Genomic DNA, 57,671 nt, shown 5'->3' with positions numbered 1-57,671 from the left:
TGATATCGGTGCATTCGTGGTCGATTTCCTTTTCCAGCGTATCGACCTGATGATCCTGCAACACCACCTGATCGGCGCTTTCCATGTCGTAACTCATGAAGGCCTTGGTGGCGAGATCGACTTGCTCTTCCACCAACCCGCCCATCATCATCACTTTGTTACGCAGCTCCTCCATTTCCTGGTTGAACTGCTGGGAGATGTGTTGTTTGATTTTGCTGTTATCCATGTTTACCTCCTAGCCGTACCTGCCGGTAATGTAATCTTCGGTTTGTTTCTTAGCCGGGTTGGTAAACAACTCGCTGGTTTCACCGAATTCGATCAGTTCGCCCATGTACATGAACGCGGTGTAGTCCGATACCCGCGCCGCCTGTTGCATGTTATGGGTCACTATGACGATGGTGTACTGTTCCTTCAATTCGTTGATCAGTTCCTCGATTTTCAGGGTCGAAATCGGGTCCAAGGCCGAAGCGGGTTCGTCGAGCAGAATCACCTCCGGTTCGATCGCGATGGCTCTGGCGATCACCAAGCGCTGCTGTTGGCCGCCGGACATGCCCAAGGCATTGTCGTTCAAGCGGTTTTTTACCTCGTCCCACAGCGCCGCGCCGCGTAGCGATTTCTCGACCACTTCATCGAGAACCCGTCGGTCGTTGATGCCTTGGATGCGCAAGCCATAAGCGACGTTTTCGTAAATGGTCTTCGGAAAGGGGTTGGGTTTTTGAAACACCATGCCGACCCGGCGCCGCAAGGCCGCGACATTGACCGATTTGTCGTAGACGTCGTCGCCGTCCAGCAATATTTTGCCGCGGATGCTGACACCGTCAACCAGATCGTTCATCCGGTTGATGCAACGCAACAGGGTCGATTTGCCGCAACCGCTGGGACCGATATAGGCCGTGACCTTCTTGCGCGGCATTTCCATGTTGATGCTGTGCAAGGCTTGTTTTTGGCCGTAAAACAATTCCAGATTTTCAACTTTGATGCAGGTTTCGATTTTGCCGGCATCGGGCTTCTCTTCTCGATTCAGCGCATTAATGTCAATGCCGTGAGTGCGTTTTTGTAGTGTCGTCATGTTATCGGGTCCGAACATCGGGATATCGATGGCTGTTAGTTTTCGAGGGCGCGGTATTTTTCCCGCAAGTTATTGCGTATCGCGATCGCGGTCATGTTCAGACCGACGATGACCATCACCAGCAGCAGCGATGTCGCGTATACCAGCGGCCGGGCCGCCTCGACGTTGGGGCTTTGAAAACCGACGTCGTAGATATGGAAACCCAAATGCATGAACTTGCGGTCCAAGTGCAGATAGGGAAAATTGCCGTCCAGCGGCAAGGTCGGCGCCAGCTTGACGACACCGACCAGCATCAGCGGCGCCACTTCGCCGGCGGCACGAGCCACGGCCAAGATCAAACCGGTCATGATGGCCGGGCTCGCCATCGGCAGCACCGTGCGCCACAAGGTTTCGGCCTTGGTCGCGCCGAGCGCCAGACTGCCTTCGCGGATGGATTTGGGTATCCGCGACAAACCTTCCTCGGTGGCGACGATAACCACCGGCAGGGTCATTAACGCCAAGGTCAATGCCGCCCAGAGCAGACCCGGCGTACCGAACACCGGCGCGGGCGCCGCCTCCGGATAAAACAGCCGGTCGATATTGCCGCCGATGATATAAACGAAAAAGCCCAAACCGAACACGCCATACACAATGGACGGCACCCCGGCCAAATTGTTCACCGCGATGCGGATCACCCGGGTGATGAAACCTTGCTTGGCATATTCGCGCAAATAAACCGCCGCAATCACGCCGAATGGCGTCACGACCACCGCCATCAGCAAAACCATCAGCACCGTACCGAAAATGGCCGGGAATATGCCGCCCTCGGTGTTGGCTTCGCGCGGCTCTTCCTTGATGAAGTCGATAAAGCGCGCTACGTATTCGATCGATTTGTCGAAGGTGCTCATCGCATTGGGCCGCGTCAGTTTGACGACCCGATGCAACGGTAGATTGACTTCTCTTCCGCCGGCTTCAGCGACGACCAGATTGACGCGTTTGATCTCCCGGTTGAGCTGTGCGAGTTGTTGTTGAATTTGCTGATATTGCACCTGATAGGCCTGCTTTTGGGCGGCGAATTCGCGCTCGGTGTCGGCGCTCCAGGTACCTTCCAACTCCAGCTTGCGTTGCCGCAAGCGCAGGCGCTCCAGATTGTAATTAATCGCGCCGATGTCCTTGTTTTGCAAACGGTCGATCTGTTCATGCAAGGCCAGCGCGTCATTCAGTTTTTGCTGGGCTACCGACCAAGCGGATCCGCCTTGCGCCAGGACGTTGCCGTCCTCCTTGACCGCGACCAGTCGGCCGTAAAAATTACCCCACTCGCGGCGCTCGATGCACGCCAGATCGTCCGGATGCGCTATTCCGGTAATGTATTGCTGCAATATCCAACGGAAATCGCTACCTAATATATCCCGATTCCCGGTCTTGACCAGATGCTGTTCCAAGTATTCGGCATTGTTCAAGACTTCGTGACCGGCGGCCCTGGCTTGCGCGGTCGGCAGCAATGCGGTGGCGACCTGCTCGCCGACGATAACGCTGTCCAAGCCTTGCTGATCGCGGTAGTGATATTCGACGATGTCGGCCGGCCAAAAATGCCCCAGGCCGCGCACCGCAATCAACAATAGCAAACCGATCACCAGAACCAGGTTGATACTGACCGCGCCGGCGGTAAACCAAATCCACGGCGTGCCGCTTTTGAACCATTCTTTCATCATAATGAACTGTATTTTTGTCTCAGATTCTGCCGAATCATTTCAGCCAAGGTGTTGACCACGAAGGTAAACATGAACAAGACCAGCGCGGCCAAAAACAAAACCCGATAGTGGGTGCTGTTGACTTCCGACTCGGGCATTTCCACCGCGATATTCGCGGACAAGGTCCGCAGGCCCTGGAAAATACTCAGGTCCATCACCGGCGTGTTGCCGGTCGCCATCAACACGATCATCGTCTCGCCGACCGCCCGGCCGAAGCCGATCATGATCGCCGAAAAAATACCGGGGCTGGCCGTCAGTAACACCACCTTGGTCAAGGTTTGCCAGGGCGTCGCTCCCAAGGCCAGCGATCCGGTGGTCAAGTGCTTGGGAACGCTGAAAATCGCATCCTCGGCGATCGAAAAAATCATAGGAATGACCGCGAATCCCATCGCCAGACCAACAACCAATGTATTGCGTTGATCGTAAGCGATGCCGAATTCCTCGCGCATCCAGGTACGCAGATCACCGTTAAAGCATAAGGCTTCGATACCGGGACTGACTTGAAAGGCCAGCCACGCGGCAAAAACCACGACCGGGATTAATATAATGGCGTCCCAGCCGTCCGGAATTTTTTGCCGTTTTTGCTCTGGGAGGAACTGCCAAGCGTAGGCAAACAGCATTACCGCCAACGGCACGATCATCAGTAGTGCGAAGATTCCCGCCAGATTCGCTTCGACGAACGGCGCCAACCACAAACCTGCCAGGAAACCCAATATCACGGTCGGCAACGCCCCCATGATTTCGATGCCCGGCTTGACGTACTGACGAATCCCCGAAGACATGAAGTAGCCGGTGTAAATCGCGCCGAACAAGGCCAGCGGAATGCCGACCAACATCGCGTAAAACGACGCCTTCAATGTGCCGAACACCAGCGGCGTCAAACTCATTTTCGGTTCGAAGTCGTTGCTGGCGGACGAGGATTGCCAAATATAATCCGGCTTGGAATAGCTCTCGTACCAAATCTTCCGCCACAACGATTTCATCGAAATTTCCGGATGTTCGTTGGTCAGCTTCCAGGCCTTGAGGTTGCCGTCGGCGTCCTCGGCCAGCACATGGTCGGCTTTCGGCGACAACGACATGGCCATCGGCGCGCCGGGCATTACCGGCTGTTTGATCAGTTCGCGCTCGGCGGTGGAATTAAACACGCCCAGCATACCGCTGTTATCGACCACCAGCATGCCGCGCCGGCGCTGCTCAGGATTGATTTTGACGATGGGGCTGTCGGCGAGCTTGAAACTGCGCAATTTTTGCAAGCTAACGTAATTCTGCTCGTTGCGTACCATCGACCACTGCGCCAATTCGCCCTTGGAATCGCCGACCAGCAGCGAATTTTCGCCATTCAAAAACTCGACGTCGGTAATTTGCCGGCCGTTATCGACCAGGTTCATTTTGTGCTTGACGGCCAAGGCCGACGATTCGCCAACATCGACCACCGTCAGGCTCTGTTTGGAGAGCAGATAAAGGTTGTGCTGTTCCTTATCCAACAACATGAATTCGACATCGTCGCCCGGTACATCCAGCGTTGCATCGCTTCTATCCAACGTGGCTTCGTCGTCGAACATCGACTCTTTCTTGCTGAGCCTAACCAGAATCAAACGATGATCGGCGGTCTTGGCAACCAGCAGGCTATGCTCATCGCCGATCGCGACCGTCAATTGCAGCAAGGACTGACCGGAGTTGTCTATCGTCAACGGCTGCTCGCCGAGCGGGTAACTGATATTCGGCGTCACCACCCGCTTGCCGTCGGGGTAACTTAATTTGTACTCGTGCTTCATAATTACCGCGCGACCGTCGGACAGACCGTAGCCGACGACGCCGCTGTCCGGGCTGCCGTGGCTAAAACTGGCAATCTTGGCGGCGTCGGCGCCAAGCAACGCCTGGGCTTTCACTGTCTGTCCGTCCGCGACCCGAAAAAATACCGCATTACCGGTATCGGTAAAGCGCACGGCCAATTCGTTTTGCTCTTCGGTGGCCAGGAAACGAGTCTTGCCCAAGGCCGACTCCGGCACCGGATAACCGCCGGCCGGCTGCAGTGTCGCCGGCAACAGCAACGGAAACACCACATACAGCAAATAGAAGAAAATCAGGACGACGGCGACGATGATGCTCAGACCACCCGCCACCACGCCGCGCGCGACGATTTTGTCTTTTAACAGCCGCCAACGCTGATGACGTTCGCTCGAGGCGCTCTGCAGCAACGTAGGTTTCGCCGGAATCGATTGGACTTCAGTCATAACAAGGCATGTGTAGTTAACTTGGGTTGCGCCGCTCGGAAACGACGCGGCGCCAACAAAAAAGCCGATAACCTTTAGGGATTATCGGCTTGAGCATTATACAAGATCAACGCCCGTAGAAAGGGGGAGTGGGGAATAGGCATTGATGCAAGTCGCCGTTCCTTGGTTGCATCCCTGCAACGAAATCCATGTATCGTCCATCCCTGAAACTTAGATTACTGTACCAAGGACAGGGCTTTTTCGACCGCTTTGGCCGGCAGCGGAATATAGCCGTCCTTAATCACGACTTGCTGACCGGCTTTGGACAGCACCATCTTGAAGAACTCTTTTTCCAACGGCGCCAACGGCTCGTTGGGTTTTTTGTTGACATAAATGTATAGGAAGCGCGACAACGGATAAGCACCGGAGGTGGCGTTTTCGGGAGACGCTTCGACGAAGGCTTCGCCGTCCTTGCGGGCCAGCGGCACGGCTTTTACGCCGGAAGTCGAATAGCCGATACCGGAATAACCGATGCCGTTATTCGACGTGGTCACCGATTGCACGACCGAAGCCGAGCCGGGTTGTTCGTTGACGTTACTTTTGAAATCGCCCTTGCACAGCGCTTCATCCTTGAAGAAGCCGTAGGTGCCGGAAACCGAGTTGCGGCCGTATAACTGGATCGGCTTGCTCGCCCAGCCGCCGGTCAGGCCGGCTTGTCCCCAGGTGCCGATGTCGTTCGCATAGCCGCATTTTCGGGTGGACGACATGATGGCGTCGACCTGCGGAATGCTCAAACCCTTGATCGGGTTGTCCTTGTTGACGAATACCGCCAACGCATCGATCGCGACCGGGATAGCGGTTGGTTTATAACCGTATTTGCTTTCGAAATCGTCGATTTCGTTGTCTTTCATCTTCCGGCTCATAGGACCTAGATTCGCGGTTCCCTCGGTCAACGCCGGCGGCGCGGTCGACGAGCCGGCGGCTTGAATTTGAATATTGACGTTAGGGTAAATCTTGCCGAATTCTTCCGCCCACAGTGTCATCAGGTTGGCTAGGGTATCGGAGCCGACACTGGAAATGTTACCGGAGACGCCGCTGGCCGGCGCGTATTCGGGCAGAGCGGGATCTAAGGTGGCAGGCGCGGCGGCCGCGACTCCAGTCAGCGTTGCCGATACGAACCCGAATCCTAATGCCAGTGACTTCAGCGCGAAAGTATTTTTCATAAATGATCTCGAAAAGGTTTGTTTTAAAACTTGCAAACAGTTTGCCAAGCAAGCGTGACAATAGTATGAAGCGAATATGACAGTTTTGTGACAATTGCCGGCGAATTGTAGGCCTAGCCGGCCGCCGGCGTCATTCGCGCCTAACCGCGCTATCGGCTACGGCGCGGCGTAGAGTCAAAAACCGATAGCCGAAATCGACGGCGGGGTCGTCGTCGACTTCCTCGGATTCGACCTCAAGCCAAGCCTCGGCATCGATTTCCGGAAAAAACGTGTCGCCGGCGAAATCCCGGTCTATGCAGGTCAAATACAAGCAGTCGGCCCGGTCCAGCAAGGCCCGGTAAAGTTCGGCGCCGCCGATCACGAATACCTCGTCATTGTCCCGGCAATGCGCCAGCGCCGCGTCGATGCCGGTAAAGACCAGACAACCCTCGGCCCGGTAATCGCTCGCGCGGCTGACCACCAGATTTTCCCGACCCGGCAGCGGCCGGCCGATCGCCTGATGGGTTTTACGCCCCATTAAAACCGGTTTGCCCAGCGTGATGCGTTTGAAGCGCCGCAAGTCGGCCGACAAATGCCAGGGCATACGGCCGTCCAAGCCGATCGCCCGATTGGACGACATCGCGACGATCAGTGAAATTTTCATGGAGTGGGTTAAGATGGCTAGCCTTGTTCAAACCGAAGATGATACTAGACATCAGCCCATGAAGAAAAACATACTGGTGGTATTTACCGGCGGCACGATAGGCTCCAAATCGGAGGCGGGCACGATAGACACCTCGGCCGACGCCGGCTTCGCGTTGTTGCAACGCTACCGGCAAAGCCACCCGGACATTGCCGAAACCGTGACGTTTTCCAGTATGCAGCCGTTTGGCATACTATCGGAAAATCTACACCCCAGCCATTGGCGATCCATGGTCTCCGCGATAGAAGCCCTGGATCTGGCGAGTTTCGCCGGCATCATCGTTACCCACGGCACCGACACCCTGGCGTTTTCCGCCGCGATGCTGGCGCTGTACTTCAACCGTTTGCCGATACCGCTGGTACTGGTCTCCAGCGATAAACCGCTTGCCGATCCGCGGGCTAACGGGCTGGATAATTTCAGTTGCGCGGTTTCTTATATCCGCGACATCGGCACGGCCGGCGTGTTTGCGGCGTATCGCAATCCGGGCGGTGCGATGCACTTGCATCTGGCCAGTCGCCTAGCCTCCTGTCTGCCGCTAGGTAGCGATTTCATCAGCGCTCAATCCCGGCCCTACGCGACCTATTCATTCGACGGTTTCGAATTCCATCATCCGCTGTCGCCACGTAGCCCGTACGCGCTAAAACCTGACTTCTCGAAAAAATTGCTGGTGATCCGCCCCTATCCCGGCTTGAATTACCGCGACTTCCGTCTGGATGGCTGCGATGCAGTGCTGCACGACCTGTACCACTCCGGCACCGCCTGCGTATCGGCCGAGGCTGGCGCCGAATACACCCTTATCGAGTTCGCCGCCACGTGCCGGCAGCGCGGCATTCCGCTGTATCTGGCCCCGGCGCTGTATTCGGACGACGCTTACGCCTCGACCCGCGCATTGCTTTCGGCCGGCGCCGAAATGATTTGGAATATATCGCTGGAAGCGGCTTACGCCAAACTCATACTGGCGCTCGCCAATTTCGACTCGCCCCAGGCCATCTCCGCGTTTTTGAGCGCCGACGTCGCCTGGGAACATCTGAGTTAAGGCCAGCCCGTCTTCCCGACAATTAACGTGCGAAAAACTTCGCCAGAGCTTCGGCTCGTCCCGCCGACACCGTTTGCGCATGCGGACGACTTTCGATCAGCGCGATGTAAGCGGCAACGTCGGGCAAATGCTCCGCCACTAAATCGACGCCGTAAATCTTCTGCGTCACGAACCCCACCAATTGCAAGTGCGGCCAGGCGATCACGTCGGCCAACGTGAAGTGCTCGCCCAGCGCGTAAGGGCTCCGGGGCATGATGCGGTTCAGACCTTTCAAACCGTTTTCCACCTTGGTTTTTACCTCGTCCTTAACCTCCTGGGACACGGCGGTGCCGAACAACACTTCGCCGTAGAGGCGGCGAGCGATCAGTTCGACGTTCAATTCGATATGTTGAATGAATTCGCGGCATTTCGCGCGTTGGTAAGGATCGGCCGGATACAGAGGATACTCGGGGAAGGCGTCTTCCAAATACTCGAGTATGGCTTGAGATTCCGACAAATAACCGTCGGCGGTCTTAATGAACGGGATTTTGCCGAGCGGTGAGCGCTTCAATACCGTTTCGTCCTGACTAGGCCGCACCAATTCTTCATTGAACGGCAGGTTTTTCTCTAAAAGCGCGAATTTGACCTTGTTGTAATAATTGCTGATCGCAAAACCGTACAGAGTAATCATGCTGTTGTCTCCCTTGGTTGAAAAACGACCGACCCAAACAGACCGGTCAGTCTATTGAAATAATACAGACCGGTCGGTATAGTTGCAACATCGTTTTTCTCTCGCCGCCATGACCCGCAATCTGCAAGAACATATCCTGAATGTCGCCTCGGAGCTGTTTTACAGCCAGGGCATAAAAACCACCGGTGTCGATGCCGTCGTCAAAGCGGCCGGCACCACCAAAATGAGTTTGTACAAATATTATCCGTCGAAAGACGATCTGGTGTTGGCGCATTTGCGCAAGAGCCGGGCCAAACTTCAGGCTTACATCCAAGAATATTTGTTCAAGGCCGGTACCGATCCGGGGCGACAACTGCTGGCGGTTTTCGATGCTTTCGGGGATTTGCAGGCCAACCCGGCGTTTCGCGGCTGCCCGTTTATCAACGCCGCCGCCGAATTCGCCGACTCCGGCAGTCCGATTCAACAAACCGCCGCCGAATTTTCGGAAGGCTTTCGCGCGCTGTTATCCGATTTAGCCGCTCGGGCCGGCGTCCGAGATCCGGAGCCGTTATCCAAACAGTTGGCGATGTTGATCGCCGGCGCGATGGTCGGCGAGCAAATGCGGCGCGGCACCGAACACATGCGCTTGGCGCGCGAGGCCGCCGAAATCCTGATCGCATCGGCCCGCGATTGAGCCATTTCGCTCGCGCCTGCAACGATTACAATAAGCGCCGCCCTCGTTTCCCCGGTTTCATCAAGTGAATCTCCGCCAACTGGTTTCCCAAACCGCCATCTACGGCCTCAGCAGCATTGTCGGCCGCTTCTTGAATTATCTGTTGGTCCCGCTTTACACCTACACCTACAGCGCCGCGGAATACGGCGTGGTCTCCGAGTTTTACGCCTACGCCGGCTTCTTCGCGGTCGTGTTGGCGTTGGGCCTGGAAACCGGTTACTTTCGGTTTCGGCAAAATCCCGCTTACGCCAGCGACGCGATTTATGCTAACGCCCTTAGTTTGCTGACCTTGGCCAATACCGGATTCCTCGCCGCCGTCGCTTACTGGCGCCAGGACTTGGCAGATTGGCTGCGCTATCCGGATCATCCGGAGTATCTGGTCTGGTTTGCCGCGATTTTGGCGCTGGACGGCATCACCGCGCTACCGTTCGCCCGCCTGCGCGCCGAAAACCGCGCCTGGCGTTTCGCCGGCATCAAATTGAGCGAAATCGCGATAACCATCGCGCTGAATCTATTTTTCCTGTTGTTGTGCCCGAAACTGGCGCAACGCTGGCCGGACGCGGCATGGTTACGCTTTTACGACCCCAACGTGGGCGTGGGCTACATCTTCATCGCCAACCTGATCGCCAGCCTGGCAAAATGGCTGCTGTTGATGCCGCAATTCCGCCGGATACCGGTCAACCTGAATCCGGCGCTGCTCGGCCCCATGCTGCGCTATTCGCTACCGATGGTGGTGATCGGCTTCGCCGGCATGGTCAACGAAATGCTGGACCGGGCCATCCTGAAAATCCTGCTGCCTTACGATCTGACCACCAACCTGAAACTGCTGGGCATCTACGGCGCCTGTTACAAACTATCGATTCTGATGAGCCTATTCGTGCAGGCCTTCCGCTACGCCGGCGAGCCGTTCTTTTTTGCCTACGCCGGCCGCGCCGACGCCAAGCGCGCTTACGCGCTGGTGATGCGCTACTTCGTCATCGCCGGGGTATTTATCTTTTTGTTGGTGACGCTGTTTATCGACTTCTTCCAGTATTTTATCGGCGCGGAATATCGAGCCGGCCTAGAAGTCGTGCCCGTCCTGTTAATGGCGAATCTGTTGCTAGGTATATATGTGAATTTGGCGGTCTGGTACAAACTCGGCGACCGCACCGGCCTCGGTGCCTGGGTATCGCTGGCCGGTGCTGCGTTGACAATAGTCTTGAATCTTTATTGGATACCGCTTTGGGGCTACGTCGGCTCGGCCTGGGCCACGCTGGCCTGCTATGCCTTCATGGCGGCGGCTTCCTGGCTGCTGGGACGGCACTATTACCCGGTTCCGTATCCGTTGGCGCGGATGTTCAGTTACTTGATCCTAGGGTTGGGCTTGTACGTCGCCAATCGCTGGACCCTAAGCGAATTCCATTGGAACGCCTGGCTGAGTGGCGGCCTGGGCTTGACGATTTATCTGGCGGTCGTCGCGGCCTTCGATCTGAAACCCCTAATCCGTCGAAGCTGAGCCGTGGCAACGTAGGTTAATCGGCGGCGTTGGCGCCGCCCTGCATCGCCAACGCCGCTTGATACAGCAACTTTTTACGCTGCCCGGTGATGTCCGCCGCCAACGCGGCGGCGGTTTTCGTCGAGCACTCCTTCAACAACAAGGCCAGAATCCGCCGCTCTTCGCCGCTGATTTCGCCGGCGGTTTCCGGCGCTTGATAGCCGGCGACAATGACCACAAACTCGCCCTTGCGCATGTTGTCGTCGGTTCTGACGCGTTCGGCAACCTTATCCAAGCGATCGCCGACGATGGTCTCGTGCAATTTGGTGATTTCCCTGGCCACGACGATGGGATGTTCCGGCGGAAACACCGTCAGCATATCGGCCAGCGCATCGTCGATCCGATGGCTGGACTCGTAAAAGGCCCAGGTCGAGGCATCGCTTAATTTGGTTTCGAAAAAGCCTTTGCGGGCCGACGAGGTGCGCGGCAAAAACCCTTCGAAACTGAAGCGACTGGTCGGCAAGCCGGCGGCCGAGAGCGCGGCAATCAACGCGCAAGCGCCCGGAATGGGCACGACATCGATGTGTTTGCGTCGCGCCAGTTGAACCAAGGGTAGGCCAGGATCGCTGATCAGCGGCGTGCCGGCATCCGAGACCAGTGCCACCGACTGGCCGTCTTGAATTTTGGCGATCAAGCCCGCCGAGGCATGCTCTTCGTTGTGCTGGTGCAGCGATTGCAACGGCTTGCCGATGCCGTAGTGCTGCATCAGCAGCTTGGCGTGGCGGGTATCCTCGGCGGCGATCAAATCGACGCACTTCAAAACCTCGACGGCTCGAAAGCTGAGATCGGCCAGATTCCCTATCGGCGTGGCGACCACGTATAATTTCCCGGACATTTCCGCTGCAGGCCCTCTTGCCATGTCTGATTTTAAATTCGCCGCCATTATGCCTGCTCGCTTGGCCGCCTGCTGTGTTTTCGGGCTGTTATTGACGGCCTGCGCCGAAGAGCCGGTGAAATCCGTCAAACCTCAGACCGCGCGGACCAAGTCGGCGGCGAAACGCGGCAAGCCCAACGAACCGGCCCAAAGCTACCGAATAGCGGACAACCAGAACGGCTTGCATTTGCTCGATGCCGATACCCGCATACAGGCCGGCGACAGCGAAGCCGCGCAAAAAGCCCTGGACCGGATCAATCCCGAGCAACTGACACCCGAGCAATTCAGCAAATATAAATTGCTCGACGCGCAAATCTCGTTGAGCGCCGGCGACGCTGAACGAGCCTTGCACAAACTGGAAGGCACCCGGCCGGCGGTGTTGGCCGAAGGCGATCGAATTGCTTACTATCAGTCCCTGGCCTTCGTGCATGCCTTGCTCGGCGACGTCCTGCCCTCGGTACGCGCCCGCTTGAAGCTCGGCCAATTACTGCAAGCCCCGGAACAGCAAAGGCAGAATATCGCGGCAATCCTGGACGCATTAAGCGTACTGCCGGTGGAAACCTTGAATGCATCTGCGCCAGTGGCCGACGAACTGGGCGGCTGGATGGCGCTGGCCAAGATCCTGAAGCAGCAAGGTTCGCCGGGTGTCGATTTGAGCGGGCAAATCGCCGGCTGGCGGCAAGCCTATCCCTACCATCCGGCCAACGCCGAATATCTGCAAACCTACCTGAATGCGCCGGCGGCCGCGGCCGAACCCGCGCCGAGTGAACCCGCTACTGGCCCGGCCTCGGCGACCTCCGCCGCCGGCGCCAACCTCGCCGTGTTGTTACCCAGTGCCGGTCCTTACGCACCCGCCGCGAAAGCCATCAAGGAGGGTTTGTCGGTCGCCCACCGCTTGGCGGCCAGTGCCGCGCCGCAACCGGGATTGAAGTTTTACGACACCAGCCAAGGCGAACCGGGCGAACTGTACCGCAAGGCCATCGCCGAGGGCGCCGGCCTGGTGATCGGCCCGTTGGTTAAGGAAGACATTCAAAGCTTGGCGCTATCCGGCGAACTGGCGATACCGGTGCTGGCGTTGAACCAGGTCGACAATCTCGGCAAGGCCAACCTGTACCAATTCGGTCTGAGTCCGCAAGACGAAGCCGAGCAACTGGCGCGAAAAGCCCGCCGCGACGGCCTGCAAAACGCGGTGTTTCTGGTGCCGAATACCCCACAGGGCCAACGCGTCGGCCATTTTTTGACCTCGGCCTGGCAAGCCGGCGGCGGCAGCGTTGTAGGTCTGGAACAATACGACCCCAAGCAGCACGATTTCTCGGGATCGGTCGCCACTTTGCTGGCGCCCTCGGTCAGTATCGACGGTAAGAAACAACCCTTGGCGGTATTCGTCAGCGCAAGCCCGGAAGTCGCCCGCGAATTGGCGCCGCAGCTCAAGTACCCGCAAAGCGCCGAATTGTCGATTTACGCGATGCCCAACCTTTACAGCGGCCGGCAAAATCCGGTGCGGGACGTGGACTTGGGCGCCATCCGCTTTTGCGACATGCCATGGTTGTTCGGCGAATACTATCCCGGCCCGCTGAGCCAGTCGGCGTTGCAAAACATCTGGCAAGGTCTGCCTGACAGCCAAATCAAACTGGTGGCGCTGGGCGTGGACGCCTACAATCTGAGCGGGCAATTGAACCAGTTAGCCGGCGGCGCTTATGCCGGCGCCACCGGACGCTTGACCTTGACCGGCGAAAACCGGATCGGCCGGGCGCTGGTTTGCGCGCAATTCAAGGCCGGCGTGCCGATCGCCGACGGATTTTTGAATTGATCCGTTTCGGCAAACCCAAACCCGCCCATTTGCAAAGCGGCGCGGACGCCGAGCGCTTGGCACTGAACCATTTGCAAGGCCAAGGATTGATCTGGGTGTGCAGCAATTTCCGCTGCAAAGGCGGCGAATTGGATCTGGTAATGCGCGATGGCGAAATGCTGGTCGTCGTCGAAGTTCGCTACCGCAAATCCGAACAATACGGCGGAGCCCTGGCCAGTATCACGCCGCAAAAGCAGGCCCGCATCATCGCCGCCACTCAGCACTATGTCATAATCCACAAGCTAAACCACCTATCGGTTCGCTTCGATGTAGTGGCCGTCTCCGGCGACAAGCATCTCCATTGGATCAAAAACGCATTTCAAACCTAACATGAGCTTACAAGACCGCATCATCAGTCACTTCTCCGACAGCATCCAAACCAAGCAAGATTCGATGGCCAGTTTGTGCGAGTTGATCGAATTCGCCTCGCAGAAAATTGTCGAGGCCTTGGTCAACGACCGGAAGGTATTAACCTGCGGCAACGGCGGCTCGGCCGGCGACGCCCAACATTTCTCGTCGGAAATGCTGAACCGCTTCGAGCGCGAACGGCCGGCCTTACCGGCGATTGCGTTGAGCACCGATACCTCAACCATCACCTCGATCGCCAACGACTACCACTACGACGAAATCTTCGCCAAACAACTCCGCGCGCTGGGACAGGCCGGCGACATCTTGTTGGTTTATACCAGTAGTGGCAATTCCGGCAATATCGTCAAGGCCGTGAAAGTCGCGCACGACCGCGACATGACCGTGATCGCGCTGAGCGGCAAGGATGGCGGAATATTGGCCGGCGCATTGAACGAAGCCGATATCGAAATCCGCGTGCCGTCCTATTCCACGGCCCGGATTCAGGAAGTCCACTTGTTGATTTCGCATTGTTTGTGCGATTTGATCGACCACCAATTATTTGGCGGCTAACCTAAGCGATCGAGCAAGAGTTTGACGGAACGCGGCCGGCGCGCGCCGGCCGCTGGCGGCCTTAAGAGCTAGCGGCCGGAGATAAACTTGACATCGCGCTTGCCGACCCCGCGATATAGCTGGCGCGGCCGGCCGATCTTCAGCTCCGGATCCGAAATCATTTCGTCCCACTGCGCGATCCAACCCACCGAACGGGCCAGCGCAAAAATCGCGGTAAACATCTCGGTCGGGATGCCCAGCGCCCGCAACACGATACCCGAGTAGAAATCGACATTGGGGTAAAGTTTTTTCTCGACGAAATACGGATCTTCCAGCGCGATGCGTTCCAATTCCATCGCCAGCTTGAACAGGCGATCGTCGTTTAAATTCAATTCGTCCAACACTTCGTGGCAGGTTTGCCGCATCAGTTTGGCGCGCGGGTCGTAATTTTTGTAGACCCGATGCCCAAACCCCATCAAGCGGAACGAGTCGTTTTTGTCCTTGGCCCGCGCCACGTATTCGCCAATTCGGGAGACATCGCCGATCTGCTCCAACATGTTCAACACCGCTTCATTGGCGCCGCCATGCGCCGCGCCCCACAAGCAAGCGATGCCCGCCGCGACGCAGGCATAGGGGTTCGCCCCACTGGAACCCGCCAGACGCACCGTCGAGGTCGATGCGTTTTGTTCGTGATCGGCGTGCAGGATCAGGATGCGATCCAGCGCGCGGGTGAGCACCGGATTGGCGATGTAATCGTCGTACGGATCGCCGTGCATCATCCGCATGAAGTTTTCGGCGTAACCCAAGCGGCGCTTGGGATATATGAAGGGTAGGCCGATGCTGTACTTGTAACACATCGCCACGATGGTCGGCATTTTCGCGATCAGCCGGATTGCCGACATGTAACGATCCTCACGACTGTTGATGTCCATGACGTCATGATAGAAAGCCGACAGCGCGCCGACCACGCCAACCAGCACCGCCATCGGGTGGGCATCGCGGCGAAAACCGTTGTAGAACTTGGTCAATTGTTCGTGCACCATCACGTGTTGACTGACCGTCGTGACGAAATTCTTCATTTCCGCGCCGTTGGGCAAATCGCCGTTCAGCAATAGGTAGCAAACCTCCAAAAAGTCGCATTTTTCAGCCAATTGCTCGATCGGATAGCCGCGATACAGCAAGACGCCCTCGTCGCCGTCGATGAAAGTGATCTTGGACGTACAACTGGCCGTGGAGGTAAAACCAGGGTCGTAAGTAAAATGGCCGGTCTGCGCGTACAGCGAGCGAATGTCGATCACCGAAGGCCCCAAGGTACCGGGCATCACCGGCAATTCGTAGTGCTGGTCCTGATCGTCCCGTTTTATCGTCACTTTTCTGTCAGTCATCGGGGAATTCTCCTGAAAGCTTGCGTTTAATGGCGGTGATGCAGCTATTCTATTGCAAACAGCAAATAAACACAGCCGAAAATCGGGATTGTTCACGAATTGACTATTTACTGATAACCGATAGTTGCGGACGAATCCATGCAAAAATCCGGCCGGTATTTCTCCAGTCAGCGCTGGACTCGCTAGCCGAGGAAGGCCGATAATCCGTGATCCGCAAAACCGGCCTTCGCCCCGCCACCAAAACACCATGTCCAGCTCAACCACTTCCAACCCATTAGACCTCGCTTGCTTTCCAAGCAACTACGTCGAAGCGCGCCAGGGCTGGCTAGCGGCGGCGGCGGAACTAAGCTTGCATTGCGAGAGTTTGGATTTTCCCTGTCCCGGCCAGGGACCGGACGGCGTTGCGTTATGCTCGGACAGCGTCTGGATAGGGCCAACCTATGCCGAACAAGTGGCGGTGGTTCTGGCCGGCACCCATGGCATCGAAGGCTATGCCGGTTCGGCGGTACAAACCGATTGGTTGCACCGTTTGAGTGCACAACCCTCGCTGCTGCCCAACGGTGTCGCATTAGTGCTGGTGCATGCATTAACGCCGTGGGGTTATGCCTGGTCGCGTCGCTGCGATGCCGACGGCGTCGATTTGAACCGCAATGCAATCGATTTCTCCCTACCGCCACCCGACAACCCGCATTACCGCGAACTGCGGCCGATCTTGTTCGAAGCCGATGCCGGCCGCCGCCAACAAGCGTTCGCCGAATTCGCCGCCCGCCACGGTCGAACCGCGCTGGAAATCGCGATCAGCGGCGGGCAATACCTCGATCCGCTCGGGCCTTTTTACGGCGGCCGCGCGCCGGCTCACGGCCGTAAGGTATGCGAAGCGTTGATTTCTCGCTATCAACTCAATCGGCGCCGGCTGGCGGTCGTCGACATCCACACAGGACTAGGAGCCTACGGTTACGGAGAAATCATCTGCGACCACGCGCCGAACAGCATCGGCTCGACGCTTGCAAAAACTTGGTACGGCGACGCGGTGACCTTACCGGCGGCCGGCACCTCGAGTTCGGTACCGAAATGGGGTTTGCTGGATTATTTGTGGCACGCGGCAATCGGCGATGCCGGTTGCTACGTCACGCTGGAGTTCGGCACCTACGCCACCGATGCACTGTTCGATGTCTTGCTGCAAGATCATTTGCTTTGGGCGCAAACCGGCAACGACGCGGCCCGCCTGATCCACCGCGACGCGATGCGCCGGCATTTCTGTCCCGAGGACCCGGTCTGGCGCGAACAGGTACTGTTTCGCGCCCGTCAGGTCATCGGCCAGGCGCTAGCGGGGTTGGCGCGATGACGACCGCGATACGCCCGGCGCTGCCGACCGATCTGGAAGCGTTAGTCGCGCTGGAAAACGCCAGTTTCGCCACCGACAAACTCAGTCGGCGCAGCTTCCGGCATTGGCTGGCTAACGAGCATCGCGCCCTGCTGGTCGGCGAATTCGAACATCGGGTGGCGGGCTACATTTTGATCATTTACCATCCCGGCACCCGTCTGGCGCGGATTTATTCGCTGGCCGTAGCACCGGATTTGCGCGGCCACGGCATCGCCAAGGCCTTGATGACCGCCGGCGAACAAGCCGCTCGCGACGACGGCAGGCTTTATCTGCGCCTGGAAGTCAGCGTCGATAACGCGGCGGCGATCAAGCTCTACGAAGCGCTGGGCTACCAGCGTTTCGGGGTCTATCGCGATTATTATCAGGATCACAAGGACGCGCTGCGCTATCAAAAACGCATCCGCCGTTACCGCGACAAACCGCAGCACCGCTCGGTGCACTGGCTCAGACAAACCACGCCGTTTACCTGCGGGCCGGCCGCGCTGATGATGGCGATGCACGCCTTGAACCGAACCTACCAGCCGTCGGCCGACGAAGAAATCAATCTTTGGCGCGAGGCCACCACAGTCTTCATGACCTCCGGCCACGGCGGCTGCCACCCGCTCGGTTTGGCGCTGGCGGCGGGCCGGCGCGGTTTTCACGTGGAAACCTGGATCAACCAAACCTCGACCTTGTTCATCGACAGCGTACGCAGCGACGAGAAAAAACGCGTCATCGAACTCACCGATCAATATTTCAAACGCGAAGCCGAGCGTCGGCAAATACCGGTACATTACGCCAGCATCAGCCAGGCCGATCTAATCGCCGCGTTCGAGACCGGTGCAATTCCCTTGATTCTGATCAGCACCTATGCGATGGACCGTAAGAAAGCCCCGCATTGGGTCGTCATGAGCGGCTACGACAACGATTGCTTGTACATGCACGACTCCGACCCCGACGACGGCCGGCAAAGCGACCTGGATTGCCAGTTCATCCCGATCGCCCGCGAGGATTTCGAGCGGATGTGCTGTTTCGGCAAATCCAGGCTGCGGACGGCGGTGATTTTGAAACCCGACTCCGCTCTCGCTCACAAAGCCCAATAAACGTGAGCCGCGCCGAAACCGGCATCGATAAACGCCGCCAGTTTCGACAAATTTCGAGCTGCATTTTCAATTGGCCCAAGCGCCGGTCTTGCGTGCTTTTTAGGGCGAAGCTCCCTCTCGCGGACAGGCGTGTCGAGCCGTAAGGAGTTAAATCAAGGCGAACCGCCTCTGTGCGTTTGCCGCCCAGTTAACCCTCCGACCGAGTACGCGAATCAATGACGTTGTTTCCGACAACCGACCAAATACTCGCTCAGACTGACCGTCAAGCTGCTGTCTCGATCCATATCCGCGAAGCGGCGCAATACTTCGCCATCACTGTTGCCCAATGCGGTCACGGCGAACTCCTCGCTGCTTAACGCACCGCTGGCATCGGCATCGGCCAAATTGAAAACTTCGGTTTCCAAGGTCAGCGCCTTCCCGGTCTTGCCGACGACGAATTCGCTAAGCGAAATGTCGGCGCTATCATCCGCATCCAGTTCGTCGAAACGAGTGTCGGTCAAACCGGCGATATAGGTCTGGTACTCAGCCAAGGTCAAGTCGTCGGCGGTGTCGGTATTGGCAGCCTCGAACTCGGCGGTCCGTAGCGCGGTTTGCGACGATTTGGCGTAAGCCGGCGCACTGCCGACCAACGCGATCAAGAGACTGGAAATCAGCCATGCTCTAGTCATGATTAAAACTCCTGGTTTTCGTTGGAATGTGGCGACGGCAACGCCGTCGCCGGTAGCCGGCCAAACCGAATAGAGGGAAGTTGCGACTTGACCGGCCAACGAAATACTAGAAGACATCGCCTTCGACGGGGCCACCGAAAAGGTAAAAGCAGGTAAAACTTTGTTAACCGCCGTTCCAACGCCAAAGTCGCGGCAGGCTCGAACCCAAAACTTGGTTCCCATCCATTGTAAGCGAGGATTGCAACGAAATTACTTGCGTGAACAGCCACTCCGACCACACTTGCACGACATTCAGCGATACCATCGCTGCTTCGGGCCGTTTCTTCGCGATTGGCTAGCGCACCGTCCAGGCTAGAACGATTGCGTTAAGGACAGTGGAAAATGCCTAAGGGCGCTGTAGATATGGGGCCGAGACGGTTTGATATCCCTTCGCGGCGCCAGGAAGTCAGTTCAAGTGCTTAAGAAGTCAATTAAAAACGAGTGGCAACGCCGACGATCTATTTTTACCGTAACTCACGGCATTCAGCTCCCCTTGTAATCGTGAAAGACAAACCATCGGTGCCAAGCATTTAAAAAGTTAGCGCCAGCCATCTCCTCCAGTTTGTAACCCCGGTACCACGGCCGATGGCGAGGGATGAAAAATGCTGATTTCCCTGCGCGTCCGCAGCCGCTATACCTGCGCGTACACTCCGCCGGGGAAATCATCTGCGAAGACCAAAGCACGCCGATAGCATCCGCCACCAGATGCGGGCGACCTTCAGCATTCCGTTTGCGTTCTAAAATCCAGCTGGTAATAGCTTAGCAGGGCTAGTTTAAATTGATCTCAACAAAGACAATTCCGGAACAACGCTGAAGTTTTCAAATGCCCTGAACCGTTTCGAGCCAGGGAAGCGGCGTGATCCACGTTGTCAGGCAACCGCCGGCTTTATACTTGAGACTATCGATGACAATTGACAATCACGAGGGATTTTCAATCATTTTGGAATGGTCGGAGTGAGAGGATTCGAACCTCCGGCCCCTGCCTCCCGAAGGCAGTGCTCTACCAAGCTGAGCTACACTCCGATGCCGTCTTGGATGGCTTATTCTAACAAAGATGGGTAGCTTCGGCGCAAGCTTTTCGCTAACCAGAACCGAATCAAGTAAGGAGAGGGAGTTTAGCGCCGCCCATCTGGATAGAGAAGCTGGCACCAAACCGGATGCGGCTCATAAAAGGCCGCCGACATCTCGGCGGCCTTTCTCCGCATTAAATAATGCTAACTTCTTCGGCCTGCGGACCTTTAGGGCCGCGACCCAATTTAAACTGCACGTGCTGGCCTTCGTCCAAGGTTCTGTAACTGTTGTTCGGGTTCAGAATGTTTTTGAAATGAACGAAAACGTCCGGGCCTTGTTTTTGCTCGATAAAGCCGAAGCCTTTATCCGCATTAAACCATTTGACGACGCCGGTGGTGAAAGTAGTAGACATGATAAGTCCTAGAAAAATATTAAAATTTGGCCTGCGATAGGCCGGTAACGCTGGTAAATGCTGGAATTACTAAATGAAGAACAAGGACGAATGTCTAACTTACCGACACCGATTTGATAAACAAAGGTAAAAACGTATTTTCTAGCTGACCTTATTCTAGGCTGATTCGCCGGCTTGTCAATCTAATTCGTGTCTTTAAACGAGAGATGACTTACCCTGACATTATTTGTTGGAGGATTTTAGCTTTGACGACCATTGCGGCCTGGATACGCCCCTTGCTTCGCTTTGGGTACTGCGCGGAAGCCGGTGCCGCTATCCTGTTTTTCGGCAGCCTGGCCCATTCGCCAGATTTGCACGACGCCGGCGTTGCAGCGTTGGCCGAATTGATCGAACAAGGCTACCGAGTCCCCAGCGAAAATGATCCGGTACGAGTGTTTCCGACATTAACGAACGGCCAATTCAGCGCTAGCCATGCCGGCGGCTGGCGACCCGGCGCCATTTACCTGCGCCAGCAACCGCAAGGCGGTTTGGATGCGGCAGTCTATCTGCGCCACGAGCTGTTTCATGAAGCCAGCCATCGCAGCTGCGGTGGACTTTGGCCGACCTGGATCGAGGAAGCCGCCGCAATGCGCTTTAGCGGCGAACTATCCAACGTCGATGCCCCGTCTCAACTCAATGCTGCCGAGTTGGAAGCGCTAGCGGCAGACATCCGCTCCGGCAATCAATTGAGCGCTAAAGCCAGATCGTTACTGGGCCGCCTCGCGGTGACAGCTGAATGGCCGGCGCGCGCCTGTGGCGCGCCGCCACAATGGCAATCTTGGTTGGGCTCCAATGCGAGCGCGGGAGCAGGCTACTTACTGATGAACTTGATTTCGGGGCGGATTTTGGACCAAGGCGGTGACTCGCAAACCGCTTTGCCGCCGGGCTCGTTATTGAAGATTCCCTATGCGGCCGCATTGCGAAACGCCAATCCGGAAGTGCTGACCACCGAATTAGCGACCAGCGACACCGACAAATTGCTACAACGCCGCGCCCAATTTCAACCCGACCTTTACCGACGATTTTTGCCGGAAGCTTCGCGGCCAGGTCCACCGACAGCCCAGATTGACGACCAAGGTTGGCGCGTGTTTTTAGGCGAACGCGACGCCGACGGCCGCTTCCCGATCGTCGCCGACTTGCCCGAATTGGCGCTGACCATGCGAGCCGCCATGTTAAGCCAGCCCAGCTATTTTCAAGGCCTAGCCCAAAACGGTAGTCTTCCAGGTTCGACGTTGGTGGCTCGTCCCGACTCCGAGCTAGCGATATTGCGCCGATTACAGGCAATGGCAAAAACCGGCACGGTCTCGAGCGCGGACGGCCAAGCCGAGATCGGTCATCTGATGGTGGCCTGGCCGGCCGGACATCCGGTGTATTTGGCGGTTTTCCGCCAGCGCGGCGTCAACGGCGCCGGCGTCCTAGCCTATGCGTCGCCGCGGCTGCAACGCTGGCAACAACAATATCCCGCCGAATTCGCCACCGTCCGGGTACGCTTACTGTCCGCCACCGAACGCAATAGCTGGCAAGCCGACGCAGACTGCCCGGAACTGAACGGGCCGGCCGGACGATTTAGCCGTTGCGGGTCGTTTACACTGGTATCCAGCGCGCGCGGCAGTCGTTCCGTTCGCTTGATTGCGGGTCTATTGAACGACGTCGGCGACGGTCCCGACATTTTGGAAACCGACGCGGAAACCTATGCCGATGGCGTTTTGTCAGCCGAGGCGCAAACCTTGACCGGCAGTGCCCGCCGAGCGATGCGAGCCCTCGTGATTTGGAACGGCAGCCACGGCAAGCATCGCCACTCGGAGAGTCAGGCTCTGTGCGATACCACCCATTGCATGGTGTTTCTGGGCGAGGCGCCAAACACCCATTCCCGTAGCGGAGAGCGAACCGACCCCAACTTGTTGCGATTACTGGATGCGCTGGCGGACGGACAAACTTGGCTGCCCTTCGCCAACGGCGGCGACCGGCGCTGGATTCGCCAAATCGCGGCCGCGGAATTGGAAGGCCGTTTCGCGGAACAACGCATCGACGCTATCCGCCGCGAACGCCGCAAAACCGGCGAATTGTTGGTCCGCCTATACTATCCGGAAAGCGAGGAGGTCCTAGCCTGCGAAGTATTCCGCAATACACTCAAATTGCCGTCCTGCCCGGACCGGATCGAAGCACTCAGTGGCGGGAGGGGCTGGCAATTCGAAGGCGTGGGCAGTGGTCACGGCCTGGGATTGTCGATATTGCGCGCCCAAGCCCTGGCTGAAGCCGGTTACAGCGCCGAACAAATATTACGCGACGCCTTTACGGCGGCCGGCGAATAATCCGGCGTGTGACGTCAAACGCATTCGGCTGCGTCACTCCAACGACAAGCGGTAAGGCCGCATTGGCGAAGCGTTAAAACCTTCCCGCCGATAAAAGTCTTGCGCCGCCGCATTCTCCGCGTCGGTTAACAAGGTAATCCGGCGGCAACCGCCGGATTTGGCGTGTGCGATGGCCGCTTTCAGCAATCCTTGGCCTATCCCCGACCCGCGCCGATTCGCGGTCACCACCATATCTTCCAGCCATGCCACGCGCCCGCCGAGCGCCGTGGACACAGTGTATAGCAAGCTGACCATGCCGACAGGCCGGCCGTCTTCCCGCGCCACCAGGATTTCGCCGATCGTCGGATCACCTATGATGGCCGCCAACCCTCGCTGTTGCGCCGTCGAATCCGGGCAAAATTCGGCTTCTTGATCGAAAAGCTCAGTCAATAAATCGCTTAGGACCGCGATGTCGGCCGCACGGGCCAAATCGATCCGCATAGTGTCGTCTCCTAATTCGAATCGACCAGTGTAACCGACTTTTCCGAGTAGCCACCAGCGCTGGTCGGTTGCCATCCGCCGCGTTCGAGGGGGCTTTTGGAGTATAATCGCAATATTTTTTAATCCCTTAAAATGGCTTGCGACGTGACGACGACCAACACTGATGTCTCTACTTTTCAAGGCCTGATTCTGACCTTGCAACAATACTGGTCGGAGCAGGGTTGCGTGTTATTACAACCCCTGGATCAGGAGGTCGGCGCCGGTACCTTCCATCCCGCGACATTTTTACGCGCCATAGGCCCGGAGCCTTGGAACGCGGCTTACGTCCAACCTTCGCGCCGCCCCACCGACGGCCGCTACGGCGAAAATCCCAACCGCCTGCAACATTACTATCAGTTCCAGGTCATCATGAAGCCGTCGCCGGACAACATCCAGGAATTGTATCTGGGTTCTCTGCGCCATCTAGGCCTGGATTTGCTGGAGCACGACATCCGCTTCGTCGAGGATAACTGGGAGTCGCCGACCCTGGGCGCCTGGGGGCTGGGTTGGGAGGTCTGGCTGAACGGCATGGAAGTCACGCAGTTTACCTATTTCCAGCAAGTCGGCGGCCTGGAATGCAAGCCGGTCAGCGGCGAGATCACCTATGGCCTGGAACGTATTGCCATGTATCTGCAAGGCGTGGAATCGGTGTTCGATCTGGTCTGGACCCGCGGCCCGCAAGGCGTAGTGACTTACGGCGACGTATTCCACCAAAACGAAGTGGAAATGTCGGCGTTCAACTTCGAACACGCCAACGTCGATTTTCTGTTCCAATGCTTTGATACCTTCGAAGCGGAATGCCAAAAACTGCTCGAACAAAACCTGCCCCTGCCCGCCTACGAAATGGTCTTGAAAGCCTCACACTCATTTAACTTGCTCGATGCGCGCCACGCCATCTCGGTCACCGAACGCCAACGCTACATCTTGCGCGTGCGCAATCTGGCCAAGTCGGTCGCCGAAGCCTACTACGCCCGCCGCGAAGCGTTGGGTTTCCCCATTCTGGCCAGACAGGGAGCGTAATCATGAGCACCAATGATTTGTTATTCGAGCTGGGTGGCGAAGAACTGCCTCCAAAATCCTTGAAGAAACTCAGCCAGTCTTTGCTGGACGGCATGGTCGCCGGCTTGAATGACGCCGGCTTGAATTTTAGCGAGGCCAAGGCCTACGCGACACCACGCCGTTTGGCCGTGATCATCCGTAACCTGGACAGCCAGCAGGCGGATAAGGTGGTCGAAAAGCGCGGCCCAGCCTTGCAAGCGACCTACGGTCCGGATGGCGCACCAAGTAAGGCGGCACTGGGCTTTGCCTCCAGTTGCGGCGCCGGCTTCGAGCAACTGGAAAAACTGGAAACCGATAAAGGTTCCTGGCTGATTTTCAAACAGGCTGTCAAAGGTCAAGCGACCTCCCAGCTTATCCCCGACATCATCCGCAAAAGTCTGGCGCAACTGCCGATCGCCAAGCGCATGCGCTGGGGCAATTACGACCACGAGTTCGTGCGACCGGTGCACAATGCGGTGCTGCTATTCGGCGACGACATTATCGAGGCTGACATCCTGGGCTTGAAGACCGGTCGTCATAGCTTCGGCCACCGCATGCATGCACCAGCTCCGATCGAATTGAGTCATCCGAACGAGTACATCGACAAACTATTGGCGGCGAAAGTGACGGTCGATTTCGAACAGCGCATGCGGCAAATCGAAACCGGCGCCCAGCGGGCGGCGACTGCGCTCGGCGGCGTTGCACATATCGAGGAAGACTTACTGGAAGAGGTCGCGGCCTTGAACGAGTGGCCGGTGCCGGTGGTCGGCAATTTCGACGCTCGCTTTCTGGAATTGCCGCAGGAAGTATTGATCACGACGATGCAGTCCAACCAGAAGTACTTCCCAGTCAAAAATGAAAACGGCGGCTTGCTGGCGCACTTCATCACCTTTGCCAACATCGAAAGCTCCAATCCGGCGGCGATACGCGCCGGCAATGAACGCGTGGTGTTGCCGCGCTTGGTCGATGCCGAATTCTTCTGGAAACAAGACCGCAAGCAATCCCAGGCCGATCGCGTCGACAGCCTGAAAACCATCGTCTTTCAAAAAGACTTGGGCACCTTGTTCGACAAGACCGAGCGCGTCGCCCATCTGGCCGGCTTGATCGCCGAAAAACTCGGCGCCGATGTCGCGTTGGCGAAACGCGCGGCCTTGCTGGCGAAAACCGATTTGCTGACCAATATGGTGAGCGAATTCACCAACCTCCAAGGCACGATGGGCCGTTATTACGCGGCGGCGGACGGCGAGGACTTAGCAGTCGCTAACGCCCAGGAAGAACAATATTTCCCGAAACAATCCGGTGGCGAGATTCCACAAGCGACTATCAGCGTCGCGTTGGCGGTGGCGGAAAAAATCGACACCCTGGCCGGCATTTTCAGCGCCGGACTGATACCAACCGGCGACAAAGACCCTTATGCCCTGCGCCGCGCCACCTTGGGCATCTTGCGCACCTTGATCGAAAACGGCCTGGATTTGGATGTCGTCGAATTGCTGGATGCGGCGCTGGACCAATTCAAGCACAACTTCAACAAACCTGAAACCCGGCAAAAAGTCGTTGGCTTCATGTTCGATCGTCTGAAAGGCTATTGCTTGGATCAAGGTTTCAGCAACGACGAATTCGAAGCGGTATTCGCGGTTAACCCGACCCGTCCGTTCGATTTCTGGTTGCGGATTAAAGCGGTACAGTCCTTCCGCGCCTTGCCGGAAGCCGAAAGTCTGGCCGCCGCCAATAAACGCATCATCAATATCTTGAAGAAGTCGGAACAGCCGGTTTCGGAAACCATCGGTAATCTGGCCGAAGCACAGGAAAAAAATCTACTGGTTGCCGCCGAGGAATCGGAAACCGCGATTCTGCCACTGCTTGCCGAGCGCAATTATCCGCTAGCGCTGAGCCGCTTGGCGCAGCTACGCGATACGGTCGACGCGTTTTTCGATCACGTCATGGTCAACACCGACGACATAGCATTGCGCAACAGTCGCCTAGCCTTGCTGGCCAAATTGTCCAACCAGTTCTTGCGGATCGCCGACATTTCCAAGCTGCAAGCGTGACGGACCGTTATGTCATCCTGGATCGAGACGGCACCATCAATGTCGACTCGGATACCTTCGTCAAGTCGCCGGAAGAATGGCAACCACTACCCGGTAGCCTGGATGCCATCGCCTTATTGAGCCACCATGGTTTTAAAGTCGTGGTGATCAGCAATCAATCCGGCGTGGCGCGCGGCCTGTTCGATCTCGCAACGCTGGAGGCGATACACGCCAAGATGAAACAGTTGGTAATCGACGCGGGCGGCGAGATCGAAACAATCTATTTCTGCCCGCACGGGCCCGACGATGCCTGCGATTGCCGTAAACCCAAGGACGGGCTATTTCGCCGCTTCGCCGCCGACTACCGCGCCGACTTGAGCAAAATCTACGCGGTCGGCGACTCGTTCCGCGACCTGCAAGCCGCCGAAACGGCCGGCGCCAAGCCTATCCTGGTCAAGACCGGCAAGGGCCTGAAAACCATGCAAGATCATCCAGAACTTTACTGTCCTATCTTCGACACTCTATATGACGCAGCCAACTTCATCGTCACGCAAAGCTGATTTCCGAGTCTATTTGGGCTCCACCCTATTCTTTATTTACATCTTGTTTTCCACCCCGATTGTCGGCGTACTAATACTGGCGGCAATACCGTTGTCTTTCGAGCTGCGGTATCGAATCGCCGATATCTGGATAAACTACCTGATGTTTATGCTTAAGCTTTGTTGCGGTTTGAGTTGCGAGGTGGAGGGATTGGAAAACGTTCCCAAGGATCGCGCGGCGGTGATCCTGAGCAAGCATCAATCGGCCTGGGAGACTATCGCGCTACGTCAGTTTATCTCGCCGCAAACCGCTGTCTTGAAAGAATCGTTATTACGCATCCCGTTCGGCGGCTGGGGCTTGGCAACGCTAAAACCAATTGCGATCGATCGAAGCGCGCAAAAAGAGGCACTGAAAATGTTGTTGGAACAAGGCACTGCGCGCCTCAAGGAAGGTCTGTTTGTACTGGTGTTTCCGGAAGGCACTCGTGTCGCGCCAGGCGACTCCAAAAAATTCAACGCCGGAGGCGCGATGTTGGCGCAAAAATCCGGTTTTCCGGTAATACCGCTGGCTCACAATGCCGGCGAATTTTGGCCGCGCAACAGTTTTTTGAAATATCCCGGCGTAATTAAAGTCAAGATAGGGCCGACTATCGAAGTCACCGGCAAAACCGCTAAAGAGATTAACGCCGCTGCGGAAGAATGGATTGGGAATGCCATGACGGAGATTTCCGCCGAGAGCGCTTGATTTTTGAAGAGGATATTAGGAAAAAACCATAAACAAGGCCCGCCGACAGCGGGCCTTGCCGTTAAGCTTTAGAGCTGTACGGAAGTAGAGCTTGAAACTTTTTGTTTGGATGCGTCCGGATCGTCCATGCAACCACTCAGGCCAACCAGCATCAGGGTGATCGCCAACAAAGACAGTACTTTTTTCACAATATCCTCCAAATGAATGTTTTTTATATTTTTTCGTGTACGAAATCAAAAAAGAATTAAGCACGGCGAAACTTATACAGACTAAAGCCGATTTTCGCAAACAAAATATCTTTAGAGAACGGTTTCAGAACAAATAAGGCCCGCATAAAGCGGGCCTTATAAAAGGATTTTGCTAAATCCCTAACTACGATCAGTTGACGCCTGAACCTTGTTGGGCAGGAGTACCGTAGTTTTTTGGTTTTGGATTACCTTGGTCCGGGTCGTCCATGCAGCCGCTCAAGCTAACAATCATCATCGCCATCGCAAGAAGAGACAAAACTTTTTTCATAACATCCTCCGAATAAAAATGTAGGTTTTTATAGTTCTCGTGCACAAATCTCGAGCACCAGGATTTTATAGCATGATCATTCTCGGCTTGCAACACCCCTTATATTCATAGCGAATCGATGTCTTTTGGCAGACTAATCTTGATTTCCTTACCGGACCACGCCGCCGAACCTATCGCCTCCCAATCTCCAGATAAGTTATTATTTCTTAGATCTTTTTCCCAAGAAGACGGTGCACGGGTTCGCTTCATTTTGATGATGAATTGGGTGTTTTCCAAATCCAGTCCGGACTTTTTTCCCCAAAAAGCGGTGACCTTCATGATGAATTTCTTGAGCCTGACTTCGTCGATATTCGGGGTCACGGCGATGTTAGCCCACATCGAATGCACCCGCCCCCAATTGGGCGCCAGTAAGCGTCCTTGCCGATTCACAAACGGTAACCAGAACTCTTCGCCATCGGCGTTCAGATAAGTGATGCCGAGAATGCGATCGTAGCCTTCGAAGTGGTCGTGCAAGTAAAGCGCGTGAGGAGTAATGCCTAGAAAGGTATGCGAGAGCATTAAAATCCCGTTGCTCGCGTCGGTCAACATGCCAGCCAGCATCGTTTGCCGCGTATCGACATGCAAGCGATATAGCAGACCGTAATGGATGCTGCTGTTTAGCTGAAAAAACAACAGCACCACTACGACTTTGGCAATCTTGTGAATTCGGCTACGCGCCGGCATCGCATGCTCCGGCTCGAAGACTCGCTCATACCAGGAAAACGCTACCTCCGGCGCCGTCTCTGTAACGCAGCTCACGTCGCAGGCCAGACGGGCACGACTGTCGGCGATCGCACGATAGCGTCGATATAACCAACCGTGCAATAGCGGGAGATTCATCAGCCAACCGATTGGGGCAGGATAGGCCATTGCGATCAGGATTTGCGCATAGGTATCGACGCCGGCATACACACGCCCCTCGCTATCCACCGCGTAGAGATCGGTTAGCAATTGCTGTTCGTCCAATTCGGCCAACGCGGGATATTCGATCGCATGCACTTGGGCCGGCTTGAATTCGACACGGCGCAAAACGTCGAAATGAGCGAGCGTCAACACCGTGCGATTGCACAGAGGGCATTGCCGGTCGTAGAACACCGTCAGTTTGGTCTTGCCTCTGAGCCAAGTACCGATGCGCCGATACCAGGAAAACGGCATGACTAAGGCGTAGAAAATCAACATACCCATACCGAACGGATAAATATTGAACGACAAGCTGATGCCCAGATGCAGCGCGACGCCGATCAAAAAGTACAGCGGCCGCAATCGTCTTAAAAAGTAAAAAAACGGGAAGCTGAATTGGAAGACGATGATGGTGTAGCCTATAAATTTTTGCAGGCTTTCGATATTCAGCAACCAAGCCAGATCGACGGCCGAAATATAATACGGCATTGAGGAAGGCAACCAGGCACCCAACCCGTTCCGCCAGTGCTCGGCAAACATTTTATGGATGGCGGAATCAAAATAGAGCAGACCTAGACAGATCGAAACCGGCAGAATATAGACTAACGCTGACACTTGCTCCACTCGTGTGCGGTCGTAAATAGCAAACGGCGCCCGCAATTTACGGAGGAGCGCATCAATAGCAAACGCCCTATCCATCGGCATAAACATCAAGAAAAAATTGCCGCCTATCATGAACAAATCGAAGCCGCCGTCGAAATCACGCTGCATCGGCGTGAAGTTGACGAAAATCAGCCATAACAGATAGTTGGCGACGCTGGCGGCTTGACAGCGGTAGCCCACCGCCAAACACAGCGCGACAACGGCCCAGAGCCAGAGGGCGAATACGATCATCGGAAATTCGACATCGAGAAACGGGATGGGGTCGAAGATCAAATGATTGAAATAGATCAGAAAGCACACTTCCTGAAGCGTGACCAGACCGAACAACATGCGAAACAGCCCCACGCCCGTGGCTGGAACTCGCTTTGAGTAAAGCGTTGCGAATTTGGAAACAAGGGCTCTATACATGTTTGATCGAAACGGCGGAAGAAAAAGATCAGGAATTATAAGGTATTGCAACCTCCCTCCCGAATTTTTGGCAAAAAAAAGGCGGCTACGGATCAATCCGTAGCCGCCTTTTCCAGAAAAGCTTGTTCGTAACCGAACTGTCTTATTCTTCGTCTTTAGGTTCGGCAAACACCCATTTTACGAAAAAATAACCGGCAGCGATAATCACTACCGCGCCGATCATGCCTGAAGGTTCTTTCAGCATTTCTGTTAAGTCTAAGATCGCTCCCATGGGTGCCTCCTACCTAAATAAGTTAATTGTTATAAAATGTGCCAGTTCGTTGGCGGTCGAGCATCATATGTTACTTTAGCTGCTTGCAAAGTCAAGCAATTGGTGGGTGATTGTTAAAGATCGCGGTGCAATTGCCATCCAGAGAGAATATGAGTAGTATGGGCGCGTGTTAATTTCATAACAATAACAATAGTCATAGGGGAGAAATCATGATAGGCGGCATAGTAATGGTTTTAACGGCGATCTGGGTCTACCAGACCATGATGAAAGCCAAAAAGAGCAATGTGCTCATGTGGGTAGCCGCATGCGTGGTGGTGTTTTTCGCGGTCGAATTCGTTGCCCAGATCTTTTGCATTGAAATCATCGACGCATTGGGCGGCAAGGATATAGGCGACAGCTACGATCGCGATTTAGCGAGCGTCAGCGACAGAAGAACCCAGGAAAACCCCGGCGGCTTCTTCGTCAACAGCTTGTGCGAATTATTCCCGTCGGTTGCCGGCGTTCTAGCCGTGGCCGCCATCCGCACGCTAGTCATTTTGAAGGAAGCGCCGACACCGGCCAACCTGTTTAGCGGTATCAAGGAAATGCTCATTAGCATTAAAGACAGCTTTAAAACCTCCAGCAATTAATCGCCGCGCGTAAGCCCGAAGTCTGGATTTGGGCTTACGCGCCGTCCCACCGGTACTGATCATCCCGTGACTAGCGAGACCACTGTCACGATGGCGAAAACAAACAGTACCGTCGCAATTAGTCCCACGATGATATAAGCCGGTAGCGAACCGTGCTTGAAATCAATTTCCCGGTTCTTGTTGCTTTGCACGCCGATTCCGGCGGCGAGCACGCTTTTGATAACATGTAACATGCTGGGTTTCGACATTTTTCCCCTCGGTGTTTAAAACGGATTCCTTGATGGCATCGCCCACTCCGAGTCGGTAACCACTCTTATTCTTCGGATCGATGAACAGAACACAACCATTACACGAGCTCTTGTCACAACGGATACTGTTTCTGGACGGTGCAATGGGCACCATGATACAGAGCTACAAGCTGGGCGAAAAGGATTATCGTGGCGCGCGTTTTGCCGATTGGCCGGTCGACCTGAAGGGCAACAACGATTTACTGTCGATCACCCAACCCGACATCATCAAGGCGATACATAAGGCGTATTTGGACGCCGGCACCGATATACTGGAAACCAATACCTTCAATTCCACCCGAATCGCGATGGCCGATTACCGGATGGAAGACCTGGCTTACGAGATCAACGTCGCATCCGCGCGGGTTGCCAAGCAAGCCGCCTTGGAGGCCAGCGCGCTCACGCCGGACAAGCCGCGTTTCGTCGCCGGTGTATTGGGCCCGACCAACCGCACCTCGTCGATGTCGCCCGACGTCAACGATCCCGGCTTCCGCAATATTACCTTCGACGATCTGGTCTCTGCTTACAGCGAAGCGACTGAAGGTCTGATCGATGGCGGTGCCGACATCATCCTGATCGAAACCGTATTCGATACGCTGAATGCCAAGGCCGCGATTTTCGCGGTCGAACAAACCTTCGACAAACTCGGCTACAAATTGCCGGTAATGATCTCCGGCACCATTACCGACGCCTCCGGCCGCACCCTGTCCGGACAAACCGCCGCCGCATTCTGGTATTCGCTGAAACACGTGCAGCCTATCTCTATCGGCTTCAACTGCGCATTGGGCGCCCAGGAACTGCGCCAGTACATCGAAGAACTTTCCAATATCGCCGATACCTACGTTTCCGCGCACCCTAACGCCGGCCTGCCCAACGAATTCGGCGAGTACGACGAAACGCCGGAAATGATGGCCGCCGAATTGGCCGACTGGGCCGCCAGTGGCTATTTGAACATTATTGGTGGATGCTGCGGCACCTCGCCGGATACCATCCGCGCCATTGTAGCCGCGTTAAGCAAATATCCGCCCCGCAAAATTCCAGAGTTGGAAAAGCGCTGCCACCTGGCCGGACTGGAAGCGATGAGCATCGGGCCGGAAACGTTGTTCGTTAACGTCGGCGAGCGCACCAACGTCACCGGTTCGGCGATCTTCAAAAAAATGATCATTGAAGAACGCTACGAAGAAGCCTTGGAGGTTGCCAAACAGCAAGTCGAAAACGGCGCGCAAATTATCGACATCAACATGGACGAAGGCATGCTGGATTCGAAAGCGGCGATGGTGCGGTTTTTGAATTTGCTAGCTGCCGAACCGGATATCGCTAAAGTACCGATCATGCTGGACTCCTCAAAATGGGAGATTCTGGAAGCCGGTCTCAAATGTATTCAGGGCAAGGGTATCGTCAACTCGATTTCGATCAAGGAAGGCGAAGAAGCATTTATCAAGCATGCCAAACTGGTGCGCCGTTACGGGGCCGCCGTGATTGTGATGGCGTTTGACGAACAAGGCCAAGCCGATACGATGGCGCGCAAGGTGGAAATCTGCAGCCGCGCCTATAAGATTTTGACTGAACAAATCGGCTTCCCGCCAGAAGACATCATCTTCGACCCGAACATTTTCGCAGTCGCCACCGGCATCGAAGAGCACAACAACTATGGTGTCGACTTTGTCGAAGCTACCCGCATCATCAAACAAACCCTGCCGCATGCTTTGGTTTCCGGCGGCGTTTCTAACGTCTCGTTTTCCTTTCGCGGTAACAACCCGGTGCGGGAAGCGATACACGCGGTGTTCCTGTATCACGCTGTCCACGCCGGTATGGACATGGGTATCGTCAACGCCGGACAGTTGGCTATTTACGCCGATATTCCGGAAGAACTGCGTAACGCCGTCGAAGACGTTATCCTGAATCGCACGCCTGAAGGCACTGAAAGATTACTGGAAATAGCCGAAAAGTATCGCGGCAGTGGCCAGGCAGCTAAGGTAGAAACCCTGGAATGGCGCGAATGGCCAGTCAGCAAGCGGTTGGAACATGCCTTGGTAAAAGGCATCGCCGATTACATTGAAGAAGATACCGAAGCAGCAAGGCTGGAAGCCGAAAAGCCGCTGCATGTCATCGAAGGGCCGTTGATGGACGGCATGAACGTCGTCGGCGACTTGTTCGGCGAGGGTAAAATGTTCCTGCCGCAAGTGGTCAAATCGGCGCGGGTCATGAAAAAAGCCGTAGCCTATCTGATGCCGTTTATGGATGCGGAAGTCGATGGCAGCGAACGGCAAACCAACGGCAAGGTGCTGATGGCCACGGTAAAGGGTGACGTACACGATATTGGCAAAAACATCGTCGCCGTGGTGCTGCAATGTAATAACTACGAAGTTATCGACTTGGGCGTGATGGTTCCCGCTGAAACCATTTTGAAAACCGCGCGTGACGAAAAAGTCGATGTGATTGGTCTCAGTGGTTTGATCACGCCGTCGCTGGATGAAATGGTTCATGTCGCCAAGGAAATGCAGCGGCAGGGATTTACGATCCCCTTGATGATAGGCGGTGCCACCACTTCGCGCGCGCATACCGCCGTGAAGATCGAACCCAATTACCACGCAGCGCCGACCGTTTACGTGACGGATGCTTCGCGCGGTGTCGGCGTCGTTAGTGCGCTGTTAAGCGAAGACTTGCGCGCCGACTTCGTCGAAAAAACCCGCGAAGAATATGCCTTGGTGCGCGAACGCCATAAAGGCCGGCAAGCCAAGAATCCGCAGCATAATCTGGAAGGTGCGCGGAAAAATAGATTCAATTACGCCGATCATCAGCCGATTAAGCCGAAATTTTTGGGTACCAAGGTTGTCAGCGATCTGCCGCTGGAAACATTGGTTGATTACATCGACTGGTCGCCGTTTTTCCAGACTTGGGAGTTGTCCGGCAGCTATCCGGCCATCCTCAATGACCACGTGGTTGGCGTCGAAGCCGCGAAGTTATTCGAAGATGCGCAAAAAATGTTGCAACAGCTGGTCAGCGAGAAATGGCTGACCGCCAAAGCCGTGATCGGTTTCTTCCCCGCCAATAGCGACGGTGACGATATTGTCCTGTATACCGACGACAGCCGGACCGAACAACGGGAAGTGTTGCATCATTTGCGGCAGCAAAACGTCAAGGCGCCGGGTCGGCCAAATTACTGTCTTTCCGATTTCATCGCGCCGGTCGGCAGCGGCATTGCCGATTATCTGGGCGGCTTTGCGGTTACCTCAGGTATCGGCATCGAAACTAAGTTGGCAGAATTCGAAAAAGATCACGACGACTACAGTTCTATCATGCTGAAAGCCTTGGCCGACCGTTTGGCCGAAGCCTTTGCGGAATACATGCATCAAACCGTACGCCGCGATTACTGGGGCTATGCCGAAGATGAACGGCACGACAACCATGCCCTGATCGAGGAAGCTTATCAAGGTATTCGCCCAGCGCCTGGTTACCCTGCGTGCCCAGACCACACCGAAAAAGCCAAGTTGTTCGAATTGTTGAACGTCACCGAAAATACCACGATAGCACTGACCGAAAACTTCGCGATGTACCCAACCGCGGCGGTCAGCGGTTGGTATTTCGCGCATCCGCAGTCGCAGTATTTCAATGTCGGCAAAATCGATCGCGACCAACTGGAAGATTATGCGCGGCGCAAAGGCATCAACGTTGAAGTGGCCGAACGTTGGCTGGCGGCACATTTAAACCACTAAGCTTGGCTGAGTTAGAGACCGGCTCTGATTTTCGGTCTTTAACTCGGCGACCCAAGACGACTATGAGCACCCCAAAACGCATCGAACATTTCCTGGAACGCACCATGTACGCCAGCCGCTGGATCATGGCGCCGATTTATTTCGGTATGACGCTGATTCTGGCCGTGTTGGCCGTCAAGTTCTTTCAGGAGCTTTGGCATTTCATCCCTCACATCATGGACTTGCCGGATACCGAGATCATCCTGAAACTGTTGACCTTCATCGACCTGGCCTTGGTCGGCAGCCTGACCGTAATCGTGATGTTCAGCGGTTATGAAAACTTCGTGTCGCGGATGGACATCGAGTCCGACACCGAAAAGCTGGAGTGGCTGGGCACCCACGACTACGGCTCGTTGAAAACCAAGGTCACCTCCTCCATCGTGGCGATTTCGTCGATTCATCTGCTGAAAATTTTCATGAATCTGCACGCCACCGAAACCGACAAATTGCAGTGGTACGTGATTATCCACCTGACGCTGGTGGTGTCGGCCTTCTTCATGGGCTATCTGGACAAGATTTCCAAACACTGATGGCGGAATTGATTTTGTACGGCAGCGACGGCTGTCATTTGTGCGAGGACGCCGAAACGCTGTTGGTGCAGGCCGGTGCGCACTTCGTAAAACAAGAAATACTGAACGACGACGCGGTCTATCAACGTTATTCGCTTCGGATTCCGGTACTGCGCGACCCGGCCGACGGCACGGAACTGAACTGGCCGTTCGACGCCGAGCAGGTCGCCGCGTTCTTGGCCGAACGCTAACCGCCTCCGCGACCCAGCTTATGCGCCGCCGGCCGCCCGGCGAGCTTCGGCTTTAAACAACTGCTCGAATTCGTACTCGCAACCGCCGCAACCGGACGCCGCACCGGTGATGCGAGACACTCGCTCGGGATCGCTTATGCCGTCTGCAATCAATTGTTCGATCTGGCGGCGAGTGGTACCGCTACAAAAACAAAGGACGTCGTCCTGGTCTAGGCTCATGCTGAATGTTCCGAGGCTATGATGTTGACATATCGGCAAGCGAGGTTTGTTGGCCGTCAAGCGCGGCAGCCCCTATATTACCGAATCCCGGCCGCCGCCGCTCCGAGGTTTTGGGTGTTTGCAAAATTTGGTGGGGGGCGATGCATGTTGTTTATCGCATCGTACGACCCTATTTTGCCAGCTTCCACATTTGAATAGATAGCTGCCTGGTAGTACTCGGCCAGATAGCGTTGCAGGTCTTGCGTAGCCTTGATGCAGCGTTAGCGGAATCGAAGGGCGGCCATTCCGTCATCAAACCAAAATCGGCAATTGAAAGGGTGTCGGCCTTTGAATCCTCGATTCCATCGAGGTTACTTGCTTTTAGCAGATGTAGGGTGGGCAAATTTGCCCACCGTTAAAATCCGCGTGGGCACAAAAACCGTGCCCACCCTACCGGACTAGGCGGATGTTATGAGTTGTTACGTAGAGTGCGATTGTGAATGTGGTCATGAAGGAGAGGAGTTTGACAGGATAATTCTGTCAGAAACAAATTTCGATGTAACTGCAGCTCAACTTGCGCATAGCAATATGGGATGGTTTTGTGGCTTTGATGACTTGCGTCAAAATCAGTGGCCGATTTCCAAGGATGATGGCGTCTATTTGCTTTGGGAGAAAAATGATTATTGTCCCGTACACGAAAAGTTTCATTCTAAAGCGCTATACGTAGGCAAAGGGCGCATGAAAGCAAGAATTTACGATCACGCCCAAAACAAAGGATTTACCGAAGAAGATATTGTTTATTTTACTTTCCTAGAAATGCCCAATAGAAAAGCTAAATATATCGAGCAACTTCTTTTAGATTTATACGATTTTCCATTGAATCGTGCAGAAAACAAGGGGCTTGGCAATCTATGTGCATATATCTCGCAGGAAGAAGCCGATTTCGGTTCTTAGAATTGCCTAACAAAACAAAACAGTTCGCGGCTGACGCCGCAGAACTCGCTATCGCTCGCCGCTGTTTTTAGCGTTGAATGGCAGCTCATCGAATCCCTGCTGACATTGATCGCGAGGCTTAGAGTGTCAACTAGGGGTCGTAAGCCGCCCCCCAAACCTTCCCTAACGTAATGTGTGCTGAACGTAGCACATCGAAAAATATCCGCGTGAGCGCATTAGCGGCCCTGCTGTGCTGTTTTCGGTGTATAAGCGACCGAACCTAACTCTCAAGCAGCGTGCGCATCGGCTATGGCACTAGCCGATCTGCTTACGTTAGCTACCTGGCCGGCGAATCGGTGTGAGTTTCAAAGCGGCTGGCGGTAACTCGGCCGGGAAGGCCGTCCCGGAACGGTTTTTACGCGTGCTTCCAACGTTGGGGGAAAACCGCTGTAAGCCACGGCTGGCAAGGCTTCCGGCGATTCGGATTTCACGGAGCCGTAGAAACACGACACGGAAGGCTGGAAGGACGTCACTGAACCCTGGAAGCACGTCACGGAACGTTGGAAGGACGTCACGGAAGTTTGGAAACACGGCACGGAAAGACCTATAACCTCGGGTCGGCCTTGCCGGGGGGGGGGGCGAGATTGGCGTAGGCGGGGCGAGTATTTCCCGGTCCGATGGGTTGCCGGCGGCCGGTTCGGGCTAAACCGGCTCGGCAGAAAGGGATGGAAGATTGAAATTCGGCGGTTTTCAGTGCAAGCCGACTTTGCAAATCGCCGCTTTTACCGCGTGATCCTAAAAAGGGTAGTTTGCGTGTATTGCGGGCCGTTCGTGCTGAGTCCTTCGGCTGCGCTCATGAGAGCCCTGTCGAAGCATGATGTACGGCTCGCAATACACTCGCCAAACGGGTGAATGAAAAATCCCACACGCCCTTCGACAAACTCAGGACGAACGGGATTTTTCATCGCCAAACTGCTCTTTTTAGGGTGATGGATCGAGGTCGCCCGCGCCAGCCGTGCAAACCGGCGTAGCGAGCGACGGCTGCTGGGCGTCGGCTTATAAAAACAAGCCGTCGATCGGCGACGACGCCGAGGCGAAACGTTTGCGCGGCATGCGTCCGGCCAGGAAGGCTTCGCGGCCGGCCTCGATGCCTTTTTTCATCGCCGAGGCCATCAATACCGGGTTCTTGGCGGCGGCGATCGCGGTGTTCATCAATACGCCGTCGCAGCCCAGTTCCATCGCGATCGCCGCATCGGACGCGGTGCCGACGCCGGCGTCGACCAAAATCGGCACCTTGGCGTTTTCGACGATGGTCAGAATGTTATACTGATTGCGGATGCCGAGGCCCGAGCCGATCGGCGCGGCCAACGGCATCACCGCGACACAGCCGATGTCTTCCAGGCGCTTGGCGGCGATCGGGTCGTCGTTGGTGTACACCATCACGTCGAAACCGTCCTTGACCAGCAATTCGGCGGCGACGAAGGTTTCGGCAACATCGGGAAACAAGGTCAGTTGATCGGCCAGCACTTCCAGCTTGACCAACTTGTGACCGCCCAACAACTCTCGGGCCAGACGGCAGGTGCGCACCGCGTCGTCGGCGGTATAGCAGCCGGCGGTGTTGGGCAATATCGTGTATTTGTCCGGCGAAATCACGTCCAGCAGATTCGGTTCGCCCGGATTTTGGCCGATGTTGGTACGGCGAATCGCCACGGTGACGATTTCGGCGCCACTGGCCGCAATCGCATCGCGGGTTTCGTCCAGATCCCGGTATTTGCCGGTGCCGACCAACAGCCTGGAGCGGTATTGCTTGCCGGCCAGCGTGAAATAATCGTCCTGGCCGCCGCCAATGGCGTGGACGATTTCCAGGCGGTCGCCGTCCTTCAAAGCATGTTGGCCGTGCTGGGTAAACGGCAGGATTTCCAGATTCAATTCGACGGCGATGCGTTTGCCGGTCAGACCCAAATCGGCGATGACGTCGGCGACCGAGGTATTGTCGGCCACTTCGCGGCTGGCGCCGTTGACTTGTATTTTCATGCGTTAAACCTTCGATGTAGTCGCGGCGCGGCGGCGTTCGACGGCGCCGGCCAGATCGTTAAGTAATTTGACGGTATCGTCCCAACCCAGGCAGGGGTCGGTAATGCTTTGGCCGAACACCAGCGCCTTGCCGTCTTCGACATCCTGACGGCCTTCGACCAGATGGCTTTCCGCCATGATGCCGACGATGCGGCGATCGCCCTGGCGGATTTGGCCGGCCACGTCCTGCGCCACCAACATTTGCCGTTCGTATTTCTTCTGGCAGTTGGCGTGGCTGAAATCGATCATGATATTGGGGCGCAGGCCGGCGTCTTCCAGACCTTCGGCGACTTGCTGGACGCTGACTTCGTCGTAGTTGGGACGATTATTGCCGCCGCGCAGGATGATGTGGGCGTCTTCGTTGCCGCGGGTCGAAAAAATCGCCGAACGGCCTTCCTTGGTCAGCGACAGGAAGTGGTGCGGACTCATTGCCGCGTTGATCGCGTCGATGGCGATTTTGACGCCGCCGTCGGTGGCGTTCTTGAAGCCGACCGGACAAGACAATCCGGAAGCCAGCTCCCGGTGTACCTGACTTTCGGTGGTGCGGGCGCCGATCGCGCCCCAGGAGATCAGGTCGGACACGTACTGCGGCGTAATCAAATCCAAGTATTCGGTCGCGGCCGGCACGCCCAGATTGTTGACGTCGGACAATACCTTGCGCGCCATCCGCAAGCCTTTGTTGATGTTGAAGCTGCTGTTCAAATCCGGGTCGTTGATCAAACCCTTCCAGCCCACCGTGGTGCGCGGCTTTTCGAAATACACCCGCATCACGATCACCAGGTCTTGCTCCAGGCGTTCGATTTCCAGTTTCAGACGTCGGGCGTATTCCACCGCCGCTTCCGGATCGTGTATCGAACAAGGGCCGATGACGACCAACAACCGGTCGTCGTTGCCGTACAAAATGTCGTGAATCGCCGCGCGGGTCTTCAGAATATTGGCGGCGGCGAATTCGGTCATCGGGATCTCTTCATGAACCTGAATCGGCGCTACGACATCCTTGGTGTCGCAAATTCTTAAATCGTCGGTGTTATAGTGGGTAGGCATAAGCGTGGCCGTAGGCTCGATGAATGGTCGAAAACTGCTATTTTAACCTTTGCGCCGCCTGTGATACAAAGTAATGCTAAGCCTGTAACGGAAATCGACCTGACCATGGAAAATCGTATCGTTAAGCGCTGCATGACCGTCTGCCTGGCGCAATCGTTCCGTTTTGCCGATCTGCGCGAAAAACTGCTCGACACCCGGCGCACTCAAGTATTTCGGAACGCGCTGATCGTGGATTACAAAACCGGTTGCGCGGTGGTATTTTCCTACGGCGTCGTGGTTTACTGGAACGTCGCTCTGGACGAGCGCCACGGCTTGCAGGAGTTGTTGCTCGAATATGCGACGACGCCGGCCGACGAACCGCCGGAAGACAATTTCAGCTACGAAACCGACTGTGAGCAGGATCGTTTTCAACACGATCATATCGAATTGCAATCCGGCGACTTCCTGGTCTTGTTGGCCTTGTCGCACGCGATGGCCCAGTCGATCAAACTGGCGGCCTTCGAAGGCCACGCCATCGACACAATCCGCGCGACCGCTCACCTGCCCCGATCGCTGGCTCGCGAAGGCAAAATCAAGCTCAACCGCCAGGCGATGGCAATGATCCGCGGCCAGTTGTTCCTAACCAAGAGCGACATCATCCTGAACTACGATTTGCTCGATACCCCGGAATTCTTCTGGGAACACCCGGAATATCAGAGCATGTATTCGATGGCCGCCAATTATCTGGAAGTCGCGCCGCGCACCGAAGTACTGTCGAAAAAACTGGAAACGATACACGAACTGCTGGAGATGCTGGCCGACGAACAAAAGCACCAGCATTCCTCGGCGCTGGAATGGATCATCATCTGGCTGATCGCGGTCGAGATTGTGATGTCGATTCTGGATAGGCTGCTTTAAACGGAGATTTCCCGACCGCCCCCACTCGGAACCGCTCGCCGCCATTGAGTAAAGCGGGTCCGCTCCAGCACCAAACTATCTGTAACTATGCAGCATAGGTTCCACCCGTGGCCTTAATCCAATCACCCCCTTTGAGAATGGGGAACCGCGGAGGACTTATTAAGTAATGTCCTCTAGTTCTACCTTGTCAGATTCTAGGCAGTGCTCGTCATTTCGGCAGGGATTGCCGAAATCCAGACCCCACGGACGGATCGAAGCTTGCCATCCATGGCACTAGATGCCCGCATCCCGGCGGGCATGACGGGTTGCTTAAATCTGACAAAGTAGAATTAGCCCTTTTTTCAAACAGTAAGACAGATCGCTGAATAGTTACAACTATCTCTCGCTACCCGACTAAAGCGCTACGCTCGCCTCCTGACTAGCGCACCAACATTCGGCTGCGTTTTCTCAAGTCCTCGCTCTTGCTGCCATTAATTGGCTTGAGTTTTTTGGGGCGGCAAACACCGCGCGGTAACGGCCCCGTTAAACCGAGATTGCCTTGGATTGATATTGGTAACGATAGATCGCCGGCACAATTTGCCGATTGCCGACCAAGCGATTTTAATAAAATTCTAATAGAGTTTTAAGCTTGAATTTATTATACCGGCTTACTGTGCCAAGCCTGAACCAGAATTAATTAAATGGGATAATGGGGCGGAGTATTTTCGAAGTTATTCGACACCGAACCACTCAAATTAAAATTCCGCGCCTTTCAATTCCCGGCAAAGCCCAATTCGTGCCGAGCCACCAATCCGCCGCCAGCCAATTAGAAATAACCAATATAAATCAGCTATATAGAGTTTTTAGCCAGCACAAGCATTCAAGCCAACCCTGTCAATAGGAAAAAATCCCGGTTTTAATTTGGATTTAATCCCGCATTAACAAAACATTCATTCCAGCTCGATATTCTGAATATGCCCGATCGTTTTCCGATATCGGCGCATTCACGCCTAAACACTAGGTTTGTTTTCTCACAAATTCGAAGGGACTCGACGTCATCAGTTATCGAAACGAATTTCGATATTCATTTCTCGCGATTTTCCGCTGATTTCGTTATTGCCTTTTCGACCGTTAAACCATTAGAAGGAGGCCATTCAATGACCACTGACAACCCGCTTTGTCGTAATTCAAAGCTCAGCCGAAATCGGCGAACGACGCCGATCACCGCCCTGCTGTTTGGGGCCGGACTGTTGGCCGCGCAAACCGCGTCGGCGCAAACCGGCGCCGGCGCCGAGTGGACCACCGCCGGCGGTACGCCGGAAGGCATACGCTATAGCGAGCTGGCCGACATTACCCCCGCCAACGCCGCGAAATTAAAAGAAGAATTTGCCTTTAAAACCGGCACTCACGGCAGCCACATGGGTGAACCATTGGTGGTCGGTAAAACGCTGTACGTCGTCACACCGTTTCCCAACAAATTGATCGCGTACGATCTAACCACCGGCAAACCCAAATGGGCCTACGCCCCAAACATCAGCGAATACGCCAAGGGCGCCAATTGCTGCGGCGGCATCAATCGCGGCGCGGCCTACGCCGACGGTAAAATCGTCTTCAACCTGCTCGATAACACCACCGTGGCGGTCGACGCGGTCACCGGCAAGGAAGTCTGGCGCAATCGTTTGGCCGATCCGCATACCGGCGTGACGATGACCGTCGCGCCCATTATTGCCAAAGGCAAGGTGATTACGGCGTCTTCCAGCGGCGAGATGGGCGTGCGCGGCTGGATTCAGGCGCTCGATCTGAAAACCGGCAAAGCCTTATGGCGCGCCTACAACACAGGCCCCGACAAGGACGTGCTGATCGGCCAGAACTTCCGCGACAATTCGGTCTATTACAAGGGTCAAGTCGACCAGGGCGCGACCAGTTGGCCCAACCAGCGCGCCTATCTATTGGGCGGTAGCGCCGCGTGGGGTTATTTGACCTACGATCCCGAGCTGGACTTGCTGTTCTACGGCACCAGCCAGCCGGGCGTGTGGAACGCCGATATGCGCTGCGACCAAGCCGCGTACGCCAAGGACCCGCAAAAATGCGCCAACAAATGGGGCGCATCGGTTTTCGCCAGAAAACCGGATACCGGCGAAGCGGTCTGGGCCTACCAGTTTACCCCACACGACAGTTGGGACTACGACGCCGCCAGCGAGGCCATCGCGGTCAATCAAACCGTCACGGTCGGCGGCGTTCGCCATGACAAATTGCTGGTGCATTTCAACAAGAACGGTTTTGCCTACACCTTTGACCGGGCTACCGGCGAAGTGCTGCTGGCGCCGCAATTCGTGGATGAAGTCAACTGGGCCAACGAAGTGGATACCGCGACCGGCCTGCCGGACGTCAACGAAGATATGCGCGTCCACCAAGGCGTGCTGACCGAGAAGATCTGTCCGTCGGTGCTCGGCGGCAAGGGTTGGGAACCGGCTTCGTTTTCGCCGAAAACCGGATTGTTCTACGCGCCGACCTTCAATCTGTGCAGCAATTTAGAGGCATTGAAGGCCGAATTCATCTCCGGCGCACCCTATATGGGGACCGATTACAGCATCGGGCCGGCGTCGGACACCAGTTACGCCAGCGAGCTGATCGCCTGGGACGCCACCAAGGGCGAGAAGCTTTGGGGCGTCAAGGAGCAAGCCTGGATCTATGCGGGGACGTTGACGACAGCCGGCGGCGTGGTGTTTTACTCGACCAAGGCGCCCGCGTTGAAAGCCGTCGACGCCAAGACCGGCGCACCGTTGTTTAACACCGCGCTGCAATGCAATACGGTCGGCAACCCGATCAGTTTTGCCGGCGCGGACGGCAAGCAACGTATCGCGGTATTCAGCGACGACAAGTGCGCGGCCAACTCCGGCGGCGAACACCCCACCGGTAACGGCGGTTGGGTTCACGTTTACAAACTGCCCTGATGTCCTTCATCGGTACGGAGAAAGCTGCCATGCACCCACCTTCCAGTCGCAATGCCGCGATCGCTTTGTTGACGGCGCTATTCAGTCTAGCCGCGCCAGCCTCGGCCGATACCGAGCTGCGGGTGTGCGCGGACCCGGACAATCTGCCGTTTTCCAATCGCAATCAAGAGGGGTTCGAAAACAAGATCGCCGCGTTGTTAGCCGACGATCTGCCGGCCAAGCTGAGCTTTTACTGGCAAAAGCAACGCCAGGGTTTCATACGGGAAACCTTGGGTGCCGGTCATTGCGATGTCGTGATGGGCGTGCCCCACGGTTACGAACGGGTGCGCGCCACCCCGCCGTATTATCGCTCGGGTTACGCCTTCGTGACGCCTGCCGGCCGGCATTTGGACATCTCGTCGTTCGACGATCCGCGCTTGCGCGATCTGAAAATCGGTCTACATGCGATCGGCAACGACGGCGCCAATTCGCCGCCGGCGCACGCGCTGGCTAGCCGAGGCATCGTCGAAAACATCGTCGGCTATTCGATGTGGGGCGAGGAGAGCCAGGCAAACCCGCAGGGCGAAATCGTGAGCGCCGTTGCTAACGGCGAGATCGATCTGGCCGTGGTTTGGGGGCCGATTGCCGGTTATTTCGCCAAGCCTTACGGCAACGCAATCCAGGTCGCGCCGGTACCCGCCGATTCCGCTAGTCCGGAAATGCCGTTTGTGTTCGACATCGCGCTGGGAGTCCGCAAAGACGACCAGGCCCTGGCCGATCGTTTAGCGGCCAGCCTGACCAGAAAGCGGCCGGAGATCCAAGCGATTCTAGCGGCTTACCGCGTACCGATCATCCAACCTATCGTCGGCTCAACGCCATCCGCGACGGATAGCGTGGCCGCTAACCATTGATATAAGAGGTAAATCAATCATGCGAGTTTTACAGACACTCAGTTGCGCCGCCTTGGGCTTGATGCTCATCGTCGGCGGCATCGGCGCCGCGCGAGCGGATCGACCCAAGACGGGCGGCAGCTATTCGGAAACGGCTTCCAGCCGGACCGGCACCGGTGGCGGAACCACCGTGGCGGCCGATCCGAAATTGACCACCCCGCCGCAATGCGTCACGCCGACTCAGGACGCCGCCGGCGAAGGTCGTCGGGCCTTCATGCGGATGAATTGCTACAGCTGCCACGGCATGGGCGGCCACGGCGGCGCGATGGGCCCGAGCTTGGTCGGGGAAGCCGACGAAACCGCCGAGGCGGTAACGCAAGGCGAAGGCGAGGGCATGCCGTCGTTCAAAAACAACTTGTGCCCCAACGATCTCGCCAACCTGACGGCCTATCTACGCTTATTGGGAACCGGATCGGAGCCAACCTTCGTCAATTGGTGGGAAGCGCATCCCAGCCGATAGACGAACGCCGAACCGACCAAATCGGCCGGTTCGGCGTCGCACCGAGTATTTAACAAGCAAACTCATTAGGAGATCATCGACATGAAATGGGAAACACCACGTTATCAAGACTTGCGCTTCGGCTTCGAAGTCACGATGTACATTTACAACCGTTAGACGCGTTCTAAGCGAGCCCGAGCCGTCGGCCCATAACCGGCGGCTCGACTTTTCGAATCCCGCCAACCGAATTTTGGGGCGCCCACGATACCCAAAACCGGTTTCCGGCCAAACCGGCGTTATACCGAACTCGGCCGGCCTTGCCCGCCGCCGCGATTCCCCGACGGATCGGGCAGTTATTGTCCGTTTAATTTCTGCATACCTGTCCAGTTTCTACACTATTTCGCCGAGCCGATTCGCTACAAATGGCGATCCATTTTGCCGGGCGAAATTTTTGTTGCCAACGCCAAGCCTTGCAGTGCGCGGCGCGGCAGACTCGTTAGGCAAAACAGGCACGGCATTTGCCTTGGGCTGAGGCAAATCTGACTTTTGCTTAGGGACCTACATGGATTTTCCAATATTTCATATCGATTTCATCGGTAACCGCCTGTTGATCGCGGTCGATGCGATACTGCACGTACTGATTAATCACGCCTTCGCGATCGGCGCCCTGCCGATCGTGGTTCTGCTGGAATATACCGGTATTCGTCACGGCGATCCGCGCTGGGACACCCTGGCCTACCGCTTGTTGAAAGTGATATTCATCGTGACAACCACGGTCGGCGCGTTGACCGGCGTCGGCATCTGGTTTTCGGCGGCCTTGGTCAATCCGGCGGCCATCGGCAGTTTGATCCGGGTGTTTTTCTGGGGCTGGTTCGTCGAATGGATCGTATTCGTTAGCGAAGTCTCGCTGATCATGCTGTATTTCCTGAGCTGGCCGAACTCGACCGAATCGGCGCAAGCCAAACGCCGCCATATGCGCTTTGGCGTGATGTTGGCGGCGTTTTCGTGGATCACGATGGCCATCATCGTCGCAATCCTCGGATTCATGATGGACCCCGGCGACTGGCACGAACGGCAGTCCTTGTGGGCCGGCCTGTTCAATCCGATGTACTTGCCGCAGCTAGCCTTCAGAACTTCGTTGGCCATGGTCATGGGCGGCATGACGATGATGGCGTTCGGCTATTGGTTTACCGACCGCGACACGACTTTTCGAGAAGGCTTGGCGCGCACGATATGCGTTTGGACCGCATTGTGGACCGCTCTGCTGGCGATAGCCGCATGGTGGTACTCCAGCGTGGTGCCGGCGCACATGCTCGCCAATATCCCGGTCGCGATCACCACCCAGGCCTATACCGACTGGCTCGCCAATTTCAAATGGGTGCTGATCGCCGGCCTGCTGTTCGTCGGCTGGGTGCTGGCGGACAGCCTGCGCCGTCCCGGCCGTTTGCACGGCGGCCAGTATGTGGCGGCGGCGCTGGTGTTGTGCGTGATGCTGGGACAATTCGAGCGGGTCCGCGAGTTCATCCGCAAGCCCTTCATCATCGGTAACTACATGTACGCCAACGGCATACGGGTCGCCGACTACCCTTTGCTGCGGCGCGACGGAATTTTGAAGCACGCGGTTTACGCCGGCGTGCGCGACATACGCTCCGACAACCAAACCATCGCCGGCCGCGAAGTGTTTCAACTGACCTGTACCCGTTGCCACACCGTCAAGGGCGTCAACGGCATTCGCGCCCAATTGGTCAGGATGTACGGCGACCAGCGCTGGAACGCCGACGTGATTGCGGCCTATCTGGAAAACATGCACGGCGCCCGCTATTTCATGCCGCCGTTCCCAGGCAACCAGGAAGAACTGACCGCGCTGGCGGTTTATTTGGCTTCGCTGCAAAACCGCGCCCAGTCGTATGAAGGCGTTCAGGTCACCGGCATTCCCAAGCCCGATCACGTGGCCGCTTCGACGCACTACGGCAGTATCCCCGATCTTACTCATCCATAATCAGGAAACCCGACATGAATGTTCCAGTACCTCGCGACATCCCGCTTCCGCTGCCGGCGCCGGAGGGATTGCTCGAAGTCTTGTTGATCGTCTCGTTCATCGTGCATATTGTGTTCGTGCACATGATGCTGGGTGGATCGCTGTTCAGCCTGTTCTGCCAGATCAAGGGTCTGAAGCAGATCGAATACGAGCGATTGGCCTATAAAATCGCCCAGGCGGTCACCGTCAACAAAAGTCTGGCGGTGGTGATGGGCGTCGCTCCGCTGTTGATCATCAACACGCTGTACGCGCCGCAGTTTTATGCGTCCAGCGCCTTGATCGGCGGCGCCTGGATGGCCGTAATCCCACTGGTGGCGGTCGCTTTTCTGCTGGCCTACGCGCATAAGTTTTGGTGGGATCGCTTCGTCAACATTCCGGAATTGCATATCGGCATCGCCGCGCTGGAATCGGCACTGTTCCTGTTTATTCCGCTGATCTACATGACCAACGTCAATCTGATGTTGTTTCCGGAATATTGGCCGGAGGTGAAAGGCTTTTTCTCGGCCATGTTGTTGCCGAACGTGTTGCAGCGATACTTGCACTTCGTTTCGGCGGCGATTTTATTCAGCGCGCTGTTTTTCGTGTGGTGGAGCGGCCGGCCGGCATTTCAAGCCGAGGTCAAACTCAGCCAACCGTTGCTGCAATCGGTACGCCGCTTTTTCTACGCCTTTGCGTTTGGCGCGACCATCTTTCAAATATTGTCCGGTTTGGTGGTCTTCGTCAGTCTTCCGGCCCAGGGCATGAGCTGGGGCGTCACCTTGTTGTTGTTCGCCGGCGGCGGTTTCGGTATTCCGGCGCTGTACTGGATGTGGGGCAATCTGGTGAACCCAGACAACTCGCTGGACAGGCATTTCAGCAGAATCATAGTTCTGTTCGCCTGCACGATCTTGGCAATGGCCGTGGCCCGCCACCAGTATCGAGAACACGCGTTGAAAGATCATAAAGCCGCGATCGCCCAGAAAACCGCCAACTATCTGGCGGCGGCGGCCGACGCCAGGCAAGAGGCGGAATCGGCCGCGTTGGCGCAACAAAGCGAACCGGTCGATCTCGGCGAACAAGCGTTTCAGCGCAATTGCGCGGCTTGCCACCATATTAATCTGCCGACGGTCGGCCCGGACATGGGGGAAATCCGCCGAATTTACGCCGGCGACGCCAAGGGCCTGATCCGCTGGACCCAAAATCCCGGCAAGAAGCGCGAGAACAGCATGCAAATGCCCGGTTTTCCGCATCTGAGCGAAACCGAACTGCAGGCCATCGCCGACTACATGTTGCGTTAAGCTTTAACCTCTCACGAGACAAACCGTCATGACGAAAATCACTCATCTTTGCGTCGGGGAAGCCTTAGTCGGCGACGGCAACGAGATTGCTCATATCGACCTGATCCTGGGGCCGCGTGGCTCCGCCGCCGAAACCGCGTTCGCACTGGCCTTGACCAACAACAAAGAGGGCTTTTCGACGCTGTTGGCCGTCGTCGCGCCGAATTTGATGGTCAAGCCGGCCACGATCCTGTTCAACAAAGTCACGATCAAGGGCGCCAGGCAGGCCGTGCAAATGTTCGGCCCGGCCCAGCGCGGCGTGGCAATGGCCGTGGCCGATTCGGTTGAAAACGGCACGATCCCGCTCGAGCAGGCCGACGATTTGTTCATCTCGGTCGGCGTGTTCATCCACTGGGCCGCCGAGGACGACAACAAAATCGAACGCTACAACTACCAAGCAACCAAATTGGCTATCGAACGGGCGGTTTCCCACCGACCCGGCGCGGCCGAAGTGATTGCGGCTAAGGCCGGTGCCAAGCACCCCTTCGCCGCGAAATGAATCTGTCGGCGCCGGCGGGTCCGGCATCGGCAACGGGCAAGGATGCACACCCGAGAGATCCCGGATGGATTTATCCAGCGTTCGCCGAGACGAACGCATTGACTGAAAAGGAGTTATCCAATGACGCAATTGACGACAGTATCGCAATCCCAAAATATTCAGGCCCCTAAGAAAAGCAAACGGCCCGCTAAACCGGAATCCGATTTTATCGAGCTATTTCCGCTGCCAAAATACTTTCAGACCCACTTCCAGCACATACACGAAAACAACCAATCCCTACATCAGGAAATTCGCGCGCTGAACCGGCATTTGGCGCGACTGGAAGCCAAAATGGATCTGGCCTTGCAAACCGGCTGGGAAACGCGTTGCGAAAACTGTCCCAAGCGTAATTAAAGCGCGGCCGTAGCGCGGGCGCGGGGTTTCACCCAAAACCTCCGGCGCCTTCGGTCCTCTTCCCGAATAGATGCGTCCGCCGGCTTGTCGGCGGGCACGGGATTTTGCACGTCCGTGTAAACCGCCAGCCTAAGCCCACGGGCACTCCTGAACGGAATCGGTTCGGTTTCCACGACGCGCTTGATTGCGGGCGTGCCAGTTCAAGGCAAGCCTCTTCGAGCGCTGACAGGCTATCGAGACGACTCAGGCGGTCGCGCGTCGGCCGGGCGGCTATCGATGGTGCCGCTCAGCGTGTTCAGAAAGGCGGTCAGTTGGCGAATTTCGGCAGGCTTCAGATGCAAGGGTTTGATTTCGCTGTGTCCGGCCGGGGCGGCGGGCGCCCGGTTATAGTGGCCGATCACCGCTTCCAGGCTGGCGAATTGTCCGGCATGCATATAGGGCGGACGCCGCGCGACGTTGCGCAAACTGGGCGGCTTATAGGCCCGCAACAGGCGTCGCTCACCCTTGTTGATGAAGCTCAACTCCCGGCATTGCTCCGGACTGGCGTCGCTGTAGCGGCCTAGGCAATTGAACTCGTCGGCGACGACCTGTTCCGCGCCGGTCAAGCGGCCCCAATCCTTGGGCAAGCCGGGACGGGCCGGCACGCCGGTATTGTGAAAATCCAGATCGGTGAACAATGGCCCGCGATGACATTCGACACAATGGGCCTTGCCGATGAACAGTTTCAGTCCGGCGATCTCTTCCGAGCTCAACGAGTTTTCCGGCGTGGCCGGAGCCTGTTCCCCCAAGGCCCGCACATAGGCGTCGAACCGGCTTTCGTTCCACGCGATGCGCCGCTCGAAAGCCGCGATGGCTTTGCCGACATTGGCGAAAACGCGATTGACTGCGTCGCGCGCCGAATCGTCGAGCCCGATCCAAGCACGCCGAGCTCGCTTGTCGCCCAGCGGACCGGCGTTATCCGGCAGCGCCGACAGATCGGGCGGCTCTCCGAACACAGCGCGATATTCGGACCGGTAATGCGCCAACACCCATTTGGCGCAACCGCCGCGGGTCAGATTGTGTTCGTTGGGGTTTTCCAGCGGACCGAGCGCCTGCGCCCATTGGCTGTCCTTGCGACCATCCCAAAACAGCCACGGGCTGTAAGCCATGCCCGCTAGCGGCATCGCGCGACGGTTGGTTCGGCCGACGCCTTTCGCCAGGTCTCGGCCGTCCTGGAAATCCCGGTCCGGATCGTGACAACTGGCGCAAGCGACTTTGCCGTTCGAACTGAGCCCTTGGTCGAAAAACCAGCGCCGCCCCAACGCCACCGCCGCCGGGTCGTTGGCGAAGCGGTTGGACGGATCGGCCGGTAACGGCGGCAGACTGGACAGCGCCAGAGAGCGCAGCGCGGTCAGTTCGCTATCGGACCATAGTCCGGAATCGATCGCCCCAGCATTGGTCGCGCTCAACACCAGGAGCAGAGTCCAACCGCCCGCCAAGCGCTTGGCCAAACGAGTCGGCCGTTGCCGGGGAAGCGGTTCGTTTCTAGGAATGTCTACGGCACCGGGCTTATCGTCCCGGCCGACCGCTGAGGCGAGCTCGGGTTTGAACGGGACGCTCATTTGACCGGCACCTCGAAGATCACCCAGTCGCGCCGGTTTTTCCGCCAAAAATCGAAGCGTACCCACCAAACGCCGCTCATTTGAAATTTCATGCCGGCGATTCGGTAGTCGCCGTTGCCGAGGTACGCAGTCGCCCTGGGTTGAGTCGGCAGGCCGTGCGCATGTCCCGGCATGTGGGCGGAAACGGTGATGATCAGGTTATCCGCCGGACGTCGGTCAGCGGTCTCCACATGCAATAGCCACTCGTGTATCAAATCGGTCGTCAGTTCCGGCGCCAAGCTTTGCCAACTCACCCGGTACAGGCCTTTGTCGCTGATGTGGGCGTCGGTCGCCGAAGAGGGGGAAATGCTTAGGGCCAAGACCATGCCAAACGCGATACGCGGGTATCTCAAATTATCCATTAGTGGCGCAAGTGTTCGAATTGCAGGCAGATGAACAATGTCTATGTTCGATTTCTAAACAATGGCACTCGTCCAACGCGCTCGATCCGGCGGTTTCTGCGAGTGTCCGGACTACTTAGAAATTTCCGTGCCAGCTTGCAATCAAACGGATTTTGTCACTGCTCAGCGATCTGCCCCCCCCTTTGAAAATGAGGGATAGCGGATTATTTAAATATATTCCCCTCACTCTCTCGTTTTAAAAGGCGAAACTTGGATTAAGGCCACGTGTTATTCAGGCTAAATCATTACATCTAAACCTTAATTAAGCTTTGCGCGGTAAATTCTTGCAAACGTTGCCAGCGAATTTGTAAGTCATCTATTTCCAATAAAGATTGCTTCAAATGCGATGGCAGAGGTGCGTACATGGCAAAATAATTCATCGCTAGTTCCGGGTGGTCGTAAAGTTCCGCCTCGGAACAGCTGACAACGCCACTTTGGATCAAACTTTTCAAAACGGCTGCCCAAATAGGTAGAACTTCCCCGTTGCAAACGTTTACTTCCTCTAAATTGCCCGTTTTGGCAAGCCACAGTCCATCGGCTTGTTGATGAATTTGGTCCAGACGTTGGCGTTGCTCGCCCCGTAAAGAGATAGACAGCAAGCCATTGGGCATTTGGCCAAAGTCGATGATTTTAGCGCTGGTGCCGATTGAATAAAAAATTGACTCGTTCTTTGCGGGTGAATCGGCATTAACAAGCACTTCCTGTTTTTCAAAACCCTCGCGCAGCAAGCATACGGTAAAACTCGATCCACTTCGTAAACAAGCAGATATCATCTTGATATAGCGCTGTTCGAATATTTGCAGTTGTAAAGTGCATTTTGGGAATAAGGGGATATTCAGGGGAAATAGGGCTTGGTCGCCGGCTTGCAGTGATTGCATGTTATCAATCCTAATGGTTGGTTATCGCTATTCAGTTCGTGTGCTAAGCCATTAAAAATAGCGAAAACTATTTTTAGCGATTTTGATAAAACTAAGGTGATCGTCGCCCTTGAATTGATTACGTTAATCTTCCGCGCGTCCCAAATATCCCATTCCACACAGCTGAACGGAATCAGTCGCGGTTTACAAGTGGATTAGAGGACTTCTCAGACAGCACAATACGCCTTCGGCGCCGGCATGCCCGGAAGCGGACTCGAACTTCGGAATGCTTGGCCGGTTTACCGGTCCAGCCATTCGGCGAACTTTCCAAAAATAAAATGGCTGCCGCGCATCGAAAGATGGTCGTCGTCGTAAAAGTAAGACATATCGTCCCGCATGCCACCGCAAGAAACATCGTTACACAAATATTGATAGGCCGAGAACACCTTAACTCGATGCTGGGTCGAGTTAACGATGGAATCCACCGCCTTCCGATAATTCGCATTACGTTTGTCGAACGACGTTCTGGATACGCTGCATTCCGGACGATCTTTCGGGCTGATATGAAACGGCCGCTCGTCAACGCAATTTTTGGCCTTGACGCCAATTTCCGGCACGTCTTCGATAAACACTACTTCTTTTCCGAGTTTTAGGATCGGGTTAATCGAATCCAAATAACCGTCGATAAACTTGTGATAATTTTCCACCAATACATCGTCGGGACCGTTGATAATCCGATAAACATTTTTGGTTTCGGTATTGCCGTAACCGGAGCCTTCGATATACATCGCGCCTCGGGTAGCAAACGCAATCCGCTGTATCGACGGAAAATCCCGCAACAGTTTCAGCACGATGGGCATGATGACCTTGCAACGCGTCGACTTTTCCTCGTACTGCTCGGTCGGATTGATCGTAACCAAATCGATAAACGGCAGACAGCCGTTCACCGCCACCAGCGCCAGATCGTCGGCGCCATGAGAAATGGAATCGTAGACAAACTGCGCGGCGTGGCTGTCGCCTACCACCAAGGTTTTCGGCGTGGCGCTGGTAAATCGACAGATCAAGTAATTGTAACTGGCTCCCAATTCGGCGCGGCATCGATCGTCTACCCAATCTTCCGGCGTATTGAACAGCACGGTGCCGTTCACATCGGCGAACATCTGGGTTTTACTGAGCGCGTCGGCATCCCGAAACTCCAGGCCGTTTTTCAGATATAACTGGTAGCCGACGTTTCCGATCCCCAGCATCAGCAGCAATAAGGTCAAGGTCTTGGCGCCGCTGTGCTTACCCAAGCGGATCGGTTTCTCGACCAAGGCATACGTCAACCACGCCAAAACCACCGTCAACAGCACTGCGGCGATTCGGATATTGGCACTGGGCTCGTCGGTTTGAATGATGTGAGCGAAGGACAGCAGCGGCCAATGCCACAGGTATAGCGGAAAGCTGATGAGACCGACCCAAACCGCTAGCCGGTTGGATAACAACTTCCGATTGACCCAAGCATTCGGTCCGGCCGATATGATCAATACCGCGCCGAGCATCGGCAATATCGCCCATTTGCCGGGAAAGTCGGAGTCCTTGTCGATGACGCTGAACCCGTAAATCAACAGCGCGATACCGAGGAAAGACAACACGTTCGCCAGGGTTCTGCCATCCACCGGCTGGCCCTCCCGATAGACGACGGCCACCAGCCAACCGTCCAGCCTGTGTCGAACCGATGCGAAGGCGTGCTTGCGGTACAAGGCCATCCACGCCAACAAACTGCCGCACTGCAGTTCCCAAAACCGAGTTTGCGGCGAGTAAAACGTGGCGACCGAATCGTTCAATACGCCGCGAACATTCAAATAAAACGAGGCAATAGCGACGATCACCGTCACCGTAAACAAATTGAAATTTTTCCGCCACGCCAGCCACAGCAACAACGGCCAGACAATATAAAACTGTTCCTCGATACCTAAGCTCCACAAATGCAGCAGGGGCTTGGTTTCGGCGGAGCTGTCGAAATAACCGGCCTCATTCCACAACACCAGATTCGACACGAAGCCGGCACCGGCGGCGATATGCTTGCCCAACTGTTTGTACTCGTCGGCAAACAGCGCGAACCAGCCGAACGTAAAGCTTGCCGCCAATACCAGAATCAACGCCGGAAAAATACGTTTGATCCGGCGGATGTAAAACTCGCTGAAACTGAACGTACCCTTTTCCAGATTCTGAAAAACGATCGTGGAAATTAAATAGCCGGAAATCACAAAAAAGATATCGACGCCGATGAAGCCGCCTTTTAAACCGTTCGGAAAGGCATGGAACGCAACGACCGACAGCACGGCGATGGCTCGCAAGCCATCGATATCGGGGCGATATTTCGGATGAGACAGACTAGGGTTTAAAACGTGGGACTGGGTAAAGGTCATGAAGCTCCCGGCACGCTAAAGTGGCATAAGTTCGACTTCTTGCCCGCACTATAGGTGACTGATGGAGTAAAGCAGAACGCATGTGTGGCGAGTCGCTGAATCTGGCGCCATCGCGGTTCGCCCGGAATCAAGACAACAGAATGACAACTCTGGCGGCGATCATATTGCTTCACGGCGCCGTCGTCAATCGGCCGCCCCGGCCCCGATAAGCCTTGGATTTAGGACAGCCGCGGCTATCGAAATCGGTTGATACCTCGCGTCGGCGCGTGAACCCGGTATTGCCCGCGTCCGTTACGACTTACGCGGGCTTCGGCCTTTCAAACTGCGTCGTTATCGCGCAGCCCAATTCTTAACCTCATTTCGCACCGAAAATTTATCCGATTGAACTTCTTACGCGCCAGTTCGCATTAACACATGTTAGCGAGACCGAACGGCGCGGAAGGGATTTCCAATCTAACCGGCCCCGATCGGATCACCGAGCTGGGAAACGAATGACCTTTAACCCTGAAGAAGAAAGATCGAATATGAAAATCGTGAATTTGGCTGTACTAATAGTTTTACTGGCGGCTACGAACGCAACCTGGGCTGCCGGAGGCGGTAACGGCGGTGGTGGAAATGGCGGGAACGGAGGCGGTGGTAACAGCGGCACCGTGGACGACAATCCCTCCGCTTCGGACCTTTACGTGCTGCAATACGGCGCGGAAAAGCAAAACGATGCCGACACACCGGAAATCACCGAAACCGAACTGGAGACGATAAAAGTCACTCCCCCGCCGGTGCAAACGCCGGTGGATAGTGTGACCGGCAATCAATTGTTGAATGCCTGGCGGGCGCCCAACAGCGGCATCGTCGCGCAAAACGTGAGTTACATCGGCAAGGGCGACCAGGCGCGGGTCTATGCCGCCAGCGAATTCAGCAGCGTGGTGAACGCCGACGGCATCGTCCTGACCACCGGCATGGCTAACTTTGCCCATTCCAACACGTCCAGCGGGGCAACCGGCGTGACCGGAACCGGCGCGAGCTACGAAGTTTCCAAGCTCAGCAAGCAAATGACCTACGACGCCAATTCGCTGAAGTTCGACTTTACCCTGGATCCGTCAGCGTCGAGCGCCAACGGCATCACGACCCAGTTCGTGTTTGCCTCCGAGGAATACCCGGAATGGACCGGCATTTTCCGCGACGGCTTTGCGTTGGTCGTGGACGGCGTCAATTACGCGCACTTCGATGCCTCGAACTTCGTGGTGCTGGACAATTGCAGCAGCAATGGCGTTTATCCGTGCACCGACACCGTACAAAACGACAACGGCTTTCTGACGCCCAACGCCGGCGCCAGCTCGGTTCCGTTCGAGTTCGACGGTTATACGGCGGTTTTGACCGTCAATGCCTTACTGAACCCAGCCCTGGCCAATCATAGTCTGGAAGCCGTCATTGCCGATTCCAACGATCCGCTTTGGGATAGCGCGGTGTTCCTATCCGGCCTGCGCTCCGCCACGGTGCCCGGCGTATTCCAAGCCAACGTGCCGACCGCCGTGCCGCTGCCGGCATCGTTGGGGTTGTTCGTATCGGGATTAGCGCTGGTGGGCGGATTGCGACGTAGACGCTAGGGAAGGCTAGAGCGTGGCCGGCGAACCAAACGGCCCGGATTCAATCCCTCTTTCAAGCTAACAGCCGCTCGCCGAGTGGCTACTCGAATGATTAGAAAAAAATCAATGCTTTAACCGACTTTGGAATACCCTACCAAGGCCTCGAACTTGGCTAACGCGCTACCGTCCGCCAGCACCGCATAGGCCCGGCGGACGCCGGCTTCCAGCGAGTCGGTCAGGTCGGCGGCGTAAATCGCGGCGCCTGCGTTCAGCGCGACGATGTCCAGCGCCGGGCCGGGACGATTATTCAGCACGGCCTTGACGATGGTCAGGCTGTCCTCGGCACAGGTGATGGCCAGACTGTCGAGCGGTGCGCGGCGCAGGCCGAAATATTCAGGGGTAATTGTGTAAGTGCCGATCGCGCCGTTGTGCAGTTCGGCGACGTCAGTCGGCGCGGCGATACTGATTTCATCCAGGCCGTCGTGGGCATGCACGACCAGCACGTGGCGGCTGCCCAGGCGTTTCAATACCTCGGCCACCGGCACCAGCCATTGTTTGTCGAACACACCGATCAGCTGGTGCGGCGCATTGGCCGGATTCGACAACGGGCCGATCAGGTTGAACAGCGTGCGCACGCCCATTTCCTTGCGCGGCCCGACCGTGTGGCGCACCGCGCTATGGTGCTTGGCCGCAAACAAAAAGCCGACGCCGATGTCTTCGACGCATTGGCCGACTTGCTCGGCCGGCAGGTCCAGATTGACGCCGGCGGCTTCCAACAAATCGGCGCTGCCGCAGCAGCTGGACACCGAACGGTTACCATGTTTGGCGACCTTACCGCCGGCCGCCGCGACCACGAAAGCCGCCGTCGTAGAGATGTTGAAGGTATTGGCGCCGTCGCCGCCGGTGCCGCAGGTATCGATGACGTGTTTGCCCGTCACCGGCACCTTGTGCACCAACTCCCGCAGCACGCCGACCGCCGCGGCAATTTCGTCTATGGTTTCGCCCTTGCAACGCAGCGCGATCAAAAAACCGGCGATTTGGGCGTCGGTCAACTTGCCGTTCATCATCGCGCGCATCGCCGCGCGCATTTCCTCGCCGTCGAGGTCGTGTTTATCCAGCAGTTTTTGCAGCGTGGCCTGAATTTGCATGGCAAGCGTCGTGGGTTGGGGC

The 57,671-nt window shown here is 56.1% G+C and carries 52 protein-coding genes and 1 tRNA gene (1 of these 53 cut by a window edge); 28 read left to right on the top strand and 25 right to left on the bottom strand.

Features of this window, described 5'->3' with window-relative positions; translation table 11 throughout:
• The 6 genes from phoU to BJL95_RS19160 all read right to left on the bottom strand — a co-directional run.
• On the bottom strand, window positions 1-226 hold the beginning of the coding sequence (phoU, locus tag BJL95_RS19185) for a phosphate signaling complex protein PhoU (protein WP_064025342.1). Its footprint begins 494 nt before the window's first position; only the first 226 of its 720 coding nucleotides appear in the window; the start codon lies at window positions 224-226; the stop codon falls past the left edge of the window.
• A 9-nt stretch (window positions 227-235) separates the two neighbouring features.
• Window positions 236-1,069: a phosphate ABC transporter ATP-binding protein PstB gene (pstB, locus tag BJL95_RS19180; RefSeq protein WP_064025385.1), complete on the bottom strand. Its 834-nt coding sequence runs from the start codon at window positions 1,067-1,069 to the stop codon at window positions 236-238.
• Window positions 1,070-1,104: 35 nt separating this feature from the next.
• On the bottom strand, window positions 1,105-2,760 hold the full coding sequence (gene pstA / locus BJL95_RS19175) for a phosphate ABC transporter permease PstA (RefSeq protein WP_064025344.1): 1,656 nt from the start codon (window positions 2,758-2,760) through the stop codon (window positions 1,105-1,107).
• Complete coding sequence (locus BJL95_RS19170; protein WP_071160244.1) at window positions 2,757-5,033, bottom strand: ABC transporter permease subunit; 2,277 nt, start codon at window positions 5,031-5,033, stop codon at window positions 2,757-2,759. The genes pstA and BJL95_RS19170 overlap by 4 nt, the downstream gene beginning before the upstream one ends.
• A 215-nt stretch (window positions 5,034-5,248) precedes the next feature.
• Window positions 5,249-6,235 (bottom strand): PstS family phosphate ABC transporter substrate-binding protein, encoded by a 987-nt coding sequence (locus BJL95_RS19165; protein ID WP_064025348.1) that lies wholly within the window; start codon window positions 6,233-6,235, stop codon window positions 5,249-5,251.
• Window positions 6,236-6,365: 130 nt separating this feature from the next.
• Entirely contained in the window at window positions 6,366-6,878 is a 513-nt protein-coding gene (locus tag BJL95_RS19160) for a dihydrofolate reductase (protein WP_071160242.1), read from the bottom strand.
• A gap of 58 nt (window positions 6,879-6,936) precedes the next feature.
• Between BJL95_RS19160 and BJL95_RS19155 the strand changes: the two genes are divergently transcribed.
• Window positions 6,937-7,953 (top strand): asparaginase, encoded by a 1,017-nt coding sequence (locus tag BJL95_RS19155; protein WP_071160240.1) that lies wholly within the window; start codon window positions 6,937-6,939, stop codon window positions 7,951-7,953.
• 22 nt (window positions 7,954-7,975) lie between these two features.
• On the opposite strand, the gene BJL95_RS19150 is transcribed toward BJL95_RS19155, so the two are convergent.
• On the bottom strand, window positions 7,976-8,623 hold the full coding sequence (locus tag BJL95_RS19150) for a glutathione S-transferase family protein (RefSeq protein ID WP_071160238.1): 648 nt from the start codon (window positions 8,621-8,623) through the stop codon (window positions 7,976-7,978).
• 109 nt (window positions 8,624-8,732) lie between these two features.
• Between BJL95_RS19150 and BJL95_RS19145 the strand changes: the two genes are divergently transcribed.
• Window positions 8,733-9,296, top strand: a complete 564-nt coding sequence (locus BJL95_RS19145) for a TetR/AcrR family transcriptional regulator (RefSeq protein WP_071160235.1) — start codon at window positions 8,733-8,735, stop codon at window positions 9,294-9,296.
• Window positions 9,297-9,360: 64 nt separating this feature from the next.
• On the top strand, window positions 9,361-10,830 hold the full coding sequence (locus tag BJL95_RS19140) for an oligosaccharide flippase family protein (protein ID WP_071160233.1): 1,470 nt from the start codon (window positions 9,361-9,363) through the stop codon (window positions 10,828-10,830).
• A 16-nt stretch (window positions 10,831-10,846) separates the two neighbouring features.
• Here BJL95_RS19140 and rsmI read toward each other — a convergent pair whose 3' ends face one another.
• Window positions 10,847-11,704 carry a 16S rRNA (cytidine(1402)-2'-O)-methyltransferase gene (gene rsmI / locus BJL95_RS19135; protein ID WP_071160231.1) on the bottom strand — a complete coding sequence of 286 codons (858 nt, stop codon included), beginning with the start codon at window positions 11,702-11,704 and terminating at the stop codon, window positions 10,847-10,849.
• Window positions 11,705-11,726: 22 nt separating this feature from the next.
• Here rsmI and BJL95_RS19130 point away from each other — a divergent pair, with 22 nt between their 5' ends.
• From BJL95_RS19130 to BJL95_RS19120, 3 genes are read left to right on the top strand one after another with little or no spacing between them, the layout of a single operon-like run.
• Window positions 11,727-13,553, top strand: coding sequence for a penicillin-binding protein activator (locus BJL95_RS19130; RefSeq protein WP_071160229.1), 1,827 nt, complete (start codon window positions 11,727-11,729; stop codon window positions 13,551-13,553).
• A complete protein-coding gene (locus tag BJL95_RS19125; RefSeq protein WP_082885355.1) occupies window positions 13,553-13,921 on the top strand; it encodes a YraN family protein in 369 nt (122 codons plus the stop codon). Before BJL95_RS19130 ends, BJL95_RS19125 begins: the two co-directional genes overlap by 1 nt.
• Window position 13,922: 1 nt before the next feature.
• Window positions 13,923-14,510 (top strand): phosphoheptose isomerase, encoded by a 588-nt coding sequence (locus tag BJL95_RS19120; protein WP_071160227.1) that lies wholly within the window; start codon window positions 13,923-13,925, stop codon window positions 14,508-14,510.
• A 68-nt stretch (window positions 14,511-14,578) separates the two neighbouring features.
• Here BJL95_RS19120 and gltA read toward each other — a convergent pair whose 3' ends face one another.
• Window positions 14,579-15,874, bottom strand: a complete 1,296-nt coding sequence (gene gltA / locus BJL95_RS19115; protein ID WP_064025365.1) for a citrate synthase — start codon at window positions 15,872-15,874, stop codon at window positions 14,579-14,581.
• Between the two features lie 247 nt (window positions 15,875-16,121).
• On the opposite strand from gltA, the gene BJL95_RS19110 reads away from it, so the two are divergent.
• Window positions 16,122-17,219 carry a DUF2817 domain-containing protein gene (locus tag BJL95_RS19110; RefSeq protein WP_071160225.1) on the top strand — a complete coding sequence of 366 codons (1,098 nt, stop codon included), beginning with the start codon at window positions 16,122-16,124 and terminating at the stop codon, window positions 17,217-17,219.
• Window positions 17,216-18,340 carry a GNAT family N-acetyltransferase/peptidase C39 family protein gene (locus BJL95_RS19105; RefSeq protein ID WP_071160223.1) on the top strand — a complete coding sequence of 375 codons (1,125 nt, stop codon included), beginning with the start codon at window positions 17,216-17,218 and terminating at the stop codon, window positions 18,338-18,340. The genes BJL95_RS19110 and BJL95_RS19105 overlap by 4 nt, the downstream gene beginning before the upstream one ends.
• Before the next feature lie 212 nt (window positions 18,341-18,552).
• Here the strand turns inward: BJL95_RS19105 and BJL95_RS19100 are convergent, their stop codons facing one another.
• From BJL95_RS19100 to BJL95_RS19090, 3 genes are all read right to left on the bottom strand, one after another.
• Window positions 18,553-19,008, bottom strand: a complete 456-nt coding sequence (locus BJL95_RS19100; protein ID WP_139306335.1) for a hypothetical protein — start codon at window positions 19,006-19,008, stop codon at window positions 18,553-18,555.
• Window positions 19,009-19,993: 985 nt separating this feature from the next.
• A tRNA-Pro gene (locus BJL95_RS19095) sits at window positions 19,994-20,070 on the bottom strand.
• 181 nt (window positions 20,071-20,251) lie between these two features.
• Entirely contained in the window at window positions 20,252-20,470 is a 219-nt protein-coding gene (locus BJL95_RS19090) for a cold-shock protein (RefSeq protein WP_064025375.1), read from the bottom strand.
• A gap of 245 nt (window positions 20,471-20,715) precedes the next feature.
• Between BJL95_RS19090 and BJL95_RS19085 the strand changes: the two genes are divergently transcribed.
• Entirely contained in the window at window positions 20,716-22,821 is a 2,106-nt protein-coding gene (locus BJL95_RS19085) for a hypothetical protein (protein WP_254786850.1), read from the top strand.
• Between the two features lie 33 nt (window positions 22,822-22,854).
• Here BJL95_RS19085 and BJL95_RS19080 read toward each other — a convergent pair whose 3' ends face one another.
• On the bottom strand, window positions 22,855-23,301 hold the full coding sequence (locus tag BJL95_RS19080; protein WP_071160219.1) for a GNAT family N-acetyltransferase: 447 nt from the start codon (window positions 23,299-23,301) through the stop codon (window positions 22,855-22,857).
• Between the two features lie 144 nt (window positions 23,302-23,445).
• On the opposite strand from BJL95_RS19080, the gene glyQ reads away from it, so the two are divergent.
• Genes glyQ through BJL95_RS19060 form a run of 4 tightly spaced genes read left to right on the top strand, consistent with a single transcriptional unit; the run spans window position 23,446 to window position 27,689 of the window.
• Entirely contained in the window at window positions 23,446-24,360 is a 915-nt protein-coding gene (gene glyQ / locus BJL95_RS19075) for a glycine--tRNA ligase subunit alpha (RefSeq protein ID WP_064026492.1), read from the top strand.
• 2 nt (window positions 24,361-24,362) lie between these two features.
• Window positions 24,363-26,426, top strand: a complete 2,064-nt coding sequence (gene glyS, locus BJL95_RS19070) for a glycine--tRNA ligase subunit beta (RefSeq protein WP_071160217.1) — start codon at window positions 24,363-24,365, stop codon at window positions 26,424-26,426.
• Window positions 26,423-26,965 (top strand): D-glycero-beta-D-manno-heptose 1,7-bisphosphate 7-phosphatase, encoded by a 543-nt coding sequence (gmhB, locus tag BJL95_RS19065; RefSeq protein WP_064026303.1) that lies wholly within the window; start codon window positions 26,423-26,425, stop codon window positions 26,963-26,965. The genes glyS and gmhB overlap by 4 nt, the downstream gene beginning before the upstream one ends.
• A 13-nt stretch (window positions 26,966-26,978) precedes the next feature.
• Complete coding sequence (locus tag BJL95_RS19060) at window positions 26,979-27,689, top strand: lysophospholipid acyltransferase family protein (protein ID WP_368086613.1); 711 nt, start codon at window positions 26,979-26,981, stop codon at window positions 27,687-27,689.
• Window positions 27,690-28,067: 378 nt separating this feature from the next.
• Here BJL95_RS19060 and BJL95_RS25290 read toward each other — a convergent pair whose 3' ends face one another.
• From BJL95_RS25290 to BJL95_RS25970, 3 genes are all read right to left on the bottom strand, one after another.
• Window positions 28,068-28,205 (bottom strand): hypothetical protein, encoded by a 138-nt coding sequence (locus BJL95_RS25290; protein WP_168030184.1) that lies wholly within the window; start codon window positions 28,203-28,205, stop codon window positions 28,068-28,070.
• A gap of 105 nt (window positions 28,206-28,310) precedes the next feature.
• Entirely contained in the window at window positions 28,311-30,215 is a 1,905-nt protein-coding gene (locus BJL95_RS19050) for a DCC1-like thiol-disulfide oxidoreductase family protein (RefSeq protein ID WP_071160213.1), read from the bottom strand.
• Window positions 30,216-30,357: 142 nt separating this feature from the next.
• A complete protein-coding gene (locus tag BJL95_RS25970; RefSeq protein ID WP_255189959.1) occupies window positions 30,358-30,486 on the bottom strand; it encodes a hypothetical protein in 129 nt (42 codons plus the stop codon).
• A 209-nt stretch (window positions 30,487-30,695) separates the two neighbouring features.
• On the opposite strand from BJL95_RS25970, the gene BJL95_RS19045 reads away from it, so the two are divergent.
• On the top strand, window positions 30,696-31,115 hold the full coding sequence (locus BJL95_RS19045; RefSeq protein ID WP_064026312.1) for a hypothetical protein: 420 nt from the start codon (window positions 30,696-30,698) through the stop codon (window positions 31,113-31,115).
• A 59-nt stretch (window positions 31,116-31,174) separates the two neighbouring features.
• Here BJL95_RS19045 and BJL95_RS19040 read toward each other — a convergent pair whose 3' ends face one another.
• Window positions 31,175-31,363 (bottom strand): DUF2970 domain-containing protein, encoded by a 189-nt coding sequence (locus tag BJL95_RS19040; protein WP_064026314.1) that lies wholly within the window; start codon window positions 31,361-31,363, stop codon window positions 31,175-31,177.
• Between the two features lie 80 nt (window positions 31,364-31,443).
• Between BJL95_RS19040 and metH the strand changes: the two genes are divergently transcribed.
• The 3 genes from metH to BJL95_RS19025 all read left to right on the top strand — a co-directional run bounded on the left by metH (window position 31,444) and on the right by BJL95_RS19025 (window position 35,917).
• Window positions 31,444-35,118: a methionine synthase gene (gene metH / locus BJL95_RS19035; RefSeq protein ID WP_071160211.1), complete on the top strand. Its 3,675-nt coding sequence runs from the start codon at window positions 31,444-31,446 to the stop codon at window positions 35,116-35,118.
• An 80-nt stretch (window positions 35,119-35,198) separates the two neighbouring features.
• On the top strand, window positions 35,199-35,687 hold the full coding sequence (locus BJL95_RS19030) for a TIGR00645 family protein (RefSeq protein ID WP_071160349.1): 489 nt from the start codon (window positions 35,199-35,201) through the stop codon (window positions 35,685-35,687).
• Window positions 35,687-35,917: a glutaredoxin family protein gene (locus BJL95_RS19025; RefSeq protein ID WP_071160209.1), complete on the top strand. Its 231-nt coding sequence runs from the start codon at window positions 35,687-35,689 to the stop codon at window positions 35,915-35,917. Before BJL95_RS19030 ends, BJL95_RS19025 begins: the two co-directional genes overlap by 1 nt.
• Before the next feature lie 18 nt (window positions 35,918-35,935).
• Here the strand turns inward: BJL95_RS19025 and BJL95_RS19020 are convergent, their stop codons facing one another.
• Window positions 35,936-36,136, bottom strand: a complete 201-nt coding sequence (locus BJL95_RS19020; protein WP_064026320.1) for a (2Fe-2S)-binding protein — start codon at window positions 36,134-36,136, stop codon at window positions 35,936-35,938.
• Window positions 36,137-36,586: 450 nt separating this feature from the next.
• On the opposite strand from BJL95_RS19020, the gene BJL95_RS19015 reads away from it, so the two are divergent.
• Window positions 36,587-37,069 carry a hypothetical protein gene (locus BJL95_RS19015; RefSeq protein ID WP_071160207.1) on the top strand — a complete coding sequence of 161 codons (483 nt, stop codon included), beginning with the start codon at window positions 36,587-36,589 and terminating at the stop codon, window positions 37,067-37,069.
• A 1,035-nt stretch (window positions 37,070-38,104) separates the two neighbouring features.
• On the opposite strand, the gene thiS is transcribed toward BJL95_RS19015, so the two are convergent.
• Both thiS and aroG read right to left on the bottom strand, forming a co-directional pair.
• Window positions 38,105-39,082: a sulfur carrier protein ThiS gene (gene thiS / locus BJL95_RS19010; protein ID WP_071160204.1), complete on the bottom strand. Its 978-nt coding sequence runs from the start codon at window positions 39,080-39,082 to the stop codon at window positions 38,105-38,107.
• A gap of 3 nt (window positions 39,083-39,085) precedes the next feature.
• Window positions 39,086-40,165 carry a 3-deoxy-7-phosphoheptulonate synthase AroG gene (aroG, locus tag BJL95_RS19005; RefSeq protein ID WP_071160202.1) on the bottom strand — a complete coding sequence of 360 codons (1,080 nt, stop codon included), beginning with the start codon at window positions 40,163-40,165 and terminating at the stop codon, window positions 39,086-39,088.
• Window positions 40,166-40,270: 105 nt separating this feature from the next.
• On the opposite strand from aroG, the gene BJL95_RS19000 reads away from it, so the two are divergent.
• The 9 genes from BJL95_RS19000 (at window position 40,271) to BJL95_RS18965 (ending at window position 49,609) form a co-directional block, all read left to right on the top strand.
• Window positions 40,271-41,062 carry an RMD1 family protein gene (locus BJL95_RS19000; RefSeq protein ID WP_071160347.1) on the top strand — a complete coding sequence of 264 codons (792 nt, stop codon included), beginning with the start codon at window positions 40,271-40,273 and terminating at the stop codon, window positions 41,060-41,062.
• A 1,136-nt stretch (window positions 41,063-42,198) separates the two neighbouring features.
• Entirely contained in the window at window positions 42,199-43,995 is a 1,797-nt protein-coding gene (locus BJL95_RS18995; protein WP_071160200.1) for a PQQ-dependent dehydrogenase, methanol/ethanol family, read from the top strand.
• 29 nt (window positions 43,996-44,024) lie between these two features.
• Window positions 44,025-44,885: a substrate-binding domain-containing protein gene (locus BJL95_RS18990; protein ID WP_071160345.1), complete on the top strand. Its 861-nt coding sequence runs from the start codon at window positions 44,025-44,027 to the stop codon at window positions 44,883-44,885.
• A 19-nt stretch (window positions 44,886-44,904) separates the two neighbouring features.
• Entirely contained in the window at window positions 44,905-45,384 is a 480-nt protein-coding gene (locus BJL95_RS18985; RefSeq protein ID WP_082885405.1) for a c-type cytochrome, read from the top strand.
• Between the two features lie 81 nt (window positions 45,385-45,465).
• Window positions 45,466-45,540: a pyrroloquinoline quinone precursor peptide PqqA gene (gene pqqA / locus BJL95_RS26105; protein WP_082885416.1), complete on the top strand. Its 75-nt coding sequence runs from the start codon at window positions 45,466-45,468 to the stop codon at window positions 45,538-45,540.
• A 385-nt stretch (window positions 45,541-45,925) separates the two neighbouring features.
• A complete protein-coding gene (locus BJL95_RS18980) occupies window positions 45,926-47,362 on the top strand; it encodes a cytochrome c (RefSeq protein ID WP_071160198.1) in 1,437 nt (478 codons plus the stop codon).
• A gap of 14 nt (window positions 47,363-47,376) precedes the next feature.
• Window positions 47,377-48,678, top strand: coding sequence for a c-type cytochrome (locus BJL95_RS18975; RefSeq protein WP_071160195.1), 1,302 nt, complete (start codon window positions 47,377-47,379; stop codon window positions 48,676-48,678).
• A 28-nt stretch (window positions 48,679-48,706) separates the two neighbouring features.
• Window positions 48,707-49,216 carry a formaldehyde-activating enzyme gene (gene fae / locus BJL95_RS18970; protein ID WP_071160193.1) on the top strand — a complete coding sequence of 170 codons (510 nt, stop codon included), beginning with the start codon at window positions 48,707-48,709 and terminating at the stop codon, window positions 49,214-49,216.
• 120 nt (window positions 49,217-49,336) lie between these two features.
• Window positions 49,337-49,609 carry a hypothetical protein gene (locus BJL95_RS18965; RefSeq protein ID WP_064026342.1) on the top strand — a complete coding sequence of 91 codons (273 nt, stop codon included), beginning with the start codon at window positions 49,337-49,339 and terminating at the stop codon, window positions 49,607-49,609.
• A gap of 230 nt (window positions 49,610-49,839) precedes the next feature.
• Here the strand turns inward: BJL95_RS18965 and BJL95_RS18960 are convergent, their stop codons facing one another.
• From BJL95_RS18960 to BJL95_RS18945, 4 genes are all read right to left on the bottom strand, one after another.
• Window positions 49,840-51,210 carry a cytochrome-c peroxidase gene (locus tag BJL95_RS18960; protein WP_083386162.1) on the bottom strand — a complete coding sequence of 457 codons (1,371 nt, stop codon included), beginning with the start codon at window positions 51,208-51,210 and terminating at the stop codon, window positions 49,840-49,842.
• Complete coding sequence (locus BJL95_RS18955; RefSeq protein WP_071160191.1) at window positions 51,207-51,611, bottom strand: FixH family protein; 405 nt, start codon at window positions 51,609-51,611, stop codon at window positions 51,207-51,209. The genes BJL95_RS18960 and BJL95_RS18955 overlap by 4 nt, the downstream gene beginning before the upstream one ends.
• 290 nt (window positions 51,612-51,901) lie before the next feature.
• Window positions 51,902-52,528 (bottom strand): LON peptidase substrate-binding domain-containing protein, encoded by a 627-nt coding sequence (locus BJL95_RS18950; protein ID WP_071160189.1) that lies wholly within the window; start codon window positions 52,526-52,528, stop codon window positions 51,902-51,904.
• 278 nt (window positions 52,529-52,806) lie between these two features.
• Window positions 52,807-54,918, bottom strand: coding sequence for an acyltransferase family protein (locus BJL95_RS18945; RefSeq protein WP_071160187.1), 2,112 nt, complete (start codon window positions 54,916-54,918; stop codon window positions 52,807-52,809).
• Window positions 54,919-55,568: 650 nt separating this feature from the next.
• Between BJL95_RS18945 and BJL95_RS18940 the strand changes: the two genes are divergently transcribed.
• A complete protein-coding gene (locus BJL95_RS18940; RefSeq protein WP_139306333.1) occupies window positions 55,569-56,522 on the top strand; it encodes a choice-of-anchor L domain-containing protein in 954 nt (317 codons plus the stop codon).
• Between the two features lie 110 nt (window positions 56,523-56,632).
• On the opposite strand, the gene trpD is transcribed toward BJL95_RS18940, so the two are convergent.
• Window positions 56,633-57,649, bottom strand: coding sequence for an anthranilate phosphoribosyltransferase (gene trpD / locus BJL95_RS18935; RefSeq protein ID WP_071160182.1), 1,017 nt, complete (start codon window positions 57,647-57,649; stop codon window positions 56,633-56,635).
• Window positions 57,650-57,671: the final 22 nt, after the last annotated feature.

The organism is Methylomonas sp. LWB (assembly GCF_001856095.1).
Lineage (GTDB): Bacteria > Pseudomonadota > Gammaproteobacteria > Methylococcales > Methylomonadaceae > Methylomonas > Methylomonas koyamae_A.
The sequence above is the reverse complement of the archived record's forward strand: the minus strand, read 5'-3'. Positions and strand labels throughout refer to the sequence as shown.

Bases quoted from the DNA above. Each gene is read 5' to 3' on its own strand.
- pstA (WP_064025344.1), bottom strand. From the start codon at position 2,760: ATGATGAAAGAATGGTTCAAAAGCGGCACGCCGTGGATTTGGTTTACC.
- BJL95_RS19040 (WP_064026314.1), bottom strand. From the start codon at position 31,363: ATGTCGAAACCCAGCATGTTACATGTTATCAAAAGCGTGCTCGCCGCC.
- BJL95_RS18980 (WP_071160198.1), top strand. From the start codon at position 45,926: ATGGATTTTCCAATATTTCATATCGATTTCATCGGTAACCGCCTGTTG.
- BJL95_RS19120 (WP_071160227.1), top strand. From the start codon at position 13,923: ATGAGCTTACAAGACCGCATCATCAGTCACTTCTCCGACAGCATCCAA.
- BJL95_RS18985 (WP_082885405.1), top strand. From the start codon at position 44,905: ATGCGAGTTTTACAGACACTCAGTTGCGCCGCCTTGGGCTTGATGCTC.
- glyS (WP_071160217.1), top strand. From the start codon at position 24,363: ATGAGCACCAATGATTTGTTATTCGAGCTGGGTGGCGAAGAACTGCCT.
- BJL95_RS19170 (WP_071160244.1), bottom strand. From the start codon at position 5,033: ATGACTGAAGTCCAATCGATTCCGGCGAAACCTACGTTGCTGCAGAGC.
- BJL95_RS19025 (WP_071160209.1), top strand. From the start codon at position 35,687: ATGGCGGAATTGATTTTGTACGGCAGCGACGGCTGTCATTTGTGCGAG.
- pstB (WP_064025385.1), bottom strand. From the start codon at position 1,069: ATGACGACACTACAAAAACGCACTCACGGCATTGACATTAATGCGCTG.
- metH (WP_071160211.1), top strand. From the start codon at position 31,444: ATGAACAGAACACAACCATTACACGAGCTCTTGTCACAACGGATACTG.
- BJL95_RS19145 (WP_071160235.1), top strand. From the start codon at position 8,733: ATGACCCGCAATCTGCAAGAACATATCCTGAATGTCGCCTCGGAGCTG.
- gltA (WP_064025365.1), bottom strand. From the start codon at position 15,874: ATGACTGACAGAAAAGTGACGATAAAACGGGACGATCAGGACCAGCAC.
- BJL95_RS19015 (WP_071160207.1), top strand. From the start codon at position 36,587: ATGAGTTGTTACGTAGAGTGCGATTGTGAATGTGGTCATGAAGGAGAG.
- BJL95_RS19045 (WP_064026312.1), top strand. From the start codon at position 30,696: ATGATAGGCGGCATAGTAATGGTTTTAACGGCGATCTGGGTCTACCAG.
- thiS (WP_071160204.1), bottom strand. From the start codon at position 39,082: ATGAAAATACAAGTCAACGGCGCCAGCCGCGAAGTGGCCGACAATACC.
- BJL95_RS19000 (WP_071160347.1), top strand. From the start codon at position 40,271: ATGGAAAATCGTATCGTTAAGCGCTGCATGACCGTCTGCCTGGCGCAA.
- BJL95_RS19150 (WP_071160238.1), bottom strand. From the start codon at position 8,623: ATGATTACTCTGTACGGTTTTGCGATCAGCAATTATTACAACAAGGTC.
- aroG (WP_071160202.1), bottom strand. From the start codon at position 40,165: ATGCCTACCCACTATAACACCGACGATTTAAGAATTTGCGACACCAAG.
- BJL95_RS18995 (WP_071160200.1), top strand. From the start codon at position 42,199: ATGACCACTGACAACCCGCTTTGTCGTAATTCAAAGCTCAGCCGAAAT.
- BJL95_RS19110 (WP_071160225.1), top strand. From the start codon at position 16,122: ATGTCCAGCTCAACCACTTCCAACCCATTAGACCTCGCTTGCTTTCCA.
- BJL95_RS18945 (WP_071160187.1), bottom strand. From the start codon at position 54,918: ATGACCTTTACCCAGTCCCACGTTTTAAACCCTAGTCTGTCTCATCCG.
- BJL95_RS19105 (WP_071160223.1), top strand. From the start codon at position 17,216: ATGACGACCGCGATACGCCCGGCGCTGCCGACCGATCTGGAAGCGTTA.
- trpD (WP_071160182.1), bottom strand. From the start codon at position 57,649: ATGCAAATTCAGGCCACGCTGCAAAAACTGCTGGATAAACACGACCTC.
- fae (WP_071160193.1), top strand. From the start codon at position 48,707: ATGACGAAAATCACTCATCTTTGCGTCGGGGAAGCCTTAGTCGGCGAC.
- BJL95_RS19165 (WP_064025348.1), bottom strand. From the start codon at position 6,235: ATGAAAAATACTTTCGCGCTGAAGTCACTGGCATTAGGATTCGGGTTC.
- BJL95_RS19130 (WP_071160229.1), top strand. From the start codon at position 11,727: ATGTCTGATTTTAAATTCGCCGCCATTATGCCTGCTCGCTTGGCCGCC.
- BJL95_RS18960 (WP_083386162.1), bottom strand. From the start codon at position 51,210: ATGAGCGTCCCGTTCAAACCCGAGCTCGCCTCAGCGGTCGGCCGGGAC.
- BJL95_RS18950 (WP_071160189.1), bottom strand. From the start codon at position 52,528: ATGCAATCACTGCAAGCCGGCGACCAAGCCCTATTTCCCCTGAATATC.
- BJL95_RS18975 (WP_071160195.1), top strand. From the start codon at position 47,377: ATGAATGTTCCAGTACCTCGCGACATCCCGCTTCCGCTGCCGGCGCCG.
- BJL95_RS19020 (WP_064026320.1), bottom strand. From the start codon at position 36,136: ATGAGCCTAGACCAGGACGACGTCCTTTGTTTTTGTAGCGGTACCACT.
- BJL95_RS19090 (WP_064025375.1), bottom strand. From the start codon at position 20,470: ATGTCTACTACTTTCACCACCGGCGTCGTCAAATGGTTTAATGCGGAT.
- BJL95_RS18955 (WP_071160191.1), bottom strand. From the start codon at position 51,611: ATGGATAATTTGAGATACCCGCGTATCGCGTTTGGCATGGTCTTGGCC.
- BJL95_RS25970 (WP_255189959.1), bottom strand. From the start codon at position 30,486: ATGGGAGCGATCTTAGACTTAACAGAAATGCTGAAAGAACCTTCAGGC.
- BJL95_RS19050 (WP_071160213.1), bottom strand. From the start codon at position 30,215: ATGTATAGAGCCCTTGTTTCCAAATTCGCAACGCTTTACTCAAAGCGA.
- BJL95_RS19100 (WP_139306335.1), bottom strand. From the start codon at position 19,008: ATGACTAGAGCATGGCTGATTTCCAGTCTCTTGATCGCGTTGGTCGGC.
- BJL95_RS25290 (WP_168030184.1), bottom strand. From the start codon at position 28,205: ATGAAAAAAGTTTTGTCTCTTCTTGCGATGGCGATGATGATTGTTAGC.
- BJL95_RS18965 (WP_064026342.1), top strand. From the start codon at position 49,337: ATGACGCAATTGACGACAGTATCGCAATCCCAAAATATTCAGGCCCCT.
- BJL95_RS18990 (WP_071160345.1), top strand. From the start codon at position 44,025: ATGCACCCACCTTCCAGTCGCAATGCCGCGATCGCTTTGTTGACGGCG.
- BJL95_RS19160 (WP_071160242.1), bottom strand. From the start codon at position 6,878: ATGAAAATTTCACTGATCGTCGCGATGTCGTCCAATCGGGCGATCGGC.
- BJL95_RS19080 (WP_071160219.1), bottom strand. From the start codon at position 23,301: ATGCGGATCGATTTGGCCCGTGCGGCCGACATCGCGGTCCTAAGCGAT.
- rsmI (WP_071160231.1), bottom strand. From the start codon at position 11,704: ATGTCCGGGAAATTATACGTGGTCGCCACGCCGATAGGGAATCTGGCC.
- BJL95_RS19155 (WP_071160240.1), top strand. From the start codon at position 6,937: ATGAAGAAAAACATACTGGTGGTATTTACCGGCGGCACGATAGGCTCC.